Raw genomic sequence first — 57,671 nt, forward strand, 5'->3', positions numbered from 1 at the left:
TGCATGGCGTCGAGCTGCGCTTCGACATCCGCCGTGGCGAGGCCCAGCGCCTGCGCCCGACCCTGGACAACGTCAAGCTGTACTGCACACCTATCGCCAACCTGTTCAAGCACGACGCCCTGCCAATCCGTCTGGATGGCAAGCAGGACGAATACCTGCTGCTGCCGGCCGAGCTCGACCTGGAGCATTGCGGGGTGTTCTCGGTCGATAGCGTGACCGGCTGGAGCCCCGGTGGCCTGGGCTATCAGAACTACGTGCCGTTCGAATCGTTCGAGCACGACGCCAGTTTCGACGTGCCACAGAACCGCCCGCACTACAGCATCCGCCAGCGCTCCTCGCTGCTGCACGACGGCCTGGACACCTACCTGAGCTTCGGCGTGCACCAGGCCGAATCCCACGAGACGCTGTCGATCGAGCTGACCTGCACCAACCAGAACCTGCCGCGTCGGCTCAAGCTTGGCGACATCTGCATGCTCAGCGAGGAGACCCCCGAGTTCCTCACCTTCCGCAACATCACGCCGGTCACCGCCAGCTACGCGCCGCCGCTGAACCGCGACTTCCTGTGGAAGCTGATCAGCAACATGTCGCTGAACTACCTGTCGCTGGCCGACGTCGATGCGCTCAAGGTGATCCTCGAGACCTACGACCTGCCGCGCTACTACGACCAGCACGCCGAGAAAGTCAGCCGCCGCCTGCTCGGTGGGCTCAAGTCGATCCGCCACCAGCACGTCGACCGCCTGCACCGTGGCCTGCCGCTGCGCGGCTTGCGCACCGAACTGACCATCGACCCGGAAGGCTACATAGGCGAGGGCGACTTGTTCGTCTTCGCCTCGGTGCTCAATGAATTCTTCGCGCTCTACGCCAGCCTCAACTCGTACCACGAGTTGCGGGTGAAAAGCACACAAGGGGAGGTGTACCAATGGACACCACGCATGGGCCTGCAACCGCTGCTGTAAGCCGGCTGAGCCGGAGCATCCGCGAGTACTCGCTGTTCCAGGCGGTGCTGCTGGTGATGGAGCAGTTGCGCGAGGCCTACCCGTACCTGGAGGACGAGGAACTCTACGACCTGGTGGAGTTTCAGGCCAACCCCAGCCTGGGCTTCCCCGGCAGCGACGTCGACCGCATCGAGTTCTTCCACGAGCACGGCCAACTGCGCGCGCGCATGCGCTTCAACCTGATCGGCCTGGTCGGTTCCAGCTCGCCGCTGCCAGCGTTTTATGGCGAGCAGGCACTAGGCGACAACGAGGACGGCAACCCGACGCGGATGTTCCTCGACCTGTTCCACCACCGCCTGCAACGTTTGCTGCTGCCGATCTGGCGCAAGTACCGCTACCGCGCCAGTTTCGAGAGCGGCGCGCTGGACGGCTTCTCGTCGCACCTGTTCGCCCTGATCGGGCTGGGTGGCGAAGAGATTCGCCGGGCCAAGGAGCTGAACTGGAAACGCCTGCTGCCGTACCTCGGCGTGCTCAGCCTGCGCGCCCACTCGGCGGCGCTGATCGAGGCGGTGCTGCGTTACTACTTCAAGCACGCCGACCTGGTGATCGAGCAGTGCCTGGAGCGGCGCGTGGACATCCTCGAGGAGCAGTGCAACCGCCTGGGCCTGGCCAACAGCCTGCTGGGCGAAGACGCCGTGCTGGGGGAGCGCGTGCGCGACCGCAGCGGCAAGTTCCGCATCCATATCACCCAGCTGGACTGGCAGCGCTTTCACGAGTTCCTGCCGATCGGCTTCGGTTACCAGCCGCTGTGTGCGCTGACGCGTTTCACCCTGCGCGACCCGCTGGACTACGACATCCGCCTGGAGCTGCGCCGCGAAGAGATCCGCGAGCTGCGCATCGGCGAACAGAACGTCTGCCACCTGGGCTGGACCAGTTGGCTGGGTCGCGAGCGCGCCGATGGCGTGGTGACCCTGGGAAGCAAAATTCATTAAGGACCAATGGCCATGATCAACGTAGACCTGCAACAACTCGTCCAGGCCCTGGACGCCGACAGCCGCCGCGACCTGGAGCGCTCCGCCGAGCGCTGCGTGGCCCGCGGCGGCAGCAAGATCCTGGTGGAGGACCTGCTGCTGGGGCTGCTCGAACGCAGCGACAGCCTGCTGCAGCGTGCGCTGCAGGACGCGGCAGTCGACGTCGGCGAGTTCAGCGCCGCGCTGCAGCCGAATGTCGAGCACAGCGCCACCCGCAACCCGGTGTTCGCGCCGGAGCTGGTGCAGTGGCTGCAGGATGCGTTGTTGGTTTCCAACCTCGAGCTGGGCCAGAGCCAGGTTGACCAGGGCGCGCTGATCCTCGGCCTGCTGCGTAACCCGCTGCGCTACGGCGGCAGCCGTTATCACAAACTGCTGTCGGGGCTGGATATCGAGCGCCTCAAGGGTTATGCGCTGTCGCAACAGCCGGCCGCGCCGAAGGCCGCTGGCGCGCCCCAGGGCGAGTCGATGCTGCAGCGCTTCACCCACAACCTCACCCAGCAGGCCCGTGACGGCAAGCTCGACCCGGTGCTGTGCCGCGATGCGTCGATCCGCCAGATGATCGATATCCTCGCCCGCCGCCGCAAGAACAACCCGATCGTGGTCGGCGAGGCCGGCGTGGGCAAGACCGCCGTGGTCGAGGGCCTGGCCGCGCGCATCGTCGCTGGTGAAGTACCGCCGGCGCTGCAAGGTGTCGACCTGCTGGCGCTGGACATGGGCCTGCTGCAGGCCGGGGCCAGCGTCAAGGGTGAGTTCGAACGTCGCCTGAAAGGCGTGATCGACGAGGTCAAGGCCGCGCCGCGCCCGGTGATCCTGTTCATCGACGAAGCCCATACGCTGATCGGCGCGGGCGGCAATGCCGGTGGCTCCGACGCCGCCAACCTGCTCAAGCCGGCGTTGGCGCGTGGCGAGCTGCGTACTATCGCCGCGACTACCTGGGCCGAGTACAAGAAGTACTTCGAGAAGGACCCGGCCCTGGCCCGGCGCTTCCAGCCGGTGCAACTGCACGAGCCGACCGTGGGCGAGGCGGTGACCATCCTGCGCGGCCTGGCCCAGCTGTACGAGAAGAGCCACGGCATCTACCTGCGTGATGACGCCGTGGTTGCCGCGGCCGAACTGTCGGCGCGCTACCTGACTGGCCGCCAGTTGCCCGACAAGGCCGTCGACGTGCTCGACACGGCCTGTGCCCGTGTACGCATCAGCCTGGCTGCGGCGCCGGACAGTCTTGAACGCCTGCGCGCCGAGCTGGCCGAGGGCGAGCGTCAGCGCAACGCCTTGCGCCGCGATGCCGAGGCCGGGCTGGAGATCGACCAGGAGGCCTTCGAGCGCCTGGAGCAGCGCCTGGCTGAAGCCCATGACCAGGAGATTGAGCTGGATGCCCGTTGGGCCCGTCAACGTGAGCTGGCCGAGCAGGTGCTGGAGCTGCGCCAGCAGGTCGCCAACGCCCCCATCGAAGTGCCAGCACAAACTGAAGGCGAGGAGGGCGAGGACGCCGTTGTCGGCGAAAGCCGCGAACAGCTTCAGCAGCGCCTGGCCGAGACCCACCAAGCCCTGCTCGACGCCCAGGCCGAGGAACGCCTGGTCAGCGCCGAAGTGTGCCCGCGCCTAGTGGCCGAAGTGATCAGCGCCTGGACCGGTGTGCCGCTGAGCCAGTTGGCCCGTGAGCACAACGCCAAGGTGATCAGCTTCGCCGACGACCTGCGCGCGCGCATCCGTGGCCAGGAGCAGGCCGTGCACGCTCTCAACCGCGCCATGCGCGCCACCGCCGCAGGCCTTAACAAACCCGATGCGCCGGTGGGGGTGTTCCTGCTGGTTGGCCCCAGCGGCGTCGGCAAGACCGAGACCGCGCTGGCGCTGGCCGACCTGCTGTACGGTGGCGACCGCTTCATCACCACCATCAACATGTCCGAGTTCCAGGAGAAGCACACCGTCTCGCGCCTGATCGGTGCGCCACCCGGCTACGTCGGTTACGGCGAGGGCGGCATGCTCACCGAAGCGGTGCGCCAGAAGCCGTATTCGGTGGTGCTGCTGGACGAGGTGGAGAAGGCCGACCCGGACGTGCTCAACCTGTTCTACCAGATCTTCGACAAGGGCGTGGCCAACGACGGCGAAGGGCGCCAGATCGACTTCCGCAACACACTGATCCTGATGACTTCGAACCTGGCCAGCGAGCAGATCAGCGCCCTGTGCGAAAACGGTGAACGCCCGGACGCCGAGCTGCTCGAACAGCACATCCGCCCGGTGCTCAGCCGCCACTTCAAGCCGGCCCTGCTGGCGCGTATGCGCGTAGTGCCCTACTACCCCGTGGGCGGCCCGGTGCTGCGCGAGCTGATCGAGATCAAACTGGGCCGCCTGGGCGAGCGTCTGCAACGCCGGCAACTGGCGTTCAGCCACTGCCAGGCGCTGGTCGACCACCTGGCCGAGCGTTGCAGCCAGAGCGAAAGCGGCGCGCGCCTGATCGACCACTTGATCGACAGCCATGTGCTGCCCAAGGTGGCCGACCGCCTGCTCGACGCCATGGCCAGCGGCGAGGCGATCAGCCGCGTGCACGCCACCCTCGACGCGGATGCTGGCGTGATCTGCGAGTTCGCCTGAGGTGGGTGTGATGTTCGCGCACGTGCCGCATCCGCTGGCCTATGCCGAGTCGCTGCTGGGCACCTTCACCGACCTGGCCCGGGCGGCGGACGACCAGTGCCTGTTGCAGGCGCTGGTGCAGGCCGTGGCCGGGCTCAGCGGCTGCCCGCTGGTGCAGGTGTACCTGCTCGACCCGACCCATACCCGGCTCGGGCTCGAAGCCGCCTGGCTCGACGGCAAGCTGCTGGCGCGCGACTGCTCCAGCCTGCCGGCCGACTACAACGGCGAGCAGCTGTTGCAGTTCGCCCTGTGCCAGAACCGTGTGGTGAACATCGCCGAACTGTCCGCCAGCCTCTTTGACACCAGCTTCCTACCCTGCCAGAACACACCCTGGCAGGCGCTGCTGGCGGTGCCATTGGTGACCGCGCAGCAGCGCGTGGCCGGGGTGTTGCTGTGCGTGAACCGCGAGCGCGGCGCGTTGGAAGGCTTCGCCGACTCCCTCGGCCGCCTGGGTGGTTTCGCCATGGGCCAGTTGCAGTTGTTGCGTCGCCTGCGCCAGCCCGGGCCACAACTCCAGGCAACCAGCACAGCGCCGATTGCCGCCAGCAGCTACGGCCTGATCGGCCAGAGCCAGGCCATGCGCCAGACTTGCCAGATGATCAGCAAGGTCCTGCACAGCCCCTACACCGTGTTACTGCGCGGTGAGACCGGCACCGGCAAGGAACTGGTGTCCCGCGCCATCCACGACTACGGCCCGCGCCGTTCGGGCGCGTTCGTGGTGCAGAACTGCGCGGCCTTCCCCGAGAGCCTGTTGGAAAGCGAGCTGTTCGGTTATCGCAAGGGCGCCTTCACTGGCGCCGAGCGTGACCGCCCGGGGCTGTTCGACGCCGCCGATGGGGGCACCCTGTTGCTCGACGAAATCGGCGACATGCCCCTGGCCCTGCAGGCCAAGCTGCTGCGTGTGCTGCAGGAAGGCGAGATCCGCCCGCTGGGCTCCAACGCCACCCACAAGATCGATGTGCGCATCATCGCCGCCACCCACCGCGACCTGGCGCAGATGGTCAGCGACGGCCTGTTCCGCGAAGACCTGTACTACCGTCTGGCGCAGTTCCCCATCGAGCTGCCGCCGCTGCGCCAGCGCAACGGCGATGTCATCACCCTGGCCCGGCACTTCTGCGACAAGGCCTGCGACTTCCTCCAGCGCAGCCCGGTGGGTTGGTCCCAGGCCGCCCTGGACCACCTCGACGGCTATGCCTTCCCCGGCAACGTGCGCGAACTCAAGGGCCTGGTGGAGCGCGCGGTGCTGCTGTGCGAAGGCGATGAGCTGGAGGTCGGCCACTTCGCCTTGAACCTGGCCGAGCCGCCACCGGAAGACAGCGAGCTGAACCTGCGCGAGCGGCTGGAGAAGGTCGAGCGCCGCCTGCTGCTCGACTGCCTGCGCAAGCACGACGGCAACCAGACCCTGGCAGCCCGCGAGCTCGGCCTGCCGCGGCGTACCCTGCTGTACCGGCTGGGGCGCCTGAACATCCAGATCGGCGATTGCGAGGGCTGACCGGCATGACCCCGAAACTTACCCCCTTCAACCCAGGCGCGCCCGTGGCGGCGCATGCCTCATCCGTACATGGAGTCGTTCCGATGTTTCACCGTCACTGGCGGGTCACGTTGCTGGCCCTGGTTACCGCGTTCGCCCTGGCAGGTTGCGGTGGCAACTACAAGTTCGACGACGACAGCTACCGCCCCCTGGGAGATCCCCAGGCCCTCAACCGTGGCAACTGAGCACAAGGAGCCCTGACCATGGAACTGGTTTTCGAACTGCTCGACAAACGCCAGCACGGCCGCACCGACTCGCCGACCAAGACCTTCGGCCGCGCCGGTGGCGAGATCGGCCGGGCCAAGGACTGCCACTGGTGCATCGAGGATGACAAACGCCACCTGTCCAGCCATCACGCCCAGGTCACCTACCAGAACGGCGGGTTCTTCCTGACTGACATCAGCAGCAACGGCGTGCGCCTGGCCAGCAGCGGCGCCCAGCTGCGCAAGGGCGAGCCGTACCGCATCGAGCAGGGCGCGGTGTACCGCCTGGGTGACATCGAAGTGCGCGCGCGGCTGATCGACAGCGAGCCAGGCATGGATGTCAGCCTGGGCATGCCGGGCGGCAACATCATCCCCGACGACGCCTTCCTCGAACTCGACCCGATCACCGCGCTGGACCAGGAAGAGTCCCGCCTGCAACCGATGGACGAGCTGGCGGCCATGGCCATGCCCGAGCCACCGGCTCGCCAGCGCGCCGACTACGCGCAGATCGACCGCGAAAGCCTGATCGTGCCGACCCTGGTGCCGGCCGTAGCCGCCGAGCCCGCGCCTGCGCCGGCCCCGCGCGAGCGCCGTGACGATGCCTTCTGGAAGCGCTTCGGCGCCGCCCTTGGCGTGGACCTGGACAACCTCGACGAGCAGGCCCGCGAAGACCTGGCGGTGCAGGCCGCCGGGCTGCTGCGCCACAGCATCGGCGGTTTGCAGCAGAGCCTGCGCACCCGCAGCGAGTTGAAGAACGAACTGCGCCTGTCGCTGACCACCCCGCAAGGTGCCAGCCGCAACCCGATCAAGGCGCCGCTGGAAGCCGATCAGGTGCTGGGCGAGCTACTCAAGCCGCGCCGTGGCGGGCAGATGTCCGCCGAGCAGGCGGTGTCGCAAGCCTTCCGCGACCTGCAGGCGCACCAGGTGGCCATGCTCGGCGCCAGCCGCCACGCGCTACGCAGCACCCTGGAGCACTTCGCCCCGGAACAGCTGGTATTGCAGTTCGAGCGCCAGGGCCGCAGAGGTCTGTTCGGTAGCCGCTGGAAATCCTACGTGCGCTACCACCAGGCCCTGATGGGCAACGAAGACTGGAGCGAGCGCCTGCTGGCCAAGGACTTCGCCCGAACCTACGAAGAGCAGGTGCGCCTGATCGCTTCCCTTCATCACGACCCGCAAGGATGATTTCCATGACTCGCATCACCCGCACGATGCTCAGGGCGACGTGGGCCCTGGCCACCTTGTCCTGGCTGGCCGGCTGCAGCGCCCTGTCGCCGTATTCGCACATGACCAAGCTCGACCTTACGCTGACCGCCACCGACCAGCTCAACCTGGACATCAATGGCCGGCCGTCGCCGGTGGTGGTCCGCCTGTTCGAACTCAAGCACCCGGTGGCCTTCGAAACCACCGATTTCTTCAGCCTCTACCAGCGCCCGAAAGAGGCCCTGTCGCCCGACATGGTGGCTAGCGAGGAGCATGAGCTGCGTCCGGGCGAGACCCTGACCCTCAAGCTCAGCATCGACCCCGACAGCCGCTTCGTCGGCATCATGGCCGCCTACCGCGACCTGGACCAGGCGCAGTGGCGCCGGGTCCAGGCGATCCGCGCCGGCGAGCGTGTGACCGCCAATTTCTACCTGGACCAGGCCGGTATCCACAATGGCGTGCCGGCAGTGGCACAAGCGGGTGAGCGCCCATGAATGTGCACAAGGTAGTCTGGCAGGAGGGGATGCTGTTGCGTCCCCAGCATTTCCAGCACAACGACCGCTACTACGACAGCCAGATGAAGACCCGCACCCAGCTGCTGGGCACCTACACCTGGGGTTTCATCAACCTGGAAATCGACCTGCAGTTCCTCAACATGGGCAAGCTGGTGATCAGCCGCGCCGCCGGCATCCTGCCCGACGGCAGCCTGTTCGAACTCGACGGCAGCAGCGAGCCGCTGGCCCTGGACGTGCCGCCGAACACCGGCGCCACGCCGATCTTCATGGCCCTGCCGCTGGTCACCGGCAACCACATCGAGGCGCGTCGCCCCGAGCAGTCCGACGTGCTGACCCGCTACACCACCTACGAGGTGGAGGTGTCCGACTCAAACGCCGGCGACGACAACAGCAGCCAGATCAACTGCGCGCGCCCCGACTTCCGCCTGCTGCTGGGCGAGCAGCAGACCGACCAGGCCTACGTGAAGCTCAAGGTCTGCGAGATCCTTGACACCTCGCCTGACGGGGTCATCAGCCTCGACCCGGATTTCGTGCCGACCTTCATCCGCACCCACTCCTCGGTGTACCTGCTGTCGTGCCTGAAGGAGGTCATCAGCATGCTGGCGCTGCGTGGCGACACCCTGGCCGAGCGCATCCGCTCCAACGGCAAGGTCGGTGGCGCCGAGGTCGGCGACTTCATGATGCTGCAGTTGATCAACCGTACCGAACTGCTGCTGCGCCATTACCTGAGCCTGGAGCAGGTGCACCCCGAAGAGCTGTACCGCACCTTCCTGATCATGCTGGGTGACCTGTCGACCTTCTCCAGCGACACCAAGCGCCCGCGCCTGGACGCCCGTTACCAGCACAGCGACCAGGGCGCGAGCTTCCGCAAGCTGATGGAGTCGATCCGCCAGGTGCTGTCGATGGTGCTCGAGCAGCACGCCATCGAGCTGGAACTGCAGCAGCGCCAGTACGGCATCCTGGTCTCGCCGCTGCACGACCCGGGCCTGCTCACCACCGCTTCGTTCGTGCTGGCGGCCAGCGCCAACTGCGAGTCCGAAGAGTTGCGCCAGCGCCTGCCGTCGCACCTGAAGGTCGGCCCGGTGGAACGCATTCGCCAACTGGTCAACCTGCACCTGCCGGGGCTCAAGGTCAAACCGTTGCCGGTGGCGCCGCGGCAGATCCCGTTCCACGCCAACAAGACCTACTTCATCGTCGAACTCGACGCCGCCGACCGCGCCAAGATGGATGGCTCTGGTGGCTTCGCCTTCCACGTCACCAGTGAGTTCTCCGATCTCGAACTGAAATTCTGGGCCATCAGGAACTGAGCATGAGCATGGACATGGATACCCCCCAGGACGACAAGACCGTCCTGTTCAACCAGGATGGCTCGGCTCCGGAAGGGCAGGCGCTCACCGCCCTGGGCGGTTCGGCGCGGGCCGAGCCGCTGGAGCAGCGCGTGGTCTATTCGGCGCGCCTGCCTTCCAGCGGCAGCTTCAGCGTCGGCCTCAACCCACTGGTGGCCGCCGCCGGCGAGCTGCTCTCGGAAGTGGTGCGGCTCAAGCACAGCGAAACCGCCGAGGACCTGGCCAACCTCAAGGAGCGACTGAGCGGCTGCATCCGCGCCTTCGAGGCCCGCACCCACTGCGAGGGCGTGGAGAACAGCCAGGTCACCGTGGCCCGCTACCTGCTGTGCACCGTGGTCGACGAGGCCGTGGTCACCACGCCCTGGGGCAACGAGAGCCAGTGGTCGCAGATGAGCCTGCTCAGCGCCTTCCACAACGAGACGTTCGGTGGCGAGAAGTTCTTCGCGTTGCTCGACCGCATGTCGAAGAACCCGGTCAAGCACCTGCCGATGCTCGAACTGATGTACCTGTGCCTGTCGCTGGGCTTCGAGGGCAAGTACCGGGTCATCGACCGCGGTATGTCCGAGCTGGAAGGCATTCGCGACGCGCTGTTCCGGCAGATCCGTCAGCTGCGTGGCGATGTGCCGCGTGAGCTGTCGCCGCGCTGGGAAGGCCTGGACCAGTTGCGCAACAGCCCGGTGCGCATCGTGCCGTGGTGGAGCGTGGCGCTGTTCACCCTGGTGTGCCTGGTGGTGATGTATTCCGGTTTCGCCTGGGTGCTGGGGGAACAGCGCGCGACCGTCCTGCAACCCTTCCAGACGCTTGAGCAGCCTGCGGCCCAAACGCGGCCGTGACACAAGGACCTGTGATGAAGAATTTTTTCAAGAAAGTCGGCGCTTTCCTCGCCAAGACCTGGGTCTGGAGCCTTTTGCTGGTGCTGGCCCTGGCCTTGCTGGTGTGGTTCGCCGGGCCGCTGCTGGCGGTGGCCGACAACAAGTTCTGGGAAGACGCCGCGGCGCGCCTGCTGACTATCAGCGTGCTGTTCCTGCTGTGGGGGCTGTGGATGGTGTTCGCCAGCTGGCGCGCCAACAACCGCAAGCAGGCGGAACTGGAGAGCGAGGACGGTCGCGAGCGCCTGGAGCGCGAGGAGCGCAAGGAAGAGGAGGGCAAGGAGATCAAGGCCCGCTTCAAGCACGCCTTGTCCACCCTCAAGCATTCGAGCCTCTACGGTGGCCGCAGCGAGCGCTGGCGCCGTGACCTGCCTTGGTACCTGGTGCTTGGTCCGCAGGGCGCGGGCAAGACCAGCCTGATCGACCATTCGGGCCTGGAGTTCCCGATCAACGCGCTGGAGCGCAAGCTCGCCCGTGATCCGTCCAATGGCGATTTCTGCGACTTCTACTTCGCCGAGCAAGCCGTGCTGGTGGATACCGCCGGGCGTTTCCTCAACCAGTCCGACAGCGAGATCGACGGTAACGCCTGGCGGGTGATGCTCGACCAACTGCGCCTGCGTCGGCGCAACCGCCCGCTCAACGGCGTGGTGGTCACCGTGCCGCTGGACACGCTGCTCGGCGGTGAGGCCGCGGTCAACGACCTGGCGCAGAAAGTCCGCTCGCGCTTGCAGGAGCTGCGCCAGCGCCTGCACGTCGAGGTGCCGGTGTACCTGGTGCTGAGCAAGACCGACCGCCTGCAAGGCTTCGACGCCTTCTTCGACCAGCAGTCGCGCGAAGAGAACGAACAGGTGTTCGGCATCACCTTCGGCAAGGGCCAGAACGGCGCCGACACCGAGCTGCTGGCCAAGGAATTCCAGGGCCTGCTGCAACGCCTCGGTGACCAGGTCACCCAGCGCATGCACCACGAGCGCAACACCCTGCGCCGGGCGCGGATCCTCGACTTCCCGCACCAACTGGGGCGCATTGGCGACCAGCTGTGCCTGTTCGTCGACGCCGCCTTTACCGGCAACCGCTACCAGCGCGCCAGCCAGCTGCGCGGCTTCTACCTGACCAGCGCGCCGCACCAGGCGCCGCAGGTGGACAGCGATAACGGCTTCCACCCTGGCCAGCCCGGGCGTGGCGCGCCACAGGGGCGCTCGCGTTTCATCCTGCAACTGTTCAGCCGGGTGATCTTCCCCGAGTACGACCTGGCCGGCCTCGACCAGCGCGAACGCCGGCGCATCCATTGGGGCCAGCGTGCCGTCTACCTCGGCGCCCTCGCGGCGCTGGCGCTGTTCGGCGTGCTCTGGGCCGGCAGTTTCTCCGGCAACCATGAACGCCTGGAACAGGTGCGTGAGCTGGGCCAGCAATGGCACCGCCAACACGTCGGCCTGGGTGTCCGCGACGACGCCCTGGCCGCGCTCAAGCCGCTGGACACCGCCTGGCAGGCTTCGCGCGTGTTCCCTGAGCGTGGCGACGCTTCGTGGCTGCACCGCGGTGGCCTGTACCAGGGCGTGCTGGCCAACGAGGTGCTGCAGCCGGCCTACCAGCGCGAGCTGGAAACCCTCCTGTTGCCACGGGTGGCGCAGATGGTCGAAGGGCAGATCCGCGGCAACCTGAAGAGCCGCGAGCGGCTGCTCAACAGCCTGCGCGCCTACCTGATGCTTGGCATGCCCGACCGCCGCGACCAGGGCTGGCTCAAAGACTGGGTGGCGGCCGGATGGTCGCAGCAGTACCCCGGCAACACCGCCGTGCAGGAAGGCCTGAACGCTCACTTCGGGCGCCTGCTCGAGCAGCCGTTCGCCTATCCGCTCAACGACGCCCTGGTGGCCCAGGCGCGCCAAGTGCTGCGCGCCGAATCCCTGGCCAGCGTGGTCTACCGGGTGCTGCGCGAACAAGCCCGCAGCCTGCCGGAGTACCGCCTGAGCCAGCAGCTCGGGCCGCAGGCCAGCCAGTTCGTCGGCATCGACTACCCGATCCCCGGCTTCTACACCTCCCAGGGTTACCAGCAGTATTTCTCGGTGCAGGGCGCCAACCTGGTCAACGACATCCTGCGCGACAACTGGGTGCTGGGCGAGGGCAGCGGCATCAGTGACATGGACATGCGCCGGCTGATGGTCGAGCTGGAGCAGCTGTACTTCCGCGACTACGCCAACTACTGGGGCGAGGCGATCAACCAGGTCGGCCTGATCCCGTTCAACGACGCGGGCGAAAGCGCCGACCAGCTGTCGGCGCTGACCGCCGCCAACTCGCCGCTGCTGTTGCTGCTCACCGAGGTGCGCGAGAACACCCGCTTCCCGGTGCTGGCGGAAACCCCGGACGAAGGCAACCAGGCGGCCGAGGCCGCGGCTGGCAAAGCCGCGGCCAAGAAGCTCGGCAAGGGCGGCGCGGCAGTGGCCGGCGCCGTGGCCGACAAGGCCCGCGATGCCCTGGCCAAGAAACCGCTGCCAGACACTGCGCGCATGGCCCTGCAACGGCGCTTCGAGCCGCTGCACCGGTTGCTCGACGATAACAACGGCCCGGGCCCCGACCTGGCGCCGACCATGCAGGCGCTCAACGACCTGCAGCAGCAGATGGCCGGCCTGGCCCGTTCCAACCAGGCCGAGGAAGCCTCGTACCAGATGGCCAAGGCGCGCATGTCGGGCCAGCGCGATGCCCTGAGCAGCCTGCGTAACGGCACCGCGCGCCTGCCACGGCCGGTAGCCGGCTGGTTCAACCTGCTGTCCGACGACATCTGGCGCATGGTGCTCAACGACACCTACAGCTACCTCAACCAGCGCTACCAGAGCGAGTTGTACAGCTTCTACGGCCGTGCCATCGAGTCGCGCTATCCGTTCAACGCCCATGGCACCAGCGACGTGGCGATCAGCGACTTCCGCGACTTCTTCAAGGCCCAGGGCGTGGCGGACCGCTTCTTCGACACCTACATGCGCCCGTTCGTCAGCGGTGAAGCCGGCACCTTCCGCCTGCGCAGCCTTGATGGCCAGAGCCTGCCGATGGCCAGGGCGTACCTGGAGCAGATGGGCGCGGCCCAGACCATCCGCCAGAGCTTCTTCGCGCAGAACCCGGAAGAGCCGCAGGTGCAGTTCAAACTCGAGCCGTACACCCTCGACCCGTCGGTGAGCCGCGCCGAGTTCCGCTTCGGCGACACGGTGATCGACTACCGCCACGGCCCGATCGTCTCCACCAGCCTGAAGTGGCCGACCGAAGCCCAGGACGGCAACAGCAGCCTGACCCTGGAGCAGCTCAACGGCCGCCCCATGGCGCTGGAGAAGAACGGTGGCCCGTGGTCGCTGTTCCGCCTGCTCGACCTGATGCAGACCGAGTACCTCAAGGGCCGCGACACCATGGTGCTCAAGGCCAACGTCGGCGGCATGCGCGCCAACTACCTGCTGACCAGCCAGCGTGCGCCGAACCCGTTCGACATGAACGTGCTGCGCGGCTTCCGCCTGCCAGGGGAGCTGTGATGCAGCCTGCCACCCCCTGGCGCAGCGCGGCGCGCACCGACCCGGGCAAGGTCCGTGCGCGTAACGAGGACGCCTTTCTTGACTGCCCGCAGCAGGGGCTGTGGGCAGTCGCCGATGGCATGGGCGGTCACGAGGCCGGCGATGTCGCCAGCCAGATGATCGTCGAGAGCCTGGCCGAACTGCCGGCCAGCAGCACGTTCGACGAGCGCGTGGTCGCCGTGCGCCAATGCCTGCACTGGATCAACCGGCGGCTCGGCCAGGAACTCACCGTGAGCGTCGAAGGCCAGGCGCGAATCATTGGCAGCACCGTGGTCACCCTGCTGCTCGAAGGTCGCCGTGGCGCCTGCGTGTGGGCGGGCGACAGTCGCTGCTACCTGTGGCGCGGCCAGCGGTTGTACCAACTGACTCGCGACCATTCGCTGCAGCAGCAATTGATCGACAAGGAACGTATGAGCGCCGAGCAGGCCCGCGTGCACCCCTCGGCGCGGGCCTTGACCCGCGCCGTGGGCGCCAGCGCCAGCCTGACCCTTGAAGTGCTGGAATTCGAGGCGCGCCCGGGTGATGTGTTCCTGCTGTGCAGTGATGGCTTGTATGACGGTGTGGAGAGCGGTGGCCTGGGCCACGCGCTGGACCTGGGCTCGCCTGGCGAGGCCCTGCAACGCCTGTTCGAAACCGCCCTGGGCGGCTCGGCGAAAGACAACCTGACCGCAGTGGTGATCCACCGATGAACCTTGGCAGCGGCGACGCGCTGGATGTGCTCGACGCACTCGAGCAGGACAGTGAGTCGACCTATTTCGCATTCAACCAGGCCACCGCGCCCGAGCCTGCCCGCACCGGCAAGGGCCGGCGCAAACGGCGTGGCAAGGGGCGGGCGCCCACCGCGCAGGCCCCGGCCGCCACCCCGGCGCGGGCGCTGCCACCGTTGCCCGACGTGCTCGCCGGGCGCTACCGCCTGGAGCGCCTGCTCGGCGCAGGCGGCATGGGCCGGGTGTACCGCGCCCGCGATCTGCTGCAGGAGCGCTTCGGCGACCCGCAGCCGCTGCTGGCGCTGAAACTGATGAGCGACCAGTTGGCCACCGCCCCGGACGCCAACGCCCTGCTGTTCAACGAGTACGCCCTCACCAGCCGCCTGCGCCACCCCAACTTGGTACGCCTGCAGGGCTTCGCCGTCGACCCGGAGAGCGACCGTGGCTTTATCACCATGGAGCTGATGCGCGGTACCTCCCTCGACCGCCTGCTCTGCGACCAGCCGATGGGCCTGGCCTGGGAGCAGGTGCGCGAGATCGCCGTGCCGTTGCTCGATGTGCTCGCCTGCGTGCACGGCCAGGGCGTGGTGCATGGCGACCTCAAGCCCAGCAACGTGATGCTCACCGACGACGGCCTGCGCCTGTTCGACTTCGGCTTGGGCATGGCCCTGGAAGGCCCGCTGGCCGGTCTGCCGCACCTGAGCCATGGCCGCTTCGAGGCCTGGACCCCGGCTTATGCCGCGCCGGAGCTGTTCGAAGGCGGCACCCCGAGCACCGCCAGCGACCTGTATGCGGTGGCCTGCGTGCTGTACGAACTGGTCACCGGCCGTCACCCGTTCGACCGCGTGCTGTCGCTCAAGGCCCGCGAGCAGGGTCTGCAGCATGCGCTGCGGGTGCCGGAGAACATGCCGGCCAAGGCCTGGGCGGCGTTGCGCACGGCGCTGACCTTCGACCCCGGGCAGCGCAGCATCGGCGCCGCGCAGCTGCGCGATGCCTTTGCCGCGCGCGGCTTCTGGTCAAGGTTCGGCAAGTGAGTAACCCACGGTTGGCATGGGTTCGATACGGAGCATGGCACCGGCTTCGCCGGTGTTCGCCGGCAAGCCGGCTCCTACGGGTACCCAGAACCAGCACCGTACCTGTAGGAGCCAGCTTGCTGGCGAAGAGGCCGGCCTAATCAATACAACGCTATTGGTTCCACTGTTTTTGGTTTTTGACTTCTCAGTCAACTGCGCAAGAAGTTGCGCACTCAAATGTGGATAAGTGTGTGGATAGTTCGATGCAGGCCTTGGTACTCGTCATGTACAGACGACTGCGCAACTTTTTGCCACCACTGCGCAAGAAGTTGCGCAACTTTTGAATGGCTCAGGTTGAAAAAGACACTCAAATGGATGTGCATACTTTGTAAGTATCTGATTTTGATGGATAAATAAAAACTGGCACGCCGTTTGTATTACCTAGTCGCCCCGAGGTGGCAAATTCCTGCCACCCGGCGACTATTTTCCAAGCAAGGAGAGCGACACATGGCAACTCCCGCCTACATGGCCGTCACCGGCGAAAAACAAGGTCTGATCACCGCTGGCGCCTTCACCGCCGACTCGGTGGGCAACACCTACCAGGAAGGCCACGAAGACCAGGTCATGGTCCAGGGCTTCGAACACGAAGTGATCATCCCGCGTGACCCGCAGTCCGGCCAACCGACCGGCCAGCGCGTGCACAAGCCGGTGAAGATCACCAAGGTCTTCGACAAGGCCTCGCCGCTGCTGCTGGCCGCCCTGACCTCGGGCGAGCGCATGACCAAGGTCGAGATCAAGTGGTACCGCACCTCGGCCCAGGGCACCCAAGAGCACTACTACACCACCGTCCTGGAAGACGCGATCATCGTCGACATCAAGGACTACATGCACAACTGCCAGGACCCGGCCAACGCCCACTTCACCCACCTGGAAGACGTGTACTTCACCTACCGCAAGATCACCTGGACCCACGAAGTGTCCGGTACTTCCGGTTCCGACGACTGGCGCGCGCCGGTCGCAGGCTAAGGCCTGGGGGCTCTGGGCGATCGACGCTAGCGTTGCATCGCCCATGAGATCGAGCGCCGCCCGCGCGGCGCATCGCGGATGAATCCGCTCCTACAGCGGTTGCAACGTGCCACACCTGTGAGGCCATGGTTGCCCGCCTGATTGGCCCGACGCGATGTTTCGGCTGCCGCTTGCCTGTAGGAGCGGATTTATCCGCGATGCGCCGCATGAGCGGCGCCCGATCCCGAGGTCGTTCCACCACCCAAGAAAGAGGGACAAGGATGTTTGCCGCCGCCGACCAGACCCATTTCAGCTTGCACATCGACGGCCTGGAGCACGACTTCCAGGTACTCGCCTTCGACGGCAGCGAAGCCATCAGCCAGGTGTACGCCATCGACCTGGAACTGGTCAGCGAGCACCCCTCGCGGGACCTGGAAAGCCTGCTGCACAAGCCCGCGTTCCTCCAGCTCGGTGACGACGGCCGCGGCCTGCACGGCCTGATCTACCGCGCCGCGCAAGGCGAGGCCGGCAAGCGCCTGACCCGTTACCAGGTCACCCTGCGCCCGCAACTGGCCTACCTGGCCCACCGCATCAACCAGCGCATGTTCCAACAGATGAACGTGCCGAAGATCATCGCCCAGGTGCTGGAGGAGCACGGCATCCTCGCCAACGCCTACCAGTTCCAGCTGGGCGCCGTGTACCCGGAGCGTGAGTACTGCGTGCAGTACGACGAGTCCAACCTGCAGTTCGTCCAGCGCCTGTGCGAAGAAGAAGGCATCCACTACCACTTCCGCCACAGCGCCGACGGCCACCAACTGGTGTTCGGCGACGACCAGACCGTGTTCCGCAAGCTGGCCCCGGTGGCCTACCAGCAGGACGCCGGGCTGGTGGCCGACACGCCGATGATCAAGCGCTTCGGCCTGCGCGTGGAGACCCGCACCAGCAGCGTCACCCGCCGCGACTACGACTTCAAGAAACCGCTGATCCAGCTCGAAGGCGAGTCGGTCAGCCACGCCGAGCCCGAGCTCGAAGACTACGACTACCCCGGGCGCTTCCTCGACCGCGCCCGCGGCAAGCACCTGGCCACCCGCGCCCTGGAGCGCCACCGCAGCGACTTCCGCCTGGCCGAAGGGCGCAGCGACCAGCCGTTGCTGGCCAGCGGGCATTTCCTGACCCTCAGCGCGCACCCCAACGCCGCCTGGAACGACCTCTGGCTGCTCACCGAGGTGCAGCACCAGGGCCGCCAGCCCCAGGTGCTGGAAGAAGTCATCACCAGCGACGTCGACGCCAAGTACGACGGCTTCCAGCAGGGCTACCGCAATTTCTTCAGCGCCACCCCGTGGGACGCCACCTACCGCCCCCCCCTCGAGCACCCCAAGCCACGCATCCTCGGCACCCAGCGCGCCGTGGTCAGCGGCCCGGCCGGCGAAGAGATCTACTGCGACGAATACGGCCGCATCAAGGTGCAGTTCTTCTGGGACCGCGAAGGCCGCTCGGACGACAAGTCCAGCGTGTGGATGCGCGTGGCCTCCGGCTGGGCCGGGCAGGGCATCGCCAGCCTGCAGCTGCCCCGGGTCGGCATGGAAGTGCTGGTCAGCTTCCTCGAAGGTGACCCCGACCAGCCCCTGGTGACCGGCTGCCTGTACCACGGCGTGAACATGCCGCACTACAAGCTGCCCGACCTGAAGACCCTGGCCACGATCAAGAGCAAGGAATACAAGGGCAGCCGCAACAACGAACTGCGCATCGACGACACCACCAGCGAAATCAGCATCGCCCTGCGCAGCGACCACGGCGCCAGTGCGCTGAACCTCGGTTATCTCACCCATCCACGTCCATCGGGCGGCGCCCCACGCGGTGAAGGCTTCGAGCTGCGCACCGACCGCCACGGCGCCGTGCGCGCCGCCGGTGGCCTGCTGATCACCACCGAGCCCCGCGCCAACGAAGCCAAGCATCACAAGGACCTGCCCGAAACCGCCGAACGCCTGGCCACCGCCAGCGAGCAGCAGGACAGCCTGGCCGAACTGGCCAAGCAGATGCAGGCTCAGGAGCCCGGCGACCAGGACGCCGTGGCCAAGCGCCTGCACGAGCAGCACCAGGGCATCCTCGGCAGCGGCCCGGTCAACCAGAGCGCCAACGAATTCCCCGAATTCGCCCAGCCGCACTTGGTGCTGTCGAGCCCGGCCGGCATTGCCCTGACCACCCCCGGCCCGGCACACCTGTCCACCGGCGAACACTTGGCCCTGAGCAGCACCGGCCACACCAGCCTGTCGATCGGCAAGCGCCTGCTGGCCAGCGCCAGCCAGGGCATGCGCCTGTTCGTGCAGAGCCTGGGCTGGAAGCTGGTGTCGGCCTCCGGCGACATCGACATCCGCGCCCTCAAGGACAACATCAACCTGCTGGCCAAGCTCGACATCACCGCCAACGCCGACCGCATCGTGCTCACCGCCAAGACCGAGCTGGTGATCCAGGGCGGCGGCAGCGCCACCACCTACAACGCCGGTGGCATCACCCACGTCACCAGCGCCAACTACACCGCCCACGCCGCGCAGTTCGCCCACATCGGCGCCGCCAGCAAGGCCGGCACCTTCCCCGAACCACCGAAACCCGGCAAGGGCGACCTGGAGCTGCTGTACCAGTACGCCAACAGCAAGGGCGTGAAGACCGGCGACTACGACGTCATCGACGCCCTGGGCAAATCGATCAAGGGCAAGCTCGACGGCAACGGTTTCAACCAGGCCAGCGGCGCCGCCGCCGGCCCGCTGTGGGTCGACTTCGGCCTGGACCCGGCCGACACCTGGGCCGAGGGCAGCCACTTCGGCGCCGGCGACTGGCCACCCAAGCCCAGCTTCGCCGACATCGCCCCCGGCCAGCAGGCCGTGGTCGGCGAGGTACTCAGCGGCGGCAAGGGCGCAGAGGGGTTGCTGGGCAAGGGCCTGGCACTGGCACAGCAAGGCATGGACAAGGGCAAGGGACTGATGCAGAACGCGATGGCACAAGGAAAATCGATGGCCCAGGGCCTGATGGGCCCCGGCGGCAACGGCCTGCTGGAACAGGGCAAGGCCCTGGCCGGCACGGGCATGCAACTGGCGAAAAGCGGCCAGGCCGCCTTGCAGAAGGCGCAACAGGTCAAGGCCGCCGTCGGCGGCGACACCGGCGCCATGGCCCAGCTGGCCAGCAACGTGGTGCCCGGCGCCGCGCCCACGCTCAAGGCCGCCAGCGCGCTCAAGCAACTGCCGAGCCTGCCCAAGCTCAGCGCCCCGGTGAACCCGGCCAAGCTGAACCATGAGGTGCTGGCATGACCGACGCCAAGAAACGCGAACCCCAGGTCGCCGTCGCCCCGCTCAACACCATCGACGCCAAGGACGTCGGCCGTGGCGCCGCCGCCTTCGATGCCTGGCTGCAATCGGTCAGCGGCGGCTACGTCACCCTCGAACGGATCAAGACCGTGGCCGGCGCGCTGCCGGTGGTGGGCAACATCATGGCCCTGGTCGACGCCCTGGGCGACGTGGTGACCCTGGTCAAGAGCAAGAACCGCCAGCTGCTCGACTGGGTGAGCCTGGGCATCAACCTGATCGGCGTGCTGCCGGCGCCACCGACCATGGCCGCGGCGCGCATGAGCCTGCGCCCGACCCTGTTCCTGGTGCGCCAGGAGCTGCGCAACAGCGCCAAGATGCTACTGGGCGATTCGCTGATCCAGGTGCTGATCGGCCATCTCAACGCCACCATCGCCGGGACCATCGACGATTTCGTAGCCAAGGCCCAACCGAAGATCGCCAGCATTCTGGCCGACGCCGGTGCGCTGGGCACCAAGATGACCAGCGAGATCGCCACCGGCCTTGAAAAAGTGGTCAAGGGCCAGCTTGATGCCAAGGGCGACCGCGCAGCCGCCAGCAAACAGATGTCCGCCGCCGCCGACAAGTTGCTCAACGACCCCAAGGCGGCCTTCAGCAACTTCTTCGGTGCGGTGCACAGCGCCTACAAGGCCGCCGGTAAAGGGCTGGCCAACAGCGCCACGAGCAAGCTGCTGCCGGATCAGATCAAAGCCAAGGTCTTGGCCAACACCAGTCAACTACGCGCGCTGGGACCGGAGATGGCCCGACAGTTTGCCAAGCTGGCGGACCCTGCGACGCAGATGAGCATCGGCTGGATGCTGACGGTGCTGGGCGGGGCGGTGAAGGGCTTCCGCAAGCGCAACAAGAACGGGCAGTCAGGGGTGAGCAAGCCGGGGACGGTGACGCAGGTTTCGCGTGAGAAAGGTAAAGGCGAGCTGGCGGCCTCAAGTGCCCAGGCCAAGGCCAAGCAAACACCAAGCCCCGTAGAGCCCAGCTGCCCTATCCCGAGACCGACCCCAAAATCCACCACCAAGCGCAGTATCAGCTTTGCCTTAGGCTCGGAATTCATCATCCACACGGATTTCAGTCTGCCCGGTGCATTCCCGATTGAGTGGCAGCGCATCTACCACTCGCGGCTGGCCGAGTACGACAAGGGCTGTCTGGGCGCACGCTGGGCCACCGAATTCACCACCCGCATCGACGTGGTTGGCAAGGGGCTGCTGTTCCATGACTTCGATGGCCGTAGTCATGAGTTCGAACTGCCCAAGGTCGGCAAGTCCTTGTTCAACGCCATCGAAGACCTGCTTTTGGTGCGTCGCAGCGAAAGCGAGCTGGTGATCTGCCGTGGCTTCGTGCGCAAGGAGTACTACCTGCGTGTGGGAGATCGCTACTACCTGCGCAAGATCCTGCTGCAGAACGACGCGGGCTGCATGCTGCACTACGAACATCACCACGAGGGGCGTCCGGTACTGTCGGACATCATCACCTTCCAGGGGGATGTGAAGGATGTGCTGCGCCACCTCGGTACGCTGATCGATGAGCAGGGGCATATCACCGGGCTGTGGGAAATGCGCGATGGCCAGCCACTGCGCCAGCTGTGCGCCTACCATTACGATGATCAGGGCGACCTGATCGCCGCCCAGGACGAGCATGGCGCCGCCCGGCACTACCAGTACCAGAATCACCTGGTGACCCGTTACACCGACCGTACTGGTCGTGGCATGAACCTGCAGTGGGACGGTAGCGCGTTCGACGCCAAGGCCATCCGCGAATGGGCTGATGACGGCAGCTACGACACCCGCCTGGAGTGGGACGAGAACATTCGCCTCACCTACGTCACCGATGCCCATGGCCAGGAGACCTGGTACTACTACGACATCCTCGGCCACCTGTACCGTGTGCGTTACCCGGATGAACGCTCGGAATGGATTTTCCGTGACGAGCGCAAGAAGGTGGTGCGTCACGTTCATACCGATGGCACCGAAGACCGCTACGACTATGACGAACAAGGCAGTGTCATTCGCCATATCCGCGCCGATCACAGCCAGGTCCACATCGCCTATGACGACCGTCGTCATCCGATCAAGATTCGCGACGCCGAAGGCGGCTTGTGGCTGCGTGACTACGACCAGAAGGGCAACCTGGTCGAGACCACCGATCCATTGGGCAACAAGACCGAGTACGCCTACACCCCTTCGGGCCTGATCAAGGCGATCAAGGACGCCAACGGCAACGAGAAGAAGCTGGCTTACAACGCGGCGGACCAGTTGATCGAGTACACGGATTGCTCGGGCAAGGCCCGCCAGTGGGCATACGATGACCTCGGTCAGATGGTGTTGTTCACCGATGCAGCGGGCAACAAGACCGTTTACGAGTACCGAGCCGGGCAATTGTGCAAAGTCATTCGCCCGGACAACGCCGAAGAAGGTTTCGAGCGTGATGCCGAAGGCCGCCTGTTGGCTCATGTGGATGCGCTGGATCGCTGCACGACATGGACCTATACCGCCGCTGGGTTGCTTTGTGAACGTGTGGATGCGACCGAGCACACCTTGCGTTATCGCTGGGACAAGCTGGGGCGGTTGACGGGGCTGGAAAACGGGAACGAAAGCAAGGCGAGTTTCCTGTACGACCCTGTCGGCCGTTTGCTGGAGAAAACGGGTTTCGATGGTTTGGTGACGCGCTACCAGTACCATCTGGAGAGCGGCAATCTAGCCAGTACTCAAGTGGGGCAGCGCCGTACAGAGGTCGTTTTCGATGCATTGGGGCGTGTCATTTCGCGGGTCGCCATGCTCGCGGGCCAGCGTCAGGAAGAGTCGTTCTCCTACGATGGCAACGGCAATCTGGTCCAGGCGGTCAACGCCGCCAGTAAACTGCAATGGTTCCACGACGAGGCGGGCAATCTGACCCGCGAGCACCAGTATTACCTCGGTACCGAGGTGCCGATGGTCGCAGTCTGGCAGCACGAGTACGACGCGCTGAACCTGCGCACCGTGACGATCCGCCCCGATGGGCACAAGGTCAGCGTGCTCACCTACGGCAGCGGCCACGTGCTGGGCATGACTCTCGATCAGCATGAGTTGCTGGCCTACGAGCGCGATGACCTGCACCGTGAAGTGGTGCGCCATCAGGGCAACCAGTTGATGCAGACCCAGGCCTGGGACCCGGCAGGGCGGCTGCAGGAGCAGTTGCTGGCAAGCCAAGATGGCCAATCCATGCTGCTCAAGCGGCAGTATCAATACGATGCGGTCGGCCAACTGACGGATATTCATGACACCCGCCGTGGCCACCTGGCCTATCAATACGATCCTGTGGGGCGTCTTCTGCAAGCCACCAGCCGGCTTGGTATCGAGACCTTCGCTTTCGACCCCGCTGGCAACTTGCTCAACGACAAGACCCAGCAGCTCAACCGTCCGCTGGAAAGCGACCTGCGCCGTAACAAGCTGATGGACAACCTGTTGCGTGAATACGCCGGGACTCATTACCAGTACGACGAACGTGGCAATCTGATCCATCGCTTGCGTAACGGCGAACATGCCCACTTAGGCTGGGATCTATTCGACCGCTTGGCGCGCTACGACGATGGCAAGCTTAGTGTGGTTTACAGCTACGACGCCCTGGGTCGTCGTTTGCACAAGCATTCCACTGCCAAGCACCAAGATGATCCACGTGCGGGTAGCGGCTGGAACGAAACGCAGCGGGCCAAGCGACAACGAGAATTGGGCTGTGGTTACACCTTGTATGGGTGGGATGGCAATACGCTCGCTTGGGAGAGTTCACCGCCGCAGGATGAGGGTGATACTGGGCGGACGGTGCATTACCTGTATGAACCGGGCAGCTTTGTGCCGGTGGCCCAGGCGTTGCGCAAGCAAGCGATCCGGTTGCTGCGACAACCGGACTGGAGCGAGCGTGACTACAGCATCGATGACGATCCCCTGTGGCAGTGCGAGGTTAAGCCCCAGCCGTTAGATGCCTTGGCCTGGTACCAGTGTGACCGGATTGGCACACCGATGGAGCTGACTGGGCCTGACGGTGAAATGGCCTGGGCCGCGCAGTACAAGGCGTGGGGCGAGGTTCGTGAGGAGCGCTCGGCCTGGGCCAAGCAAAATGGCTTGAGCAATCCAATTCGATTCCAAGGCCAGTACCACGATCATGAAACCGGCCTGCACTACAATCGACACCGTTACTATGATCCGGCGGTTGGCCGTTTCATCAGTCAGGACCCAATAGGGTTTACCGGTGGATTGAACCTCTACCAGTACGCCCCTAACCCTACCGGATGGGTGGATCCACTTGGTTTGACACCCAAGTCTACATGTGGGTTAGATGACAGCATTCCAGTGGTCGAGGTTAGCAGGAGCCGTTACCCAGAGTCTGCCAAGCACATTGAGGACGCGCAGGCTGCCGGGCATCCGTCCGTGCTGACGATTGATCGAGAGGGGGCGAAGGATAATCGCAGGGAATCGCTCAAAGGTGTCGATACCGTTCCAGGGCATGATCGTGATGAATACCCCCCAGCGATGTTTACCGAAGGGGGCGCGGGCGCCTCGATTCGCCATATCACGTCCTCTGACAACCGAGGAGCGGGATCCTGCTTTGGCGCGCAATGTCGGCCTTATGCCAACGGGACGCAAGTTAGGTTTGAGGTAGTTGATTAGATGAAAGAAAAACTGGAAAAACTCCTGTCAATCGGTAGTCAGGCACTGGGTGACCCGGTCATGGCATCACTGCCCTTTCTTTCCAAGGCAGGAGAGGGCAGAGGGGCTGAGCTTGAAGCGCTGCTGAAGCACAAGAATGGCTTCTATGCCTTTGCGGGCGCTTTGCACGTCTTGCCGGCTAGCCACAGACACGTAGAGACGGGCGTTACACTGGAAGCCTGGAACTCGCCGGCTTTATGGCGCTCGGGATACGGTTTGAATGGCAATGACATCGTGTTCTTTGCCGAAGACTTGTTCGGGATTCAGTTCTGCCTTTACGGCAATGAGGTTCTGAGTTTCGATCCCGAGACGGCGAAGTTCTCATTCTTTGCCGACAGTCTCGAGGAGTGGGCCTCCAAGATCCTGGCGGATTACGACTATGTCACTGGATATTCACTGGGCCATGCATGGCAAACAAAGAATGGCGCATTGGAGCAAGGCTACAGGTTGTTGCCAAAAGTGCCGTTTGTACTGGGTGGCAAGTTTGAGGCCGACAACCTGTACGCTTGTGATGCAACGGAAGGCATGAAGATGAGGGGCGAGCTGGCTCAGAAAATCAAAGACTTGCCTGATGGTGCGGAGTTGAAATTGCAAGTCGGTGATTGACACGCGGTCCATCCAACGGTTTCCACTAGGGCCAGTCCGTCGTTCTCATACAGGGCTCCCAACGGTCGATTCGACTGGCCGGCCCCTATTGGGGCCGGTCGGCTCGTAATTGCGTGTCATCAGCAAATGACGGGAACAAAGACCGATGAGCTCGAACAGCGGCGTTCACAGTGCAGTGGCTTAAGCACGCGTGTGTACTCGTCACGCAATTGATCGCGATAGAGATTTCAAACGGATTGACAGCCTAATAGCCTCCAATCCCTCGCCATTTCAGGTTTTCATCATCGGCAGCGACGCCTCCCCTTTGACACGGAGTTCACCCCATGAAAGACATCATCCGCCTTGGCGATTCCACCACCCACGGTGGCAAGGTGCTCGGCTCCTTCGGCAACACCAACGTCAACGGCAAGCCTATCGCCGGTGTCGGGCATATGGTCAGCTGCCCGCTGTGCAAGGGCGTGTTCCCGATTGTCGAGGGCAGCGCCACCTACAACGTCGACGGCACGCCGGTGGCCCTCGACGGGCACAAGACCGCTTGCGGCGCGGCGTTGATTGCCAGTGGGCCGAAGAGTGGTGTGGCCAGCTGAGGTTGGCCAGCAGGTACGACACATAGCCTCTGGGCACATTTCCTCTAGTGCAGGCCGGCTTTGCCGGGGTTCGCCGGCAAGCTGGTTCCTACGGGGGCGGTGATGCCCTGGGTCAGCGCAACCCTGTAGGAGCGGGTTTACCCGCGAAAGCGTCGGAAGCTTCACCCTTGTATTCGCGGGCAAGCGGTGAGCCGAGCAGTCGGTTGACCTCATGCAGGTCGCTTTCCATCAGGCCGCCCACGGCTGCCTTCAAGCGCAGTTGAGCCTGCAAGGTGTCGTAGCGCGCTCGGGACAGCTGTTGCACGATGTCGGTGAAACGCCCCTGGGCTTCCAGCACGTCGATGCTGACGCGCACCCCCACCCGGTACCCCAGCCGGTTGGCCTCCAACGCCGACCTGGCCGAGATTCTCGCCGCCTCCAGCGCCTGCACCTGGGCCCTGCCATCGAGTACGCCCAGCCAGGCTTCACGCACCTGCAACTGCGCGGTGCGCTTGGCTTCCTCGTACTGGGCCTCGCCCTGGGCACTCAATGCCTGGGCCTGGCGCACCGCTGAACTGGGGCGGCCACCCGCATACAGCGGCAGGCTCAGGCGCAGGCTGACACTGGTAAGGTCGCTGCGCGCGGCGCTGATGTTCGGCTGCTGCTGCACACCTTGGCTTGCCACCAGGTCGAGCGTGGGCAGGTGCTCGGCCTTGCGGCTGCGTACTTCGTTCTGTGCGATGGCCAGGCGCAAGGCTTGCGTCTGGACTTCGTAGGCGTCCTGCTGCGCCGCAGCCAACCAGGCGTCGATATCGGTGGGGAGCGGTGGGGCCAGACTCACGCCCTCGCGCAGGCCCAGCAGGGGCCCAGGTGTTCGGCCGATGATCCGCGCCAGTAGGTGGCGGGCCAGTTCGACCTGGCTGCCGGCCTTGATCGATGCAGCCAGGGCCGCGTCGGCGCTGGCTTGTGCCTCGTGTACATCGGCGATGCTGACGTTGCCCAGCTCGAAATGCTTGCGGGCGCTGGCCAGTTGCTGGATATCGGCGGCATGTTGCTGGCGCAAGGCATCCACGCTCGCCTCCGCGCTCAGGATCGCGAAGTACGCCTCGGCCACGCGCAGCAGCAGCGCCTGGCGCGCTTCGTGGTAACGGCTGATGGCCAGGGCGGTCTGCTGGCTGCCTTGCTGGTACTGCACCCAGCTCTTCCAGCGGAACAGCGGTTGCACCAGTTGGAGGCTGTAGGTCTGGCTCTGGCGGCGATAGGTTATTGCCTCGTTGTCGAGCTGGTACTGGGTGCGGTTCCAGGCGTTCTGCGCCTGCAGGGACAGTTCGGGCAGCAGGCCGGCGCGAGCTTGTACTTCGGCTTCCATGCCGGCCTGGTGTTCGGCCTGGGCCGCCGACCATTGCTGGTCGTTGAGCAGGGCGTCCTGGTAAATGCTGAGCAGGTCGTCGGCCTGGGTGGGCAGCGCCAGGCACCCCAGGGCCAAGGCGAGCAGGCGTGCGGCAAGGGGCATCAGGCAGGCTCCGGCAGGGCTGCGCGCCGCCAGTCCTCGATGATCGCTCCTTTCTCCAGGCGAACTACACGGCTGGCCAGGGCAATGGTTTCCTGGCGATGGGCGATGCTGACGCGGGTCATGCGCATGCGTTGCATGACTTTCGCCACGCATTGCTCACTGTGCAGGTCCAGGTGGCTGGTGGCTTCGTCCAGGGCCAGGATCTTCGGTTGCCTGTACAGCGCCCGGGCCAGCAGCAGGCGTTGCCGCTGGCCACCGGACAGGCCGCTGCCCATCTCCGCCACCAGAGTCTGGTAGCCCATGGGCATCTGGCTGATCGTGTCGTGGATATGGGCATGCCGCGCCGCTGTTTCGATCCCGCCCTGATCGGCGTGGGGATCGAAACAGGCGATGTTCTCGGCGAGGGAGCCGGCCAGCAGATGGTCATCCTGCATCACTGCTCCCACCAAGCTGCGCAACCCCTCGACCCCCAGTTGGCGCACCGGGATGTCGCCGATCCGTATTTCACCTTCGCTGGGTTGCAGCAGGCCGAGCATCAGCTTGAACAGCGTGGACTTGCCGCAACCCGATGCGCCGATGATCGCCAGTGAGTCGCCGGCGGCAATGGTCAGGGACAGGTTGCGCAGGATCCATGGCTCGCCCTCGGCATAGCGGAAGGAAACATCCCGGAACTCCAGGCAGGGCTCGATGCGCTGCACGTCGGTTTCCAACTGCGCCCTCGGCTCGGCGGGTTCCAGGGCGATATCCGCCAGGCGCTCGGCATGCAGCGACAGCATCCTGATCTCGACCCCCAGGTCGATCAGCTTGCTGGCGCGCCCGGTGAACTGGCTCTTGTAGGCCAGGAAGGCGAGCAACATGCCCAGCGACAACCCGCCCTCCAGCACCGCCAGGCCGCCGACATACAGCAGCAACATGCCTTCGATGCCAAAGATCAGGGTATTGAGGCTGGCGAATGCCAGCAGCATCTTCTGGGTGGCGACATCGCGGTTCTGCACATCGGCCAGCAGGTTCTGCCAGGTGGCCAGACGCGCCGAGGTCATGTTGAACAGCTTCAGAGGCATGACCGTGCGGATGGTTTCGAGGAAGTACGAGTTCTCCCGGGCGGCCAGCACGATTCGCTCTTCCGAGGCATTGCGCAGGGGGTGGTAGAAGGCCAGGCGCAGGGCCGCGTACAGCAGCACCGCCACCCCCACGATGCCGGTCAGCGTGGTGCTGTACAGCAGCATCATCCCCAGGGTAATGAAGGTGACCAGGCCATCCAGCACCACGGTGACGGCGCCATTGGTGAACACCGTGCGAATGGCCGCCAGCGACTGGAAACGCGCGGTGATGTCCCCCAGTTGGCGCTTTTCGAAGAACGGCCATGGCAGGCGCAACAGGTGGCTGAAGAGGTTTCCCGACCATTGCAGGGCCAGTTGCTGGTTAAGGCGCAGGTTCATCCAGCCCCGGGCCATGCGCAGGGCAAAGTCGACCAGCAGCAACAGGCACCCCCCCATCACGGCCAGCAGCAGCAGGTGGCGGTCGGCGGAAACCAGCGCTCCGTCGACCACCCATTGCGTCACTTGGGGCGAGAGCAGCGCCACCACCTCCAGCGCCAGGGCCAGCACCAGGATGTTGCCCAGTGCGCGCTTGAGCCCCTGCACCCGGCCGGTCAATGCCCTCAGCCGCAGTCGGGGTTTGTGCTGGGCGGGCACGAATTCGGCATTGGGTGAAAGTTCCAGGGCTACCCCGGTGAAGTGCCGGGAGGCTTCCTCCAAGGTGACCACCAGGCGACCACGGGCCGGGTCGAGTATCACCAGGCGGCCAGCCTTGAATGCCTCCAGTACCACGAAATGGTTCAGGTTCCAGTGCAGGATGCAGGGGGTACGCAGCTGGCGGATTTCCTCCAGCTCAAGGCGCAAAGGCCGGCAGGTGAACGCCAGGTGCTGGGCATGGCGGATCAGCTGCGCCAGGCTGGTGCCCTTGCTTGAAACGGCAAAGCGCCGGCGCAGGGTCGCCAGGTCCAGATGTAGGCCATGGGCGGCGGCGATCATCACCAGGCAGGCCAGGCCGCACTCCTGGCTTTCGGCCTGCAGGGTCACACGCATGCTTCAGGCTCCGGCTTTATCAGGCAGGACATGGCCAATTCAGGGGCGGATCAGTTCGAGGATGTCCTGTCGGCAGAGCTCGAACACCAGCGTTCGCAGTTTCGTCGGGTCAAGCTCGGGCAGTGCGGTTGTCAGTTGCTGCACGGTAATGCCGGGTGAGTGCTCGATCTGGCGCACCAGGCGCAACGCCGTTTCGTCGAGCTGGAGTCGGGTACCGTTGGCGATCAGGTGGTTGCGGGCCACGGACAGGGTGTTGTTGGCCGCCAGCCGTAGCACCGAGTCGTCGGGCAGTTGGTTGACGGTGCTGTTACCGAAAACGTCGATGGCCAGCGGCGTCTCGACACGTTGGGCCGCGTCGAACTGTTCCATGAAATGTTGATAGTGGGCTGGGTCGCTGATCAGCCCTGCGAGATGCGAGGCCAGCAACGACAGGGTTTCGCTGTCCTGCTCGAAGGTGCTCATCGCCTGCCGCGCCGCGGCCAGCTCCGGCAGCTTCTGCAGGGACCATTGCACATAGTCCAGGGTGTTGGCCGGGAATGTGCCGACGGAGAGGTGGAAGGTTTCCTCCTCGAAGGGCAGCGGGTTGTGCCACCAGCCTCGTGGCAGGTACAGGACGTCGCCGGGCTCGAGGACGATGTCCATGCACGGTTCGGCGGGGCAGGGGTAGTCCTGTTCCAGGTCCTTGCTCTGCTGCATGTACAGCGGGTCGGTGAAACTGGGTTCGTAGATGATCCAGCGTTTGCGCCCCATCAACTGGATGGCAAAGATGTCGCGGGTGTCCCAATGGGTCTGGAAGGAGGCCTGGCGGCCGAATGCGGCGTATGCGCTGCTGACGGTCTGCCGACCGGTGAGCTGCGCCACCTGGCGGGCAAACCCATGGACCTTGGGTTCGTTGACGATCTTGTTGGCGATCAGCGTTGCACCGTTTTTCATGCGCTCATAGACCGCCGACTTGTTCAGGCGGTGCCGGACCATGCCGACGTCATGGAAGCTATCGATGTACTCGTGCTTGGGCACCAGGCCGTTGTGCAGGATCTTGAAGTCGGGGGACTCGACATTGTTGCGCGTGATGATCTGGTTGGCGTCAGCCCAGGAGAAATTGGCTGAGGGTGTGAATGCTTGTTTTATGAAGAGCGGTTTCTTGCCTTGATAGTGTTCGGCAAATGCTTGCTTTGAGACTTTGAAATCAATGATCACGACGCACTCTAAATAACAATTGTGTTGGGCAGGGCTGTCCAGGCTGGATTTGGCTTTAAGTGGGTGTAGGTAGAAAATTAGTTACTTTGCCAGGTCGAAGAAAACGGCGATGGGGTAAGACCAGCGATCTGATAGTGCAGCGGCAATGATGGCGGGTATGCCAACCATTAGCGGCATCTCGACGGTTTTTGATAGCGTAATACCCAAGAGCCGTAAAAGACCTTTTATTATCAGTGCCCCGCCCAGGACCACCGCCACACACAGGAGTAATCTGACCAGCTCGACATTGTCCATTGCACACGTTCTCCCACGGCTATCGGCATTCTGGAAACACCGATAACCGTGCAGGTAGGGTTGGGGTTAGCGGTTGTAGTTGGTGCCGGCGGCATCCATACCACTGGTGATGAAGCCGCCGATCATGCCGCCGTAGAAGGCTGACTGCCCGCCACCGATCGCCATGGAGGTGCTGGCGCCAATGCCTGCGGGGCCGGTAAAGAAGCCGACTGCGGCACCGCCGGCCACCGTACCGATAAAGCCGTTCATCGAGCCGCCACCCGCTGCGGCTTCATAGCCGATGTAGCCCGCACCCGCGACAACGGCACCGGCGACAGCACCGGGGATTCCGAAACCACCCGCGACGACTTCCAGGTCTTCAACTTTAATTTCTTTCACGCGATCATCCTCATCATTGTTGTGATGGCCGATATCAGTAGCTTGTTTTTATTGAACGATCAGGTTGGCTGGTGTGGCATCTTCTGTGTGGGTTGCAGGCTCAGAGGCGTCACTGCAATGCCCAGGTAGTTTTTGAAAAAACACTGGCATGATCGATCGGCGGCGATAATAGTTGTGTGTACGGGTTGGCTGTATCCGACAGATGTAGGGGGCGCGGTCAGTACCGGGTTTTCGAGGCGATCAACTCCATGCGGGTACGGACTCCGCGCTTGCGCAAGAGCGCTGAGACATGATCGCGCACGGTGTAGTCGCTAATATTCAGGTCGAGTGCAATCTGTTTGTTGGTTTTCCCAAGTAGCAGCAACTGCAAAACATCCGACTCTCTTCTGGTCAGGTCCATAACGGTTCCGTAATACTTTTCTTTGTTAGATGTCCCAGTCACCCGGGTTTCGCTCCCAGGCCTGAATCAATTGTGCAGCCTGCCCGTCACCGAATAGAGCGGTTCCAGTGCCCATTCATAGAGCCGTCGTCGGTCCTGGAGTACATCCGCTTCCAGCAGCATGCCTGCCTGCAGCGGTTGAGGCTGCCCGTACAAGGCGATGTCGGGAGAGTCGAGTGTCACGGTGACTCGGTAGAACAGTTCGGCCGACGCGCCTTGCCCTTGCAGGGCGGTGGCGATGTGCGCGGGTAGCTCCTGCGTGGCATAGGGGCTCTTCGCAACATCGACGACGCGACCGTGGGCCATGCCGAACTTCTGGTATGGATAGGCGGCATAGCGCATCAAAACCTTCTGGCCCGGCTCGATAAAGCCTGCCTGACGCGGCGCGGCATACAGGTGGGCATACAAGGTGGCGCCCTGGGGGATCAGGCTGGCCAGTAACGCACCGGCATTCACCTGCTGCCCCACCTGCGCACTCAGCCCGGTCAGAGTGCCAGCGTAAGGCGCCACATTGATCAACTCGCTACGCGCCTGGTTTTCGGCCTGCTCCTGCTTGACCAGTGCGGTGGCGCTGTCGGCCTCGCTCATCTCGCTACGATGACGCAGCTCGGCTTCCTGGCGCTGAGCCAGCAACCCGGTGCGTTCGCGCTCCAGGCTGGCGCGTGCCCGTTGGTTGCCCTGCAACTGCCCCTGCAGGGTCAACCAGTCGCCCTCGGCCTGTTGCAACTGCGCCACTGAAATGAAACCGGCATCGACCAGCTCCTGCTGGCGTCCCAGTTGCACTTTTGCCAGTTCCGCACGGCGTTGCAGCAGGCGGACTTCCTCGGTGAACTGCTGAAGCTCACTGGCAATCGTCGCCAGGCGAGTGTCGAGCATGTGCAACTGGCCTTTCAGGCGCTCGTCCGCCAGTGTTCGGTTGCGCAGCAACAGGCTCAGGCGCTGCCCCAACTGATCGGCGATCATCGCCTGTGTCCCACCAGCCCCGGACAAGCGTTCGCCGGAGATCACGAACAGTACATCACCCTTTGCGACCTGCTGACCTTCCACCGCACGAACCTGTGTCAGCAAGCCCGCCCCGCTGGCGGTCAGGCGCAGCATGCCGTGCTCCGGCATCAACAGGCCGCGCACAGTGGCTTTGCGGGTATAGGTTCCAAAGTAGGCGAATGCCGCGATCAACACGATCAGCAGGCCGGCCACCAGGGCGGCGACGCGGTACCCCCACGGCTGATGGATCAAGACATTGCCGAAGCGCTGTTCCTGAACTGCCGCGACGGCTTCCGGGCGGAACAGGGGAGTGGCGGCGGCTGAAGGGGCGGGCATCAATGCGAACCTGTTGAAATTATCATGGGCGTCTTCCTGCGCGGCGCGGATGATAATTCATGGCGAATAGTAACAATATTCATTTGTGAAGAAATCCGAACATATATGTTGCCAATCGTTTCCTTGTTGGGAAGCTCTGCGTTGGGGGTCTTGAGGCATCAAGGGCCTATCCAGCCTCTGGGCGGTGCGGTGTACGATCGTGTCCCAGGAAGTGGTGTAACTGATCCGGCCGATAGCGTTCTCAGCGGCAGAACAGGTAGGAACCCTCCTGCAGGCTCGTCGTACTTGAGAGTGGCCCAGCAATAGCCCGGCTCCCACTCAAATCATGACCCAGGTCATCCCACTTCCCGATTTCTTGGCTAGTCTTAACCGTTGGCGGCGTCTGCCTGCCGCCACCGTGAAGTCCCTGAGGCGCCGGCCATGTCCCGCGCGCCCGAACCTGATCAGGAGTGCACGATGGACCTCAACCGTCGGCAATTCTTCAAGGTCGCCGCCGTCGGCCTTGGAGGCTCGAGCCTCGCGGCGTTGGGCATGGCCCCGACACCCGCGTTCGCCGAGCAGGTGCGCCACTTCAAGCTGGCGCACACCAAAGAAACCCGTAATACCTGCCCCTACTGCTCGGTCGGCTGCGGCCTGATCATGTACAGCCAGGGTGACGCGGGCAAAAACGTCAAACAGAACATCATCCACATCGAGGGCGACGCGGATCATCCGGTCAACCGCGGCACCCTGTGCCCGAAAGGCGCGGGCCTGCTGGACTTCATCCACAGCCCCAGCCGCCTCAAGTACCCCGAGGTGCGTAAACCGGGCAGCAACGAATGGACCCGCATCGATTGGGACGAAGCCCTCGACCGCGTCGCCGACCTGATGAAACAGGACCGCGACGCCAACTTCATCGAGAAGAACGCCCAGGGCCAGACGGTCAACCGTTGGCTCACCACCGGCTTCCTCGCCGCGTCGGCCGCTTCCAGCGAAGCGGGCTACATGACGCACAAGGTGATCCGTTCGCTGGGCATGCTGGGGTTCGATAACCAGGCGCGTGTCTGACACGGCCCGACGGTGGCAAGTCTTGCCCCGACGTATGGCCGTGGCGCGATGACCAATCACTGGTCTGACATCGCCAACGCAAACCTGGTCCTGGTGATGGGCGGCAACGCCGCTGAAGCGCACCCGTGCGGCTTCAAGTGGGTGACCGAAGCCAAGGCGCACAACAAGGCGCGGCTGATCGTGGTCGACCCACGGTTTACCCGTACCGCCTCGGTGGCCGACTACTACGCGCCGATCCGTACCGGCAGCGACATCGCCTTCATGGGCGGGCTGATCAACTACCTGCTGAGCAACGACAAGATCCAGCACGAGTACGTGCGCAACTACACTGACGTGTCGTTCATCGTCAAAGACAGCTATGGCTTCGAGGATGGGCTATTCAGCGGCTACGACGCGGCCAAGCGCACCTACGCCGACAAGTCAGGCTGGGGCTACGAGCTGGGCGAGGACGGCTTCGCCAAGGTCGACCCGACGCTGCAGCACCCGCGTTGCGTCTATCAATTGATGAAGCAGCACTACAGCCGCTACACGCCGGAGCTGGCGAGCATGACCTGCGGCATGCCCCAGGACCAGATGATGAAGATCTGGGAGGAGATCGCCACCTGCTCGGTGCCGGGCAAGACCATGACGATCCTCTACGCCCTGGGCTGGACCCAGCACTCCATCGGCGCGCAGATCATCCGCAGCGCGGCCATGGTGCAGTTGCTGCTGGGTAACGTCGGCATGCCGGGCGGCGGGGTCAACGCCCTGCGCGGGCACTCCAACATCCAGGGCCTGACCGACCTGGGGCTGCTGTCGAACTCGCTGCCGGGCTACCTCACGCTGGCTGGCGACGCCGAGCAGGACTACGCCGCCTACATCGACAAGCGCGCCTCCAAGCCGCTGCGCCCGGGGCAGCTCTCCTACTGGCAGAACTATGGCAAATTCCACGTTAGCTTGATGAAGGCCTGGTACGGTGCCAACGCCACGGCACAGAACAACTGGGGCTACGACTGGCTGCCCAAGCTCGACGTGCCGGCCTACGACGTGCTGCGCATGTTCGAGATGATGGGCCAGGGCAAGGTCAACGGCTACATGTGCCAGGGCTTCAACCCGATTGCCGCGCTGCCGGACAAGAACCGCGTCACCGCGGCCCTGGCCAAGCTCAAGTGGCTGGTGATCATGGACCCGCTGGCCACCGAAACGTCCGAGTTCTGGCGCAATGCCGGCGCGTTCAACGATGTCGACACGGCCAACATCCAGACCGAGGTAATACGCCTGCCCACCACCTGCTTCGCCGAGGAGGACGGCTCGCTGGTCAACAGCAGTCGCTGGCTGCAGTGGCACTGGAAAGGCGCCGACGGCCCGGGTGAAACCCGCACCGATGTGCAGATCATGAGCGAGCTGTTCCTGCGTCTGCGCAAGCGTTATCAGGCCGAAGGCGGCGCCTACCCCGACCCGATGCTCAATCTCAGCTGGCCGTACAAGGTCCCGGAAGAGCCTTCGCCCGAGGAGCTGGCCAAGGAGATGAACGGCTGGGCGCTCAGCGACCTCACCGATGCCACCGGCACCACCCTCAAGGCCGGCCAGCAGTTGGCCGGCTTCGCCCAGATGAAGGACGACGGCAGCACCGCGTCCGGCTGCTGGATCTTCGCCGGCAGTTGGACCGAGCAGGGCAACCAGATGGCCCGGCGCGACAACAGCGACCCGTACGGCATGCACCAGGTGCAGAACTGGGCCTGGGCCTGGCCAGCCAACCGGCGCATTCTCTACAACCGTGCTTCCAGCGACCCGCAAGGCAAGCCGTGGGACCCGGAGAAGAAGCGCCTGGTGTGGTGGAACGGCAAGGCCTGGACCGGCACCGACGTGCCGGACTTCAAGGTCGACTCGCCACCGGAAGCGGGGATGAACCCGTTCATCATGAACCCCGAGGGCGTGGCGCGGTTCTTCGCCGTCGACAAGATGGCCGAGGGGCCGTTCCCCGAGCACTACGAGCCGTTCGAGACCCCCATCGGCATCAACCCGCTGCATCCGCAGAACAAGAAGGCCACCAGCAACCCGGCCGGGCGGATCTTCGATTCGGTGTGGGGCACCCTGGGCACGCACGACGAGTTCCCCCATGCGGCGACCACCTATCGGCTGACCGAGCACTTCCACTTCTGGAGCAAGCATTGCCGGCTCAACGCTATCGCCCAGCCCGAGCAGTTCGTCGAGATCGGCGAGGTGCTGGCCAACGAGAAAGGCATCAAGGCCGGCGACCGGGTGCGGGTGTCGAGCAAACGCGGGCATATCGATGCGGTGGCGGTGGTGACCAAGCGGATCCGTCCGCTGCAGGTCAACAACCAGACCGTGCACCAGATCGGCATCCCGTTGCACTGGGGCTTCACCGGCAGCACGCGGCACGGCTACCTCACCAACACCCTGGTGCCGTTCCTCGGTGATGGCAACACGCAGACGCCGGAGTCCAAGTCGTTCCTCGTCAAAGTGGAGAAACTCTGATGGCCAGCCAAGACATCATCGCCCGCTCGGCCACCACCACCGTGCCGCCCTCGGTACGCCAGCAGCAGGAAGTCGCCAAGCTGATCGACACCACCAAGTGCATCGGCTGCAAGGCCTGCCAGGTGGCATGCTCGGAGTGGAACGAACTGCGTGACGAGGTCGGCCACAACCACGGCACCTACGACAACCCCCAGGACCTCAGCGCCGAGACCTGGACCCTGATGCGCTTCACCGAGCATGAGCGCGATGACGGCAACCTGGAGTGGCTTATCCGCAAGGACGGCTGCATGCACTGCGCCGACCCAGGCTGCCTGAAGGCGTGCCCGAGCCCGGGAGCGATCATCAAGCACGCCAACGGCATCGTCGATTTCAACCAGGACCACTGCATCGGGTGTGGCTACTGCATTACCGGCTGCCCGTTCAACATCCCGCGCATCTCGCAGAAGGACCACAAGGCGTACAAGTGCACCCTGTGTTCTGACCGCGTGAGCGTGGGCCTGGAGCCGGCCTGCGTGAAGACCTGCCCGACCGGGGCGATCGTCTTCGGTAGCAAGGAGGAGATGAAGGTGCATGCCGACGAGCGCATCGTCGACCTGAAGTCGCGGGGCTACGACAAGGCCGGGTTGTACGACCCGGACGGAGTCGGCGGCACCCATGTGATGTATGTGCTGCACCACGCCGACACGCCGCGGATCTACGCAGGCCTGCCGGACCAACCGGTGATCAGCCCGTTGGTGGGGCTGTGGAAGGGCTTCAGCAAACCGCTGGCACTGCTGGCCATGGGCGCGGCGGTGCTGGCTGGGTTCTTCCACTACGTGCGCGTGGGCCCGCAGCGGGTCGAGGCGGACGAACACCCGGCACCTGTGGATAACAGCGTCCACCAGGTCGATCCGGCGGTGCATGTCTATGATCCGAACCGCCCGGGCGGGCAGGGGGAGCAGCGGCCATGAACGACAACAAACCCATCCTGCGCTACAACGCCAACGAGCGGAGCAACCACTGGATCGTCGCGATCCTGTTCGTGCTGGCCGGGCTGTCGGGGCTGGCGCTGTTCCACCCGGCGCTGTTCTGGCTCAGCCACCTGTTCGGCGGCGGGCCGTGGACACGCATCCTCCACCCGTTCATTGGCGTGGGCATGTTCGTGTTCTTCCTCGGGCTGGTGCTGCGCTTCTGGCGCGCCAACTTCATCACCGGCAACGACCGCCTGTGGCTGCGCCGCATCGACCAGGTGATGCTGAACAAGGAGGAGGGCGTGCCGCCGATCGGCAAGTACAACGCCGGGCAAAAGCTGCTGTTCTGGACGCTGCTGGCGTGCATGCTGGTGCTGCTGGTCAGCGGCGTGGTGATCTGGCGTGCGTACTTCAGCCACTGGTTCGGCATCGAGGTCATTCGCCTGTCCACGCTGCTGCATGCCCTGGCGGCGTTCGTGCTGATCCTCAGCATCATCGTGCACATCTACGCCGGGATCTGGATCAAGGGCTCGATTGGCGCGATGCTGCATGGTTGGGTGAGCCGCGCCTGGGCGCGTAAACACCATGAACTGTGGTACCGGGAAGTGACCGGCGACAAGACGCCACACAACCACGGTGGAAAAGAAGGATGACCGTTTGAGCACGATTCTCGAACCTGGGCAGATCGAAGCGTCGGCGGTGATGCCGCCGTTTCTGCACCTGCCCCCCGCCAACCTCTTCGAGGTGCGCGCCGCGCGGCTGGAGCACCTGGCCGAAGGCCATGCACTGGGTGACTACCTGCGGCTGATGGCCCGGTTGTGCCGGATGCAGCAGCAGCTTGTGGATAACCCGCCCGCTGACTTGCCTGTGGCCGAAGAGCGCCAGCGCCTGTGTGTAAGTCATGGCCTGCCACCTCTGGCGGCCGACAGCCTGGTGCGTGAAGGGCCGTGGCTGGTCTGGTTGCAGGCGTTGCTCGAGTGCTTCGAGGCCGAGCCTGGCGGGCCTTTGGCTGAGGCGTTGAGTGCGCTGCTTGGGAGTGACGATGCCCAGCGCAAGGGCTGGGCGATTGCCCTGCTCGGCGGCCAGTACGACGCGGTGCCGGCGGCACTGGTGCCCTTCATTGGTGCTGCGTTGCAGGCGGCGTGGTCCAGCTGGCTGCTGGCCTTGCCCGAGCCGGAGCTCAAGCCTGCAGGCAGCCTGGCCCAGTGCCCGGCCTGCGGATCGCCGGCCATGGCCGGGGTGGTGCGCAACCGTGGCAAGCACAACGGCCTGCGTTACCTGGCATGCTCGCTGTGTGCCTGCGAATGGCATGTGGTGCGGGTCAAGTGCGTGTACTGCGAATCGAGCAAGGATTTGCGCTACAGCAACCTTGAGGATGATCGGCACGCACCAGGCAAGGCGCCGCTGCGCGCCGAGTGCTGCCCGGGGTGCGAGCGTTACCTCAAGCAGTGTTACCTGGAGAACGATGCTGCGGCCGAGCCGCTGGCTGATGACCTGGCGAGCCTGGCGTTGGACATGCGGCTGGACGAGGAGGGTTTCCATCGGCTGGCGCCCAACCTGCTGCTGGCGCCGGGGGGAGGGTAACAGGTCTACACTGCATTACCGAGTTGCCCCCGTTCGTCGGCAAAGCCGGCTCCTACAGGTGTCTCGGCGGCACCTCTCCTGCAGGAGCCGGCTTTGCCGGCGAAAGGGCCAGACCAGACAACGGATCAGTCATAGGTAGTACCGCATGTCTTCAAGCCTCGCCAGCGACACCCCACGTTTGCCCTCCATCGATACCCTGCTGCGTCACCCGGTTTGCGCGCCCCTGATCGATCGCCATGGCCGCGATGCCGTATTGGCTACTTTGCGCCAGTTGCTCGACGACCTGCGCGAACCGGCCCGTCTGGGCCAACTCGGCGCCGCCGAACTGGCCGCCGAAGTGCTCCTGGGCCGTGCCGGCGAGCGCCTGGCCATCCAGCAACGCAGCCAGGTGCGCCGCGTCTTCAACCTCACCGGCACGGTACTGCACACCAACCTCGGCCGAGCACTGTTGCCCGAAGAGGCGATCGATGCCATGCAGACCGCCGCCCGCTATCCATTGAACCTGGAGTTCGATCTCGACACCGGCAAGCGCGGCGACCGCGACGACCTGATCGAAGGCCTGATTCGCGAACTGACCGGCGCCGAAGCCGTCACCGTGGTCAACAACAACGCCGCCGCCGTGTTGCTGGCGCTCAACAGCCTGGGCGCGCGCAAGGAGGGGATCATCTCCCGCGGCGAACTGATCGAGATCGGAGGCGCCTTCCGCATCCCCGACATCATGGCCCGCGCCGGCGTGAAGCTGCACGAGATCGGCACCACCAACCGCACCCACGCCCGCGACTACGAAGGCGCGATCAACCCGCGCACCGGCTTGCTGATGCGCGTGCACTGCAGCAACTACAGCATTCAGGGTTTCACCACCCAGGTGTCCACCGCCGAGCTGGCGCGCATTGCCCATGAACATGATCTGCCGCTGCTCGAGGACCTGGGCAGCGGCAGCCTGCTCGACCTGACCCGCTGGGGCCTGCCGGCCGAGCCGACCGTACGTCAGGCGCTGGCCGACGGCGCCGACATCGTCACCTTCAGCGGCGACAAACTGCTCGGCGGGCCGCAAGCCGGGATCATCGTCGGGCGCAAGGACCTGATCGCCAAGATCAAGAAGAACCCCCTCAAGCGTGCCTTGCGGGTGGACAAGATCACCCTCGCGGCGCTGGAAGCCGTGCTGGCGCTGTACCGCAACCCCGATCGCCTGGCCGAGCGCCTGCCAAGCCTGCGCCTGCTTACCCGGCCCCAGGCCGAAATCGCCGCACAGGCCGAACGCCTGGCGCCTGAGCTGGCCGCCCGACTGGGTGCACAGTGGGAGGTTCGCGTCGAAGCGGCCCTGGGCATGATCGGCAGCGGCAGCCAGCCGGTGGCGCGTTTGCCAAGCGCGGCCTTGTGCCTGCGTCCACAAGTGTCGAAGAAGTTGCGCGGGCGCAGCCTGCATGTGCTGGAGCGGGCGTTGCGCGACCTGCCAGTGCCGGTGCTCGGTCGCATCGATGACGATGCATTGTGGCTCGATCTGCGCCAGCTGGATGACGAGGCCCAGTGGTTGGCGCAACTGCCGGCGTTGCAGCTGGGGCCAGCGCAGTGATCGTCGGTACCGCCGGCCATATCGACCATGGCAAGACCGCGCTGCTTCAGGCCCTGACCGGCCAGGCCGGCGATACGCGCCAGGAAGAGCGTGCCCGCGGCATGACCATCGACCTTGGCTACCGTTACGCGGCGCTGGCTGAAGGCGCGCCGTTGACGGGGTTCATCGATGTGCCTGGTCATGAGCGCTTTATCCACAACATGCTCGCTGGCGCTCATGGCATCGACCTGGTGCTGCTGGTGGTGGCCGCCGATGATGGCGTGATGCCGCAGACTTGCGAGCACCTGTCGATCATCGAGCTGTTAGGCATTCCCCAGGCGCTGGTGGTCATCAGCAAATGCGACCGGGTCGAGCCGGCGCGGTTGGTCGAGGTCCAGGGCCAGGTCATAGAACTGCTCGCGCCTGGGCCCTATGCCGGGGCCCGGCAATTCCCGGTTTCGAGCCTGTCCGGCGAGGGCATCGACGCCCTGCGCGAGGCCTTGCTGGCGGCCGAGGCGCATGTTCGCCAGCGCAGCGTGCGCGGCGGCTTCCGCCTGGCCGTGGACCGGGCCTTCGCGGTTTCCGGGGCAGGGGTGGTGGTCACCGGCACGGCGCTGGCTGGGCAGGTCAGCGTCGGCGACACCTTGCTGTTGGGCAAGGCTGGCAAACCAGTGCGGGTGCGTGGCCTGCACGCGCAGAACCAGGCGGCATTGGTGGCCGAGGCTGGGCAGCGGGTGGCGTTGAATATCAGCGCGGAAAAGCAATCGGCCGAGCAGGTACATCGCGGCGATTGGTTGCTACCTGAGTGGTTGCATGAACCCAGCGTACGGGTCGATATCGACCTCACGTTGCTGGCGGGAGAAACCCGCCTGTTCGAGCATTTCAGTGCGGTGCATGTGCACCTGGGGACCCAGGATGTCACCGCCCGGGTCGCGTTGCTCGAAGGTGAACGGCTCGGGGCTGGTCAGCGTATGTTCGCCCAGTTGCTGCTCAATGCACCATTGCAGGCGGTGCATGGAGATCGCTTGGTACTGCGTGACCAGCGCGCCCAGCGCACGCTGGGTGGTGGCCGTGTGCTGGACCCGTTCGCACCAAGCCGGCAAAGGCGAAGCGAGGTGCGCCTGCGCCAGTTGCAGGTGCTGCGCGAAGCCGACAACCTTGAACAGGCGCTGCCCGCCCTGCTGGAGTCGGCCCCCGGCGGTATCGAGCCCCAGCGTCTGGAGCGCCAGTTCAATCGCCTGCGCGAGACCTGGCAGTTGCCGGATACGGTGTTGGTGATTGCCACGCGTCAAGGTCAGCTGTTGTTCGACCGTATACAGTGGCAGGTGCTCAAACAACAGGTGCTGGAGCGCCTGGCGCAGTTCCATGAACAGGAGCCTGATCAGCTTGGCCCGGACCGTGATCGACTGCGCCGCTTTACCGCACTGCCATTGGAGCGCCCCGCGTTTGTCAGCCTGTTGGATGAGTTGCTGGGCGAAGGCGCGATCAGCAGCAGTGGCCCATGGCTGCACCTGCCGGATCACCGGGTCCAGTTGAGCGACTCGGACACCGCGTTGTGGGAGCGGTTATTGCCGCGCCTGTTGGCGGGCGAGTTCGATCCGCCCTGGGTGCGCACCCTGGCTGGCGAGGAGGGTTGTGCGGAGGCTGACGTGCGCCTGTTGTTGCGCAAGCTGGCCCGGTTGGGTTTGGTGCACCAGGTGGTGCGTGACCTGTTTTACCCGGAGACGACGCTCAAACGCATGGCAGAGCTGCTGTTGCGTCAGGCCGAGACATCGCCGATAGTGCAGGTCGCGGCGTTTCGCGATGGTTTGGCCATCGGTCGTAAGCGCAGTGTGCAGATCCTCGAGTACTTCGACCGCGTTGGCCTGACCCGGCGGGTCGGTGACCTGCGTCATATCCGCGTCGACAGCGCCCTGGCCCAGCCGCAACGCGGGCCCTGATTTCAAGGAAGGCAATCGCGCCCGGTGGCGCGGCCGGGCTTCAAACCCGGTTGGGGACGGCAGCCGTTCCCGGGCAGGTTCGACTCCCGCTGCCTTCCGCCAATTCTTCCTGAGGGCGATCAGGTGCTGGGCGACAGCCTTGCAGCGCTTTCAAGACCGAGCGCCGCGCAGGCGGCGCTCGGTTTGATAGACGACACAACTCCTTTGGCGAACGCCCTGCCTAAGCGCGTTCGCCGCACAGGTCCAGCGCGAACCAATGCTCCGCCGCCTGCACGTCCAACCCTGCGCCTAGCAGCGCAAACAGTTTGCCCAGCGCTGCCTCGCGGGTCATGCCGCCGCCACTGACCAGCCCGGTATCACGCAGGCGGCTGCCGGCCGCGTAAGTGTCGAACACCACCGACCCTTCCGGGCATTGGCTGATGGCGACGATCATCACGCCACCCTGGCGGGCGTCGTGCAGCACGTCGAGCAGTGCCTGGTCGTCGGATGGCCCGGTACCACTGCCATAGCACTCCAGTACCAAGCCCTGGATGCCACTGTCGAACAGGCCACGCAGGTGCTCGGCGGCAAGGCCTGGGAACACCGGCATGACCGCCAGCTTGACCGGCTGGCGTGGCTGACGGTAGTCCAGGCGAGTCGGCAGCTCAGGCGCGCGCTCGCCCTCACGATGGCGGGGCAGTACGGCGAAGGCGTCGAACGCCTCGCTGCGCAGCTTCGAGGCGCGGCAGCCGTGCAGTAACTGGCCGTGGAAGTACAACTGCACGCCGTCTTCCAGGCCGCTTTCGAACAGATTCAGGGCGCCGACCAGGTTGGCCCAGGCGTCGCTGTCCGGCACGCCGGCTGGCAGCATGGAACCGGTCAGCAGCACCGGCACCGGCAGGCCCAGCAACAGGAACGACAGGGCTGCGGCGCTGTAGGCCAGGGTGTCGGTGCCGTGCAGCACCAGCACGCCGTCGTGGTTGTCGCGTTCGACCGCCTCGACGATGGCGTCACGCATCGCCAGCCAGTTGGCCTGTTGCATGTTGGCGCTGTCGATCAGTGGGTTCAGTTCACGCAGCGACCATTGCAGTGTCGGCGCATCGCCGCTGGCGGCGAAGTGCTCGCGCATGCGCGCTTCGAAGCCACCGGCCGGCGCGAGGCCTTCGGTGGTCTGCAGCATGCCGATGGTGCCACCGGTGTATAGGACGAGAAGATTCTTGACTGCACGCATGGGAGGATTCCGTAGCGATGTAGCGAAAGAAGAGGCAGCCGCCCACGAACGGGGCGGCTGGGGCAGGGGAGAATATCAGTGCTGAGCGTGCGCCTGGGCGGCGGCTTTGTCAGTGGCTGTTTCAGCCTGCGGATTGGCCGGCCAAGCGGCACGGTCCAGGTCCAGGTCGGCGAACTTGCTGGAGTCGAACACCGGCTGCTTGATGCCCGCCTTGCGTTGTGCGTCGTAGTCGCGCATCACGCGCAGGCCGACCTTGAACAGCATGGCCAGGGCAATCAGGTTGACGAAGGCCAGGCAGGTCATGGTGATGTCGGCAAAGGCGAACACGGTCGACAGGTCCTGCGTCGAACCCCACACCACCAGCGCCAGCACCAGGCCGCGGAAGGTCATCAGCACGGTGCGGTTGCGGCTGAGGAATTGCAGGCTGTTCTCGCCCAGGTAGTAGTTGTAGAGGATGCAGGTGAAGACGAACAGTGACAGTGCGATGCTGACGAACAGGCGGCCCCAGTCACCGACCACAGCGGCCAGCGAGTTCTGGGTCAGGACGATGCCGTCACCTTCGAAGCCAGGGGTGTAGAAGCCCGACAGCAGGATCAGCAACGCGGTGCAGGTGCAGATCACGAAGGTGTCGAGGAACACGCTGAAGGCCTGGACCACGCCCTGGGCGCCCGGGTGCTTCACCGCGGCCACGGCGGCGACGTTCGGCGCACTGCCCAGGCCCGCTTCGTTGGCGAACACGCCACGCTTCACGCCCATGACGATGGCGCTACCAAGCAGGCCGCCGAACGCCGGGTCGAGGCCGAAGGCGCTCTTGAAAATGGTTTCCAGCATGGCCGGCACGTGTTCGATCTGGGTGCCGATCACGTACAGGGTCACGCCGATGTAGGCCAAGGTCTTGACCGGTACCAGCAGGTCGGAAACCGCGGCGATGCGCTTGATACCGCCGATGAAGGTCAGGGCCAGCAGGGCCGCCAGGACGATACCGGTGTGTTTGGGGTCGAAGGCAAAGGCGTTCTGCAGCGAGTGGGTCACGGTGTACGACTGCAGGCCGATGAAGGCGAAGCCGTAGGTGACCAGCAGCAGGATCGAGAACACGATGGCCATGCTTTTCAGCTTCAGGCCGTGCTGGATGTAGTACGCCGGGCCACCGCGGTACAGGCCGTCGCCATCGGCGCGCTTGTAGACCTGGGCCAGGGTGCACTCGAAGAAGCTGCTGGACATGCCCACCAGCGCGGTGACCCACATCCAGAACACGGCGCCTGGGCCGCCGAGGGTCACGGCGATACCGACACCGGCGATGTTACCGGCGCCGACGCGGCCGGCGAGGCTCAGCATCAGGGCCTGGAACGAGCTCAGTTGGCCTGCCTGGCCGCGAAGGGATTCCTTGAAGACACCGAACATGTGGCCGAAGTGGCGGAACTGGACAAACCGCGAGCGGATGGTGAAGTAACCGCCGAGTCCGACGATCAGCACGATGAGCAGTTTCCCCGAAAGGAAATCGTTGAGTGCTTCGAGCATTGAAAAATGACCTCGATTCTTATTCTTCGTGTGGAAAGACCAGCGGACGGCAGGCGCACCGCTATTCGTTGGGGCGCATGGTTGGTCATGACAACAGCGGTTACAATTTCGCGGGTTGCTCCATTTTGGTGCGACTTGATGCTAGAATTGCATCACTCGCATCATCTGGACCCCCGCATCATGGGCGATCACTTCGCTGTCAACCTCAAATTCGCCTGTAGTCACTACCGCTCTATCTCCGAGGTTTGCCGACAGCTGTCGATCAATCGAGCACAATTCAACAAGTACCTGAGCGGGCAAAGCCGCCCGACGGCGTACAACCTCAAGCGCATCGGTGACTTCTTCGGCGTGGAGGACTACGAGCTGGGCTTGCCTCACGAACAGTTCGCCCGCCTGATCGGTGCGCGCAACCCGCTGGCGCAGGCCGCTCAGCAGAGCAATCCGATCAGCGAGTTGTTCAAGCCGCTGAACGACCATGTTGGCAACTTGTCGCGCTATTGCGGCTACTACTTCGAATACTCCAACTGCATGTCGGTGCCGGGTTCGATCCTGGTGTCGCTGGTGCACCTGCGCGAAGAGCGCGAGCGCTACCTGTTCGAGCGCCAGGAACGCCAGGAGCGCAGCAGTGCCAGCGACCCGCATGCCGAAGTGCGGTGCCGCTACCTGGGGGCGGCGTTCCAGTTGCAGGACCGATTGTTCCTGGTCGACTACGAATCGTTGACCTTGAATGAGATGAGCCAGACCATCCTGATCCCCAGTTTCAAGAGCCGCATCAGCCGCCTCAATGGCCTGAAGATCGGTGTTTCCAGTGGCGACCGGCGCAACCCGGCCTGTACGCGCGTGGTCTGGGAGTATCTGGGGGAGGAGATCAACCGGATCAACGCATTCCGTCAGGTCAGGCTGTACCGCCCGGACGATCCCCGCATCGATGACGATATCCGTGATCGCCTGAGTGCCGGGATGATCAGCAACGGGTTGTTCGAGATCGAGTGAGCCACCCAAGCCTGTAGGAGCGGCTTCAGCCGCGATGTGGACATCGTGGCTTCTGGCTACCGCGCGGGTGATCGCGGCTGAAGCCGCTCCTACAGAATGAATGCACTCACCGCATCGGCCACCTGGTCCGCCACCTCCGGCCGGTCGCGCAGGTGCGCGGCGATGCCGTGGTCGCAATCGGTGAGCATCAGGCATTCCACATGGGGCGCCGGTACCGAGCGCAGCAAGGCGTGGGTGACTTCCTCGGGGATCGGACTGTAGCGCTCGACGCCGGCCAGCCAACGGGTGCCGGCCGAAGTGCCCGCGCCTTGGCCGTGGACCTTCGAGTTGAGCCCGTCGTACTCGCCTATCACCAGCAGTACCCGGCCCTTGAACTGGCGCAGGAAGGCGTAGCTGTCGCAATCGAGAAAGGCGAACGGCTTGCGGATCGCTTCAGTGAACGCGGGACCAAAGGGCGCGTCATGGGCCGCATCGGGATACACCGCCGGGCATATCAGCACCAGCTTGCGCACGCTTGGGCGCTGCGCAGCCAGCTTGAGGGCGATGGCGCCGCCCAGGCTGTGGCCGACCACCGTGTCGCTGCGAGCGTCGAGGTGCCGGTGGAAGCGCAGGGCTTCCTGTAGGTTGCTGGCCAGCGAGGCGTCCTTCGCCCCGGGCTCGCTGGCCAGGCTGTGGCCGGAGAGGTTGCCGGTCAGCGAACCGATACCCTGGCGCTGTAGGCGGTACAGCAGCGGATTGAGCCGGGTGAAGTCTGAGCGGGCGCCGCCCACCACGAATACCGGCGCCGCGCGCTCGCTGTCCGGGAGCAGCAGGCGGGCCTGCTGACGATAGCCGGCGAATGCCTCGTCGATGAAATGCTCCGCACCGGGGGCGGGTTCGTCGAATTGCCAGCGGCTGCGCTGCGGGATGGTCGATGCGGCGTCCATGGAGGTCTCCTTGAGCATGCTTGGCGTAGTATAAGTGGCTTCAGCAAAGGGGGAACCCGATGGGGGTAGCGGCAAATCGGCGCGAGGCAGGTCTGTGTTGGACTTCCCCAGGCGGAAACCGCAAAATGGCCCCTTTCCTCCTTCGACCTGAGCGGACCTGTTGACTCTATGCGTATGCGCCTGATGCTGTTGGGTGGTGGCAATGCCCTCGGGCAAGCGCTGATTCGCCTCGGGGCCGAGGAAGACATCGCGTTCCTGGCGCCACGCCCACCGGAAGGCGGCTGGGACCCGGCCACCCTGACGCTGCTGCTCGACGAGCACCGCCCTGATGCGCTGGTCAACCTGGCGTACTACTTCGACTGGTTCCAGGCCGAATCCGTCAGCGAGCAGCGCCTGGCCCAGCAGGAGCGCGCGGTGGAGCGGCTCGCCGAACTGTGCCAGCACCACGAGATCGTGCTGGTGCAGCCGTCCAGCTACCGCGTGTTCGACGGCTCGCGCGCCACCGCCTACAGCGAGAAGGATGAGCCGGTACCGCTCGGCCTGCGCGGCCAGGCCCTCTGGCGCATCGAACAAAGCGTGCGCGCCACCTGCCCGCAGCATGTGCTGCTGCGTTTCGGCTGGTTGCTGGATGAGAGCCTGGACGGCGCGCTCGGGCGATTCCTGACCCGTGCTGAACAACCCCAGGAACTGCTGCTGGCCGACGACCGCCGTGGCAACCCGACCCCAGTGGACGATGCCGCGCGAGTAATCCTGTCGGTGCTCAAGCAGCTCGACTGCAAGGCACCGCTGTGGGGCACCTATCACTACGCCGGCAACGAGGCCACCACACCGCTGGCGTTGGGCCAGGCGATCCTCGCCGAGGCCGTGCAGTGGCGCCAGCTGGCCGTGCAGCAGCCCACCGCGCAGGCCCACGCCGCGCGCCCGGATGCCAGTGAAGAGCCGCAGCATGCGGTGCTGGCCTGCAAGAAGATCCTTCACACCTTCGGCATCAAACCACGCGCCTGGCGCGCCGGCTTGCCGCCTCTACTGGACCGTTTCTACCGACATGGCTGACGCCCCCATCCTGATCACCGGCGGTGCCGGCTTCATCGGCTCCCACCTGTGCGATGCGTTGCTGGAAAAAGGCTACGCGGTACGCATCCTCGACGACCTGTCCACCGGCAAGCGCGACAATCTCCAATTGGGCCATCCGCGCCTCGAACTGCTCGAAGGCGACGTCGCCGATGCAGCCCTGGTGGCCAGGGCCGCCGCTGGCTGCCGCGCCGTGGTGCACCTGGCAGCGGTGGCTTCGGTGCAGGCTTCGGTGGAAGACCCGGTCAAGACCCACCAGAGCAACTTCATCGGCACCCTCAACGTGTGCGAGGCGATGCGTCTGAATGGCGTGCGGCGTGTACTGTTCGCCTCCAGTGCGGCGGTGTATGGCAATAACGGCGAGGGGCAGTCCATCGTCGAAGACACCCCCAAGGCGCCGCTGACCCCCTATGCCGTGGACAAGCTGGCCAGCGAGCAGTACCTGGACTTCTACCGCCGCCAGCATGGGCTGGAGCCGGTGGTGTTCCGCTTCTTCAATATCTTCGGGCCGCGCCAGGACCCGTCGTCGCCGTACTCCGGGGTGATCAGCATATTTTGCGAGCGCGCGCTGGGCGGCCAGCCGATCACCGTGTTCGGCGATGGCGAACAGACCCGTGACTTCCTGTATGTCGGGGATCTGGTCCAGGTGATGGTGCAGGCACTGGAGCAGGATGCGGTCGAAGAGGGCGCGGTGAATATCGGCTTGAACCAGGCAACCTCGCTGAACCAATTGCTGGCGGCACTGGAACAGGTGGTCGGTGCGCTGCCTGCGGTCAGCCATGGGCCAGCGCGTTCCGGCGACATCCGCCATTCCCGGGCGGACAACACGCGGTTGCTGGCGCGGTTCGATTTCCCCACGCCGACGCCATTCGCCGAGGGGCTGGCGCGGTTGCTCGGCAAGGCCTGATATCGGGTACCGCCTCACGTGAGGTTCGCCGGCAAGCCGGCTCCTACAGGAGCGCTCCTGGCCCTTGCCGGCGAACCGCTCACGAATGCCGAACAACGCGCCGGTGGCAATTATCCGGCCCTAGGGCCCGTCCATCCTTGGCCCGGACTTCCAGGGTTTCCAAGGGCTGGCCTCGATCATCGACCAGTTGCGAGCGTGATTCGCCTTCCGCGAACAGAAACCGCTCCCCCCACTGGCGCAGGCCGACCACGATCGGAAACACCGAGCGCCCCTTCTCGGTCAGCACATATTCCTTGTACGCGCTGCCATCGGACGCTGGTTGCTGGGCGAGCAGCCCTGCCTCGACCAGCAGTTTCAGGCGCGCGGCGAGGATGTTCTTCGCCAGCCCCAGGTTGCGCTGCAATTCACTGAAGCGCCGCAGGCCATCGAAGGTGTCGCGCAGGATCATCAGTGCCCAACGATCACCGATCACTTCAAGTGCGCGGGCCACGGGGCATTGCTGGTTGTTCTCGTCGAGCATCGGCTATTCCTTGGAGGATTCTGGTTGCAGATTAAAACCATATTTGCTAAAAGGCCAACATGTGGTTTCAATTTGAAACTAAATGAACAAGGACGGCGCCATGACCACCCAAACCCCTGTTGCACCGCGCATCACCCGGGGCCTGACCCTGCTACTGGCCATCGCCTGTGCGCTGGCGGTAGCGACGGTGTACCTCGCCCAGCCGCTGCTGGAGTCGATGACGGTCAGCCTGGGCGTGCCCATTGGGCAGGCTGGCCTGGTGGTCGGCGCGACCCAGGTTGGCTATGCCGTGGGCCTGTTGCTGCTGGTGCCGCTGGGTGATCTGCTCGACCGCAAACGGCTGATCCTCGGCCAGTTGCTGTGCTCCACGATGGCCTTGTTGGGCGTGGCGTTTTCCCAGCATTGGTTGGTGTTGCTGGGGGCCATGGCGATGGTCGGGTTGATGGCCGTGGTGGTGCAGGTGATGGTGGCGCATGCCGCCACATTGGCCACGCCCACCCAGCAAGGGCAGGTGGTGGGCTCGGTGACCAGCGGCGTGGTGCTGGGCATCTTGCTGGCCCGGCTGGTGGCCGGGGTTACCGCTGACTTGCTGGGCTGGCGCGGGGTGTATTTCGCTGCGGCGGGGCTAGGGCTACTGATGGTGCTGCTGCTGGGTTGGCGCCTGCCTGTCGCTCGACCGCTGGTGGCACGGCAGCGTTATGGGGCGTTGCTGGGCTCGACGTTCCGCTTGTACCGGAATGATCCGCTGCTGCGTCGGCGGGGCGTGCTCGCGCTGCTGGTCTTTGCCGCATTCAGCACGCTGTGGAGCGCGATGGTGCTGCCATTGAGCACGGCGCCGCTGGCGCTCGACCACACCCGGATCGGCCTGTTCGGCCTGGCGGGGCTTGCCGGTGCCCTGGCCGCTTCACGGGCTGGTCGCCTGGCTGACCGGGGCCTTGGCCAGCGCACCACTGGCCTGGCGCTTGGGCTGCTGACGTTGTCCTGGCTGCCGAGCGCATTCCTGGAGCAGTCGCTGCTGGCGCTGGTGATGGGCGTGCTGATGCTGGACCTGGCCGTGCAAGCGGTGCATGTGACCAACCAGAGCCTGCTGTTGAAGGGGCGCGGTGAGATGGCGAGCCGTTTGATCGGTGCGTACATGTGCTGCTATTCGATCGGTAGCGGGTTGGGGGCGGTCGTGGCGACCTGGGTGTATGGGCGGTGGGGATGGGGGGCGGTGTGCGGGCTGGGGGCGGGGGTCAGTGCGCTGGCCTGGTGTTGCTGGTTGATGCAACTGTGCTCTTGTAGGAGCCAGCTTGCTGGCGAACGCTAGAAGCTTCGCCAGCAAGCTGGCTCCTACAAGGGGAGCGGCGGAGGGTTAGAACTTGTAGCCGATGCCCACCATATAGACCCATGGGTCTACGTCCACGTCGACCTTGGTCTTGCCGACACCCAGGGCGCTCGGGCCGTCGATGGTGGCTTTGGTGTCGATGTCGACGTACCAGACCGCGGCGTTGAACAGCAGGTTGTCGGTGATCATGTAATCCATGCCCAGCTGGCCGGCGATACCGATCGAGTCCTGCAGCTTCATGTTGCTGAAGCCCTGGGCCTTGCGGTTGCTGCTCAGGTCTTCATCGAAGAACAGGGTGTAGTTGATGCCCACGCCCGCATAAGGCTGGAACTTCGAAGTGGGTTCCATCGGGTAGTACTGCAGCGACAGGGTCGGTGGCAGTTGCTTGATGTCGGCCAGCTTGCCGTCCAGGCCGGCACCCAGGCCCTTCACACCCACGGTGTGCTTGAACGGGGTGGCGGCCAGCAGCTCCAGGCCGATGTGGTCGGTGAGCATGTAGGCGAAGGCCAGGCCCAGTTGGGTGTCGCTGTCCAGGGTTGCCTTGGTGCCCGAAACCTTTGCGCCGTCGAGCTTGAGGTCGCCGCTGTTTTCGTTCGGCGCGGTGGTGATGGCGCCGGAACGGAGGATGAAATCCCCCGCCTGGTGGGCGTGGGCAACGGGCGCGGCGAGCGCCAGCGCGACGAGCGAGGCACTGAGCAAGGACTTGTTCATGGAAGCTCCCAAAGGACGTGAGTAATCGAGTAGTCCAATGGTACGAAGCTGACTAAACAGAAAGTTTGACCCAGCTCAACGAAGCGGTTTCACACAGTGGAACCTGTTCTCATTTCAGCTCGTAAGCGTAGATTTTCTCGGCCTCCATCTGGTAACCCGCGTCGGCCAGTTCGCTGCTGGAGGCCTTGACCTGCATCGTGCCTTCGATCCAGTAGGGTTGGTAGAGGTCTTCGACGCGCACGCCCATCTCGCTGAAAATGTGCACGATCTGGTTCGACGGCGGCGGTGGCACATGGATGCAGGCACCGTAGTAGGGCACCAGGAGGAACTCGGTGGTGCGACCCTCGTCGCTGACCTCCAGGGGCACGATGTAGCCGGGGATCTTCACTGGCTGGCCATCCAGCGCCTTGACCACCGGGGCGTTGGGCGCCTGCTGGCGGGCGGCGGGCGCGGCCTCGGCCGAGAGCGCGTCGCTGATCTGCGACAAGTCGTGCAGCGGAGCCAGCTGTGGCGGGATGACCGGGGTGCCTTCGGGAATCAGGGCCGGCCAGTCGAGTTCACGGGGTTCGGCGGCCCAACCGGCGGGTATGACGAACACCAGCGCCAGCAGGAGCACGGAAAGCGCGCCCCGTCTGTAGGCCCCGGCTCGTCGGCGAGCCCTGGCGACGAAGAAGCGATAAAAGTGCATGGGTACTCTCACAGGTGAATCGACAGGCCGTCGGCCAGCGACTGCCGGTAGGCGCGCCAGGCCGGCACGCTGCCCATCAGCAGTGCCGCCCCCAGGATGATGCCCAGCAGCGTCCACTCATGGGCGCTCGGCCACGCCAGCGGCAAGTAAAGCCCATAGTTGGCCTGCACGTAGCCCTGGGCCAGGGCGATCCCGGCATACAGCAACCCCAACCCGGCCGCGATGCCCGCCAGCGCCAGGGCCAGCGCCTCGAGCACCAGCAGCCCGGCAATATGCCACGGGCGCGCGCCCACCGAACGCAGGATGGCCATCTCACGGCGGCGTTCGTTGAGGCTGGTGAGGATCGCCGTGAGCATGCCGATCAGCCCGGTCAGCACCACGAACAGCGACACCACGAACAGCGCCTGCTCGGCGGTGCCCATCAGGCTCCACAGCTCCTGCAGGGCCACGCCGGGGAGGATCGCCAGCAGCGGCTCGCCGCGGTATTCGTTGATCTCGCGTTGCAGGCTGAAGGTGGCGATCTTGTTGTTCAGGCCGAGCATGAAGGCGGTGATGGCCGTGGGTTGCAGGTCCATCGTACGCGCCTGCTCGGCGCTGATGCGTCCGGCGCCGCGGGCCGGCACGCCGTTGTGCCAGTCGATGTGGATCGCTTCCATGCCGGCCAGGCTGATGTGCAGGGTGCGGTCCACCGGCGTGCCGGTGCGTTCGAGCACTCCGACGACGGTGAATGGTTTGTCGTCGTGCTTGACCAGGCTGATGGCGGCCACGCCATGGGCCAGCACCAGCTTGTCGCCGAGCTTGTAGTGCAGCGCTTCGGCGACTTCGGCACCGAGTACCACCTCGAACGGGTCGTCGGCGAAGGGGCGGCCTTGTTCCAGCGCCAGGTGTTGGCGCCGGCCGTACTGGTAGTGGCTGAAGTACTCGCCGGTGGTGCCCATCACCCGGTAGCCGCGGTGTGAGTCGCCCAGGGAGATGGGGATCGCCCATTTCACCCGTGGGTCCTTGGCGTAGTGCTCGTAGCTGTCCCAACGGATGTTGTTGGTGGCGTTGCCGATGCGAAACACCGAATACAGCAGCAGGTTCACCGACCCGGAGCGCGCGCCGACGATCAGGTCGGTGCCGCTGATGGTGCTGGCAAAGCTGGCGCGGGCCTCGGTGCGCACCCGCTCGACGGCCAGCAGCAGGCACACCGACAGGGCGATGGCGAACGCGGTGAGCAGGGCGGTGAAGCGGCGGTTGGCCAGGCTGGCCAGGGCAAGGCGGAGCAGGTACATCAGGCCTCCCGGGGCTTGGCGGCGCGATTGAGCTCGGCCAGGGACAGGTGTCGGTCGAACAGCGGCGCCAGGCTCTGGTCATGGCTGACGAACAGCAGGCTGGACCCGGCCGCGCGGCATTCGTCGAACAGCAGGCGGATGAACGCCTCGCGGGTGTCGGCGTCGAGCGCGGAGGTGGGCTCGTCGGCGATCACCAGTTCCGGCTGGCCGATCAGCGCACGGGCCGCGGCCACCCGTTGCTGCTGGCCGATCGACAGGCTGTCGGCGCGACGGGCGAGCAGGGCCGGGTCGTCCAGGCCCAGGTGCGCGAGCAGTTGCGCGGCGGCCTGGTCGACGCTGCCATGGCGCTGCCTGGCGCGGTCGGCGCGGCTTTTCGAGAAACGACAGGGTAGCTCGACGTTCTCGCGCACCGACAGAAACGGCAGCAGGTTGAACTGCTGGAAGATATAGCCGGTGTGGTCGACCCGGAAGCGGTCGCGTGCGCCCTGGCCCAACGCTGCCAGGTCTTGGCCGAGCAGCCTGATGCTGCCCTGGCCCGGGCGGTTCACACCGCCCAGCAGGCCGAGCAGGGTGGTCTTGCCGCTGCCGCTGGGGCCCTTGAGGAACAGCGCCTCGCCCGGCTCCAGGCGAAACGCCGGGATATCCAGCAGCGGCGCCTGGCCGGGCCAGGCGAACACCAGGTCATGCAACGCGATCAGCGGCTGGCTCATTCAGAACACAACCACGGCCTTGGCGGGCGTTGCTTCCAGGCCTTTCTGGCCGTTCGGGCCGATCAGTTGCACGTTGATTTTCTGGGTTTGCGGGAAGGTCTTGAACAGCGGCGCGAGGTCGATGCGGGTGAGCTTGTCGGGGTTGGCGCAAGTCAGTTGGTAATGGGCTTCGATGTCGGCGTGCTGGTGGCCTTGCGCCTGTTTGTCGGCAGCCTCGAAGAGCGGGCTCTCCAGCTCTTGGTTCTCCTCGGTGCAGCCGGCGGCCTGGGCCAGGCCGAATAGCTTCAGCGGTCGTTCCAGCTGCTGGCGCGCAGCGGCGACCTTGGCCTTGTCTGCATCGGTGCTGGCGACGTGCTCGAAGCCCACCAGGTTCATGGCCGGGCTGTCCAGCCCCAGTTCGAGGGTGGTGCCGTCGAGCACCACGTTGAGCTTGGCCACGCCGTGCTCATGGGCGCCAAGGGTGCCATGGTCATGATCATGGTCGTCGTGGGCATGGGCCACGGCCAGGGGAAGCAGGGCGAAGGGCAGGGCGAGCAGCAGACGACGCATGGACGGCTCCAGGGGCGGCTTGGAAAGATTTGGTAATGTTATAACAACTTTTATTTGCCTCGCCAGCCTGCCTGGCACAGGTTTCATGTTCGTGGGAGCATGGCGTCATTGAGCCCCAGGATCGAGGTAGGCAGCGTGAGAATTCGTGGACAGATCGGTGACTGGCCGGTGGACTTGACCATCGAGCTGGCGCCTGACGAGTGGGCGCAGCTTGGGCGTCGGCTGGAAGTGCCTGCCGTGGCCGAGGCCGTTCAGGCCAGCGCTGGCTCGGCACCGCGCCCAGATGACGGGCAGTGGCTGGCCGCGCGCGAGGTGCTGCGCCAGGCGGGGCAGATGGGCGGGCCGGAGTTACTGGAGCGACTGGAAGGGTTGGCCGGCAGTGTGGCGGCGGGCAAGCGGCTGCTGGTGCGGTTGCGCCACAGCAGTGAGGTGAAGGTGGAAAGTGGCGCGGATGCGCCGGTGTATCACTGGGTGGGGTGACCGCTCAAAAGCGTTCGCCGGCAAGCCGGCTCCTACAGGGTGCGCACGGGTGGCGCGATACCTGTAGGAGCCAGCCTTGCTGGCGAACAGCGGTGGGTCTTAGAACATCGCCGCCGAGAGCTTGCGACGGTACACGCCGACCAGCGGATGCTCGTTGCCCAGCAGCTCGAACACCTGTAGCAACGCTTTCTGCGGCAGCCCATTTTCGTAAGCGCGATTGCGCTGGAACAGCTTCAGCAACCCATCCAAAGCCGCTTCATACTGTTGGCGCGCCAGCTGCTGGATGCACAGCTGGTAGGTTGCCTCGTCGTCCTGCGGGTTCTGCGCCAGGCGGGTCTTGAGCTCGGCGGCCTCCGGCAGGCTGGCGGCCTGGCGCAGGAAGGTCAGTTGGGCCTTGGCGCCGGCCAGGGCGGCCTTGTGCTCATCGGTCTTGACCGCGTCGAGCACCACCTGCGCCTCGCCCAGCTCGCCCCGTTCGGCCAGGCAGCGGGCGTAAAGAATCAGCGCCTCGGCGTTGCTGTTGTCTTCACCCAGCAGCACCTGCAGCAGGGCTTCGGCCTCGCTGAAACGGCTTTCAGCGAACAGCGCCTTGGCCTGCTCCAGCGGCGCGGCGGTTGGTGGTGCGGGCATCTGCACATGGGGTTCGAGCATGGCGCGGATGGCCGACTCGGGCTGGGCGCCGGCAAAGCCGTCGACCGGCTGGCCGTCCTTGAACAGCACCACGGTTGGCAGGCTGCGGATGCCGAACTGGGCCACCACCTGTTGCTCGATGTCGCAGTTGATCTTGGCCAGCAGCAGCTCGCCCTGGTAACCCTCGGTGATCTTCGCAAGCAATGGCATCAGCGCCTTGCAGGGCGCGCACCACTCGGCCCAGAAGTCCACCAGCACGGGTTTGTGGAAGGAGTTCTCGATGACCAGCTGCTGGAAGGTGGCATCGGTGGCATCGAAGATGTACGGCGTTTCCTGGCTCATCGTGACTCTCGCAAACGTGAATGCCCCACTATAAAGGCTCGCGGCGGGCGTGGTACAGGCTGACCCGGCGGAATTCGTGCGGCTCGGCCAGGTCCGGCAGGGTCAGCGCATCGAGCACGCCCAGTGGGCGGTAAAGTGGGTGACTGAAGTCGCGTACCCGCGAGTCGGCCACCAGTGCCTGGCGGCCACGGCTGAGGAACGCGTCCAGCAGGGGCAGGTTGGCGCGGTCGTAGAGCACGTCGGCGACCAGGATCAGGTCGAAACGGTCGGCTTCGGCGAAGAAGTCGCTGCTGTAGCCCAGTTCGACCTGGTTCAGCGCGGCGTTGGCGCGACAGGCATCAAGGGCCAACGGGTCGAGGTCGCAGGCCACCACTTCCAGGGCGCCGGCCTGGGCGGCAGCGATTCCGGCAATGCCGGAGCCCGCGCCGAAGTCCAGTACGCGCTTGCCACGCACCCATTCCGGGTGTTCGGCGAGGTAGCGGGCCATGGCCAGGCCGCTGGCCCAGCAGAAGCTCCAGTAGGGCGGCTCTTCCAGGATGCGTCGGGTTTCCTCGCTGCTGAAGGCGCGGTCCATGTTCTGGTCGTCGATCAGCCAGAGTTTCAGGGCGCAGCCGGGCAGTTCGCTGATCACCAGGCGCGCTTCGCCGATCAGGCCGCTCAGGGCCTGTTGCAGGGCTTGCGGGGCCATCTTATGGGGCCTTTTCGAAGCGCAGCGGGCCGGTACCCTGGGTTTCGGCCTGGGCAATACGCACCGGAGGCAGGTGCAGGATCAGCTGGCCCGACTGGCTGGCGCGGCCGCGCAGCTCGACCCGGCCACCGGCGGGGAATACTTCGGGGTTGAAGCGCAGGTGATAGGGCAGGGCCTGGCCGGTGCCGGTCAGAGTGCTGCTGGCGAGCAATTGCTGCGGGCGGCCACGCTCGTCGATGACCAGCAGGGCCAGTTCCACGTCGGCGCCGGCCGGGACTTCCAGCAGGGTGCCGCTCAGTTCGCGCTGGTAGGCTGGCAGCGGGCCCAGCGGCTGGGCTTTCTTGGCCACCTTGGCCGGCGCGGGCGCCGGCGCTTGCTCGGACTTGGGCCGGTCACTGCCGCAGGCGGCGAGCAGGGCGGCGCAGCACAGCACGATGAGTGCGCGATGATGCATGGGGGAGTCCTTCACGGGCAGATTTGCATGGATGGTAAACCCTTTGGCTTGTCTTGCCAGTGCAATGCGCTACCATGGCCCTCCCTTTTTTTGTTGCCTGCCACCATGCACTGTCCGTTTTGCGGTGCCAACGACACCAAGGTCATCGACTCTCGTCTTGTC

The 57,671-nt window shown here is 65.1% G+C and carries 47 protein-coding genes, 1 tRNA gene and 1 pseudogene (2 of these 49 cut by a window edge); 30 read left to right on the forward strand and 19 right to left on the reverse strand.

The window, feature by feature from the left end; translation table 11 throughout:
* From tssF to IM733_RS21955, 17 genes are all read left to right on the forward strand, one after another.
* Positions 1–956, forward strand: the 3' portion of a protein-coding gene (gene tssF, locus IM733_RS21875; protein WP_248918427.1) for a type VI secretion system baseplate subunit TssF. 832 nt of this gene lie to the left of the window's left edge; only the last 956 of its 1,788 coding nucleotides appear in the window; its start codon lies beyond the left edge, outside the window; the stop codon is at positions 954–956.
* Positions 920–1,927 carry a type VI secretion system baseplate subunit TssG gene (tssG, locus tag IM733_RS21880; RefSeq protein WP_248918428.1) on the forward strand — a complete coding sequence of 336 codons (1,008 nt, stop codon included), beginning with the start codon at positions 920–922 and terminating at the stop codon, positions 1,925–1,927. Before tssF ends, tssG begins: the two co-directional genes overlap by 37 nt.
* A 6-nt stretch (positions 1,928–1,933) precedes the next feature.
* Positions 1,934–4,558, forward strand: a complete 2,625-nt coding sequence (gene tssH / locus IM733_RS21885; RefSeq protein WP_248918429.1) for a type VI secretion system ATPase TssH — start codon at positions 1,934–1,936, stop codon at positions 4,556–4,558.
* 10 nt (positions 4,559–4,568) lie between these two features.
* Positions 4,569–6,089, forward strand: coding sequence for a sigma 54-interacting transcriptional regulator (locus tag IM733_RS21890; protein ID WP_248918430.1), 1,521 nt, complete (start codon positions 4,569–4,571; stop codon positions 6,087–6,089).
* Between the two features lie 83 nt (positions 6,090–6,172).
* Positions 6,173–6,313, forward strand: coding sequence for a hypothetical protein (locus IM733_RS21895; RefSeq protein WP_011531912.1), 141 nt, complete (start codon positions 6,173–6,175; stop codon positions 6,311–6,313).
* A gap of 18 nt (positions 6,314–6,331) precedes the next feature.
* Positions 6,332–7,513: a type VI secretion system-associated FHA domain protein TagH gene (gene tagH, locus IM733_RS21900; RefSeq protein WP_248918431.1), complete on the forward strand. Its 1,182-nt coding sequence runs from the start codon at positions 6,332–6,334 to the stop codon at positions 7,511–7,513.
* Between the two features lie 5 nt (positions 7,514–7,518).
* Positions 7,519–8,025, forward strand: a complete 507-nt coding sequence (tssJ, locus tag IM733_RS21905) for a type VI secretion system lipoprotein TssJ (RefSeq protein WP_011531914.1) — start codon at positions 7,519–7,521, stop codon at positions 8,023–8,025.
* Entirely contained in the window at positions 8,022–9,353 is a 1,332-nt protein-coding gene (tssK, locus tag IM733_RS21910) for a type VI secretion system baseplate subunit TssK (protein WP_011531915.1), read from the forward strand. The genes tssJ and tssK overlap by 4 nt, the downstream gene beginning before the upstream one ends.
* 2 nt (positions 9,354–9,355) lie before the next feature.
* Positions 9,356–10,225: a type IVB secretion system protein IcmH/DotU gene (gene icmH, locus IM733_RS21915; RefSeq protein WP_248918432.1), complete on the forward strand. Its 870-nt coding sequence runs from the start codon at positions 9,356–9,358 to the stop codon at positions 10,223–10,225.
* Between the two features lie 14 nt (positions 10,226–10,239).
* Positions 10,240–13,767 (forward strand): type VI secretion system membrane subunit TssM, encoded by a 3,528-nt coding sequence (gene tssM / locus IM733_RS21920; RefSeq protein ID WP_248918433.1) that lies wholly within the window; start codon positions 10,240–10,242, stop codon positions 13,765–13,767.
* The gene (locus tag IM733_RS21925) at positions 13,767–14,495 is read left to right on the forward strand and encodes a PP2C family protein-serine/threonine phosphatase (RefSeq protein ID WP_248918434.1); all 729 of its coding nucleotides are present in this window, start codon (positions 13,767–13,769) and stop codon (positions 14,493–14,495) included. Before tssM ends, IM733_RS21925 begins: the two co-directional genes overlap by 1 nt.
* A complete protein-coding gene (locus tag IM733_RS21930; RefSeq protein ID WP_248918435.1) occupies positions 14,492–15,547 on the forward strand; it encodes a serine/threonine-protein kinase in 1,056 nt (351 codons plus the stop codon). Before IM733_RS21925 ends, IM733_RS21930 begins: the two co-directional genes overlap by 4 nt.
* A 486-nt stretch (positions 15,548–16,033) precedes the next feature.
* Positions 16,034–16,552: an Hcp family type VI secretion system effector gene (locus IM733_RS21935; RefSeq protein WP_011531920.1), complete on the forward strand. Its 519-nt coding sequence runs from the start codon at positions 16,034–16,036 to the stop codon at positions 16,550–16,552.
* 260 nt (positions 16,553–16,812) lie between these two features.
* Complete coding sequence (locus IM733_RS21940; protein ID WP_248918436.1) at positions 16,813–19,833, forward strand: type VI secretion system tip protein VgrG; 3,021 nt, start codon at positions 16,813–16,815, stop codon at positions 19,831–19,833.
* Complete coding sequence (locus tag IM733_RS21945) at positions 19,830–24,521, forward strand: RHS repeat-associated core domain-containing protein (protein ID WP_248918437.1); 4,692 nt, start codon at positions 19,830–19,832, stop codon at positions 24,519–24,521. Before IM733_RS21940 ends, IM733_RS21945 begins: the two co-directional genes overlap by 4 nt.
* The gene (locus IM733_RS21950; RefSeq protein ID WP_248918438.1) at positions 24,522–25,166 is read left to right on the forward strand and encodes an SMI1/KNR4 family protein; all 645 of its coding nucleotides are present in this window, start codon (positions 24,522–24,524) and stop codon (positions 25,164–25,166) included.
* Positions 25,167–25,489: 323 nt separating this feature from the next.
* Positions 25,490–25,753: a PAAR domain-containing protein gene (locus IM733_RS21955; RefSeq protein ID WP_011531938.1), complete on the forward strand. Its 264-nt coding sequence runs from the start codon at positions 25,490–25,492 to the stop codon at positions 25,751–25,753.
* Between the two features lie 112 nt (positions 25,754–25,865).
* On the opposite strand, the gene IM733_RS21960 is transcribed toward IM733_RS21955, so the two are convergent.
* From IM733_RS21960 to IM733_RS21990, 7 genes and pseudogenes are all read right to left on the reverse strand, one after another.
* Positions 25,866–27,245 (reverse strand): TolC family outer membrane protein, encoded by a 1,380-nt coding sequence (locus IM733_RS21960; RefSeq protein WP_248918439.1) that lies wholly within the window; start codon positions 27,243–27,245, stop codon positions 25,866–25,868.
* Positions 27,245–29,332 (reverse strand): peptidase domain-containing ABC transporter, encoded by a 2,088-nt coding sequence (locus tag IM733_RS21965; protein ID WP_248918440.1) that lies wholly within the window; start codon positions 29,330–29,332, stop codon positions 27,245–27,247. Before IM733_RS21965 ends, IM733_RS21960 begins: the two co-directional genes overlap by 1 nt.
* Before the next feature lie 39 nt (positions 29,333–29,371).
* A complete protein-coding gene (locus IM733_RS21970) occupies positions 29,372–30,529 on the reverse strand; it encodes a cupin domain-containing protein (protein WP_248918441.1) in 1,158 nt (385 codons plus the stop codon).
* Between the two features lie 81 nt (positions 30,530–30,610).
* Entirely contained in the window at positions 30,611–30,823 is a 213-nt protein-coding gene (locus IM733_RS21975) for a hypothetical protein (RefSeq protein WP_248918442.1), read from the reverse strand.
* Between the two features lie 66 nt (positions 30,824–30,889).
* Positions 30,890–31,201 carry a hypothetical protein gene (locus IM733_RS21980; RefSeq protein ID WP_248918443.1) on the reverse strand — a complete coding sequence of 104 codons (312 nt, stop codon included), beginning with the start codon at positions 31,199–31,201 and terminating at the stop codon, positions 30,890–30,892.
* A 173-nt stretch (positions 31,202–31,374) separates the two neighbouring features.
* Positions 31,375–31,601 (reverse strand): annotated as a pseudogene (locus tag IM733_RS21985) (LuxR C-terminal-related transcriptional regulator); the annotation flags it as partial.
* Positions 31,602–31,667: 66 nt separating this feature from the next.
* Positions 31,668–32,960, reverse strand: a complete 1,293-nt coding sequence (locus IM733_RS21990) for an HlyD family secretion protein (RefSeq protein WP_248918444.1) — start codon at positions 32,958–32,960, stop codon at positions 31,668–31,670.
* Between the two features lie 456 nt (positions 32,961–33,416).
* Between IM733_RS21990 and fdnG the strand changes: the two genes are divergently transcribed.
* The 7 genes from fdnG to IM733_RS22025 all read left to right on the forward strand — a co-directional run bounded on the left by fdnG (position 33,417) and on the right by IM733_RS22025 (position 42,613).
* Entirely contained in the window at positions 33,417–36,485 is a 3,069-nt protein-coding gene (fdnG, locus tag IM733_RS21995) for a formate dehydrogenase-N subunit alpha (RefSeq protein ID WP_248918445.1), read from the forward strand.
* Positions 36,485–37,435 (forward strand): formate dehydrogenase subunit beta, encoded by a 951-nt coding sequence (fdxH, locus tag IM733_RS22000; RefSeq protein WP_248918446.1) that lies wholly within the window; start codon positions 36,485–36,487, stop codon positions 37,433–37,435. The genes fdnG and fdxH overlap by 1 nt, the downstream gene beginning before the upstream one ends.
* Positions 37,432–38,088 (forward strand): formate dehydrogenase subunit gamma, encoded by a 657-nt coding sequence (locus tag IM733_RS22005; RefSeq protein WP_248918447.1) that lies wholly within the window; start codon positions 37,432–37,434, stop codon positions 38,086–38,088. Before fdxH ends, IM733_RS22005 begins: the two co-directional genes overlap by 4 nt.
* 4 nt (positions 38,089–38,092) lie before the next feature.
* Complete coding sequence (gene fdhE, locus IM733_RS22010; protein WP_248918448.1) at positions 38,093–39,019, forward strand: formate dehydrogenase accessory protein FdhE; 927 nt, start codon at positions 38,093–38,095, stop codon at positions 39,017–39,019.
* Positions 39,020–39,164: 145 nt separating this feature from the next.
* Positions 39,165–40,592, forward strand: coding sequence for an L-seryl-tRNA(Sec) selenium transferase (selA, locus tag IM733_RS22015; RefSeq protein ID WP_248918449.1), 1,428 nt, complete (start codon positions 39,165–39,167; stop codon positions 40,590–40,592).
* On the forward strand, positions 40,589–42,511 hold the full coding sequence (selB, locus tag IM733_RS22020) for a selenocysteine-specific translation elongation factor (protein ID WP_248918450.1): 1,923 nt from the start codon (positions 40,589–40,591) through the stop codon (positions 42,509–42,511). Before selA ends, selB begins: the two co-directional genes overlap by 4 nt.
* Positions 42,512–42,517: 6 nt before the next feature.
* Positions 42,518–42,613 (forward strand) — tRNA-Sec (locus tag IM733_RS22025).
* Positions 42,614–42,731: 118 nt separating this feature from the next.
* Here the strand turns inward: IM733_RS22025 and IM733_RS22030 are convergent.
* A complete protein-coding gene (locus tag IM733_RS22030) occupies positions 42,732–43,721 on the reverse strand; it encodes an asparaginase (protein ID WP_248918451.1) in 990 nt (329 codons plus the stop codon).
* A 75-nt stretch (positions 43,722–43,796) separates the two neighbouring features.
* Positions 43,797–45,239 carry an alanine/glycine:cation symporter family protein gene (locus IM733_RS22035; protein ID WP_248918452.1) on the reverse strand — a complete coding sequence of 481 codons (1,443 nt, stop codon included), beginning with the start codon at positions 45,237–45,239 and terminating at the stop codon, positions 43,797–43,799.
* 180 nt (positions 45,240–45,419) lie between these two features.
* On the opposite strand from IM733_RS22035, the gene IM733_RS22040 reads away from it, so the two are divergent.
* Positions 45,420–46,232 carry a helix-turn-helix domain-containing protein gene (locus tag IM733_RS22040; protein WP_248918453.1) on the forward strand — a complete coding sequence of 271 codons (813 nt, stop codon included), beginning with the start codon at positions 45,420–45,422 and terminating at the stop codon, positions 46,230–46,232.
* A gap of 89 nt (positions 46,233–46,321) precedes the next feature.
* On the opposite strand, the gene IM733_RS22045 is transcribed toward IM733_RS22040, so the two are convergent.
* Positions 46,322–47,158, reverse strand: coding sequence for an alpha/beta hydrolase (locus IM733_RS22045; protein ID WP_248918454.1), 837 nt, complete (start codon positions 47,156–47,158; stop codon positions 46,322–46,324).
* 168 nt (positions 47,159–47,326) lie between these two features.
* Here IM733_RS22045 and IM733_RS22050 point away from each other — a divergent pair, with 168 nt between their 5' ends.
* Together IM733_RS22050 and IM733_RS22055 are read left to right on the forward strand one after the other, a co-directional pair.
* Complete coding sequence (locus IM733_RS22050; protein WP_248918455.1) at positions 47,327–48,211, forward strand: sugar nucleotide-binding protein; 885 nt, start codon at positions 47,327–47,329, stop codon at positions 48,209–48,211.
* Positions 48,204–49,136, forward strand: a complete 933-nt coding sequence (locus IM733_RS22055) for an NAD-dependent epimerase/dehydratase family protein (protein WP_248918456.1) — start codon at positions 48,204–48,206, stop codon at positions 49,134–49,136. The genes IM733_RS22050 and IM733_RS22055 overlap by 8 nt, the downstream gene beginning before the upstream one ends.
* Positions 49,137–49,215: 79 nt before the next feature.
* Here IM733_RS22055 and IM733_RS22060 read toward each other — a convergent pair whose 3' ends face one another.
* Entirely contained in the window at positions 49,216–49,656 is a 441-nt protein-coding gene (locus IM733_RS22060) for a winged helix-turn-helix transcriptional regulator (protein ID WP_248918457.1), read from the reverse strand.
* Positions 49,657–49,756: 100 nt separating this feature from the next.
* Between IM733_RS22060 and IM733_RS22065 the strand changes: the two genes are divergently transcribed.
* Entirely contained in the window at positions 49,757–50,965 is a 1,209-nt protein-coding gene (locus IM733_RS22065; protein ID WP_248918458.1) for an MFS transporter, read from the forward strand.
* A gap of 45 nt (positions 50,966–51,010) precedes the next feature.
* Here the strand turns inward: IM733_RS22065 and IM733_RS22070 are convergent, their stop codons facing one another.
* The 5 genes from IM733_RS22070 to IM733_RS22090 form a co-directional block, all read right to left on the reverse strand.
* Positions 51,011–51,694 (reverse strand): OmpW/AlkL family protein, encoded by a 684-nt coding sequence (locus IM733_RS22070; protein WP_011531955.1) that lies wholly within the window; start codon positions 51,692–51,694, stop codon positions 51,011–51,013.
* 109 nt (positions 51,695–51,803) lie between these two features.
* The gene (locus IM733_RS22075) at positions 51,804–52,382 is read right to left on the reverse strand and encodes a DUF3299 domain-containing protein (protein ID WP_248918459.1); all 579 of its coding nucleotides are present in this window, start codon (positions 52,380–52,382) and stop codon (positions 51,804–51,806) included.
* An 8-nt stretch (positions 52,383–52,390) separates the two neighbouring features.
* Complete coding sequence (locus IM733_RS22080; protein WP_248918460.1) at positions 52,391–53,656, reverse strand: ABC transporter permease; 1,266 nt, start codon at positions 53,654–53,656, stop codon at positions 52,391–52,393.
* Positions 53,656–54,366: an ABC transporter ATP-binding protein gene (locus tag IM733_RS22085; protein WP_248918461.1), complete on the reverse strand. Its 711-nt coding sequence runs from the start codon at positions 54,364–54,366 to the stop codon at positions 53,656–53,658. Before IM733_RS22085 ends, IM733_RS22080 begins: the two co-directional genes overlap by 1 nt.
* The gene (locus tag IM733_RS22090) at positions 54,367–54,915 is read right to left on the reverse strand and encodes a DUF2796 domain-containing protein (RefSeq protein ID WP_248918462.1); all 549 of its coding nucleotides are present in this window, start codon (positions 54,913–54,915) and stop codon (positions 54,367–54,369) included. It abuts the gene before it with no gap.
* Positions 54,916–55,050: 135 nt separating this feature from the next.
* Here IM733_RS22090 and IM733_RS22095 point away from each other — a divergent pair, with 135 nt between their 5' ends.
* The gene (locus IM733_RS22095; RefSeq protein ID WP_248918463.1) at positions 55,051–55,395 is read left to right on the forward strand and encodes a hypothetical protein; all 345 of its coding nucleotides are present in this window, start codon (positions 55,051–55,053) and stop codon (positions 55,393–55,395) included.
* Between the two features lie 99 nt (positions 55,396–55,494).
* On the opposite strand, the gene trxA is transcribed toward IM733_RS22095, so the two are convergent.
* Genes trxA through IM733_RS22110 form a run of 3 tightly spaced genes read right to left on the reverse strand, consistent with a single transcriptional unit; the run spans position 55,495 to position 57,509 of the window.
* A complete protein-coding gene (gene trxA / locus IM733_RS22100) occupies positions 55,495–56,367 on the reverse strand; it encodes a thioredoxin (protein ID WP_248918464.1) in 873 nt (290 codons plus the stop codon).
* Between the two features lie 28 nt (positions 56,368–56,395).
* Positions 56,396–57,055: a class I SAM-dependent methyltransferase gene (locus tag IM733_RS22105; protein ID WP_248918465.1), complete on the reverse strand. Its 660-nt coding sequence runs from the start codon at positions 57,053–57,055 to the stop codon at positions 56,396–56,398.
* A 1-nt stretch (position 57,056) separates the two neighbouring features.
* Complete coding sequence (locus tag IM733_RS22110; protein ID WP_248918466.1) at positions 57,057–57,509, reverse strand: hypothetical protein; 453 nt, start codon at positions 57,507–57,509, stop codon at positions 57,057–57,059.
* Positions 57,510–57,614: 105 nt separating this feature from the next.
* Between IM733_RS22110 and nrdR the strand changes: the two genes are divergently transcribed.
* A protein-coding gene (gene nrdR / locus IM733_RS22115) for a transcriptional regulator NrdR (protein ID WP_011531964.1) crosses the window boundary here: on the forward strand, positions 57,615–57,671 show its start. Its footprint extends 408 nt past the window's final position; the window shows 57 of its 465 coding nt (coding positions 1–57); its start codon is at positions 57,615–57,617; the stop codon falls past the right edge of the window.

This window comes from Pseudomonas entomophila (genome assembly GCF_023277925.1).
Classification (GTDB): Bacteria; Pseudomonadota; Gammaproteobacteria; order Pseudomonadales; family Pseudomonadaceae; genus Aquipseudomonas; species Aquipseudomonas entomophila_D.

What these genes read in the sequence shown, in the direction of transcription:
- IM733_RS21960 (WP_248918439.1), bottom strand. Translation starts at nt 27,245, where the DNA reads ATGCCCCTTGCCGCACGCCTGCTCGCCTTGGCCCTGGGGTGCCTGGCG.
- tssM (WP_248918433.1), top strand. Translation starts at nt 10,240, where the DNA reads ATGAAGAATTTTTTCAAGAAAGTCGGCGCTTTCCTCGCCAAGACCTGG.
- IM733_RS21965 (WP_248918440.1), bottom strand. Translation starts at nt 29,332, where the DNA reads ATGCGTGTGACCCTGCAGGCCGAAAGCCAGGAGTGCGGCCTGGCCTGC.
- tssG (WP_248918428.1), top strand. Translation starts at nt 920, where the DNA reads ATGGACACCACGCATGGGCCTGCAACCGCTGCTGTAAGCCGGCTGAGC.
- IM733_RS21940 (WP_248918436.1), top strand. Translation starts at nt 16,813, where the DNA reads ATGTTTGCCGCCGCCGACCAGACCCATTTCAGCTTGCACATCGACGGC.
- tagH (WP_248918431.1), top strand. Translation starts at nt 6,332, where the DNA reads ATGGAACTGGTTTTCGAACTGCTCGACAAACGCCAGCACGGCCGCACC.
- IM733_RS22050 (WP_248918455.1), top strand. Translation starts at nt 47,327, where the DNA reads ATGCGTATGCGCCTGATGCTGTTGGGTGGTGGCAATGCCCTCGGGCAA.
- IM733_RS22080 (WP_248918460.1), bottom strand. Translation starts at nt 53,656, where the DNA reads ATGTACCTGCTCCGCCTTGCCCTGGCCAGCCTGGCCAACCGCCGCTTC.
- IM733_RS21945 (WP_248918437.1), top strand. Translation starts at nt 19,830, where the DNA reads ATGACCGACGCCAAGAAACGCGAACCCCAGGTCGCCGTCGCCCCGCTC.
- fdxH (WP_248918446.1), top strand. Translation starts at nt 36,485, where the DNA reads ATGGCCAGCCAAGACATCATCGCCCGCTCGGCCACCACCACCGTGCCG.
- trxA (WP_248918464.1), bottom strand. Translation starts at nt 56,367, where the DNA reads ATGAGCCAGGAAACGCCGTACATCTTCGATGCCACCGATGCCACCTTC.
- IM733_RS22045 (WP_248918454.1), bottom strand. Translation starts at nt 47,158, where the DNA reads ATGGACGCCGCATCGACCATCCCGCAGCGCAGCCGCTGGCAATTCGAC.
- tssK (WP_011531915.1), top strand. Translation starts at nt 8,022, where the DNA reads ATGAATGTGCACAAGGTAGTCTGGCAGGAGGGGATGCTGTTGCGTCCC.
- IM733_RS22085 (WP_248918461.1), bottom strand. Translation starts at nt 54,366, where the DNA reads ATGAGCCAGCCGCTGATCGCGTTGCATGACCTGGTGTTCGCCTGGCCC.
- IM733_RS22040 (WP_248918453.1), top strand. Translation starts at nt 45,420, where the DNA reads ATGGGCGATCACTTCGCTGTCAACCTCAAATTCGCCTGTAGTCACTAC.
- IM733_RS22060 (WP_248918457.1), bottom strand. Translation starts at nt 49,656, where the DNA reads ATGCTCGACGAGAACAACCAGCAATGCCCCGTGGCCCGCGCACTTGAA.
- IM733_RS21890 (WP_248918430.1), top strand. Translation starts at nt 4,569, where the DNA reads ATGTTCGCGCACGTGCCGCATCCGCTGGCCTATGCCGAGTCGCTGCTG.
- IM733_RS22035 (WP_248918452.1), bottom strand. Translation starts at nt 45,239, where the DNA reads ATGCTCGAAGCACTCAACGATTTCCTTTCGGGGAAACTGCTCATCGTG.
- tssJ (WP_011531914.1), top strand. Translation starts at nt 7,519, where the DNA reads ATGACTCGCATCACCCGCACGATGCTCAGGGCGACGTGGGCCCTGGCC.
- IM733_RS21950 (WP_248918438.1), top strand. Translation starts at nt 24,522, where the DNA reads ATGAAAGAAAAACTGGAAAAACTCCTGTCAATCGGTAGTCAGGCACTG.
- IM733_RS22090 (WP_248918462.1), bottom strand. Translation starts at nt 54,915, where the DNA reads ATGCGTCGTCTGCTGCTCGCCCTGCCCTTCGCCCTGCTTCCCCTGGCC.
- tssH (WP_248918429.1), top strand. Translation starts at nt 1,934, where the DNA reads ATGGCCATGATCAACGTAGACCTGCAACAACTCGTCCAGGCCCTGGAC.
- IM733_RS22005 (WP_248918447.1), top strand. Translation starts at nt 37,432, where the DNA reads ATGAACGACAACAAACCCATCCTGCGCTACAACGCCAACGAGCGGAGC.
- IM733_RS22105 (WP_248918465.1), bottom strand. Translation starts at nt 57,055, where the DNA reads ATGGCCCCGCAAGCCCTGCAACAGGCCCTGAGCGGCCTGATCGGCGAA.
- IM733_RS22030 (WP_248918451.1), bottom strand. Translation starts at nt 43,721, where the DNA reads ATGCGTGCAGTCAAGAATCTTCTCGTCCTATACACCGGTGGCACCATC.
- IM733_RS22075 (WP_248918459.1), bottom strand. Translation starts at nt 52,382, where the DNA reads ATGCACTTTTATCGCTTCTTCGTCGCCAGGGCTCGCCGACGAGCCGGG.
- icmH (WP_248918432.1), top strand. Translation starts at nt 9,356, where the DNA reads ATGAGCATGGACATGGATACCCCCCAGGACGACAAGACCGTCCTGTTC.
- IM733_RS22065 (WP_248918458.1), top strand. Translation starts at nt 49,757, where the DNA reads ATGACCACCCAAACCCCTGTTGCACCGCGCATCACCCGGGGCCTGACC.
- IM733_RS21930 (WP_248918435.1), top strand. Translation starts at nt 14,492, where the DNA reads ATGAACCTTGGCAGCGGCGACGCGCTGGATGTGCTCGACGCACTCGAG.
- IM733_RS22055 (WP_248918456.1), top strand. Translation starts at nt 48,204, where the DNA reads ATGGCTGACGCCCCCATCCTGATCACCGGCGGTGCCGGCTTCATCGGC.
- IM733_RS22070 (WP_011531955.1), bottom strand. Translation starts at nt 51,694, where the DNA reads ATGAACAAGTCCTTGCTCAGTGCCTCGCTCGTCGCGCTGGCGCTCGCC.
- selA (WP_248918449.1), top strand. Translation starts at nt 39,165, where the DNA reads ATGTCTTCAAGCCTCGCCAGCGACACCCCACGTTTGCCCTCCATCGAT.
- IM733_RS21990 (WP_248918444.1), bottom strand. Translation starts at nt 32,960, where the DNA reads ATGCCCGCCCCTTCAGCCGCCGCCACTCCCCTGTTCCGCCCGGAAGCC.
- IM733_RS21955 (WP_011531938.1), top strand. Translation starts at nt 25,490, where the DNA reads ATGAAAGACATCATCCGCCTTGGCGATTCCACCACCCACGGTGGCAAG.
- IM733_RS21895 (WP_011531912.1), top strand. Translation starts at nt 6,173, where the DNA reads ATGTTTCACCGTCACTGGCGGGTCACGTTGCTGGCCCTGGTTACCGCG.
- IM733_RS21975 (WP_248918442.1), bottom strand. Translation starts at nt 30,823, where the DNA reads ATGGACAATGTCGAGCTGGTCAGATTACTCCTGTGTGTGGCGGTGGTC.
- IM733_RS22110 (WP_248918466.1), bottom strand. Translation starts at nt 57,509, where the DNA reads ATGCATCATCGCGCACTCATCGTGCTGTGCTGCGCCGCCCTGCTCGCC.
- IM733_RS21935 (WP_011531920.1), top strand. Translation starts at nt 16,034, where the DNA reads ATGGCAACTCCCGCCTACATGGCCGTCACCGGCGAAAAACAAGGTCTG.
- IM733_RS21925 (WP_248918434.1), top strand. Translation starts at nt 13,767, where the DNA reads ATGCAGCCTGCCACCCCCTGGCGCAGCGCGGCGCGCACCGACCCGGGC.